This is a genomic window from Ignatzschineria ureiclastica (assembly GCF_003121845.1).
In the GTDB taxonomy this organism is placed as follows: Bacteria; Pseudomonadota; Gammaproteobacteria; order Cardiobacteriales; family Wohlfahrtiimonadaceae; genus Ignatzschineria; species Ignatzschineria ureiclastica.
In genome coordinates, this window is sequence record NZ_QEWQ01000001.1 from 634,388 (window position 1) to 678,380 (window position 43,993).

36 protein-coding genes and 2 rRNA genes (1 of these 38 only partly in view) are annotated in these 43,993 nt (G+C 41.4%); 13 read left to right on the forward strand and 25 right to left on the reverse strand.

What is annotated here, in order from left to right:
- A protein-coding gene (gene mnmC1, locus DC083_RS02645) for an FAD-dependent 5-carboxymethylaminomethyl-2-thiouridine(34) oxidoreductase MnmC1 (RefSeq protein ID WP_109188695.1) crosses the window boundary here: on the reverse strand, positions 1-960 show its 5' portion. Its footprint begins 408 nt before the window's first position; 960 of the gene's 1,368 nt are visible here — the first part of the coding sequence; its start codon is at positions 958-960; its stop codon lies beyond the left edge, outside the window.
- Positions 961-1,257: 297 nt separating this feature from the next.
- Here mnmC1 and DC083_RS02650 point away from each other — a divergent pair, with 297 nt between their 5' ends.
- Positions 1,258-1,782, forward strand: coding sequence for a DUF1307 domain-containing protein (locus DC083_RS02650; RefSeq protein ID WP_109188696.1), 525 nt, complete (start codon positions 1,258-1,260; stop codon positions 1,780-1,782).
- A 487-nt stretch (positions 1,783-2,269) separates the two neighbouring features.
- On the opposite strand, the gene DC083_RS02655 is transcribed toward DC083_RS02650, so the two are convergent.
- The 6 genes from DC083_RS02655 to DC083_RS02680 all read right to left on the reverse strand — a co-directional run bounded on the left by DC083_RS02655 (position 2,270) and on the right by DC083_RS02680 (position 9,274).
- On the reverse strand, positions 2,270-2,968 hold the full coding sequence (locus DC083_RS02655; protein WP_229822251.1) for a LysE family transporter: 699 nt from the start codon (positions 2,966-2,968) through the stop codon (positions 2,270-2,272).
- Between the two features lie 174 nt (positions 2,969-3,142).
- Positions 3,143-4,060 carry a Kdo hydroxylase KdoO gene (locus DC083_RS02660; protein WP_109188697.1) on the reverse strand — a complete coding sequence of 306 codons (918 nt, stop codon included), beginning with the start codon at positions 4,058-4,060 and terminating at the stop codon, positions 3,143-3,145.
- A gap of 213 nt (positions 4,061-4,273) precedes the next feature.
- Positions 4,274-5,548: an anhydro-N-acetylmuramic acid kinase AnmK gene (anmK, locus tag DC083_RS02665; RefSeq protein ID WP_109188698.1), complete on the reverse strand. Its 1,275-nt coding sequence runs from the start codon at positions 5,546-5,548 to the stop codon at positions 4,274-4,276.
- Positions 5,549-6,460: an N-acetylmuramic acid 6-phosphate etherase gene (murQ, locus tag DC083_RS02670; protein ID WP_109188699.1), complete on the reverse strand. Its 912-nt coding sequence runs from the start codon at positions 6,458-6,460 to the stop codon at positions 5,549-5,551.
- A 264-nt stretch (positions 6,461-6,724) separates the two neighbouring features.
- Positions 6,725-7,378: an outer membrane protein gene (locus DC083_RS02675; RefSeq protein ID WP_109188700.1), complete on the reverse strand. Its 654-nt coding sequence runs from the start codon at positions 7,376-7,378 to the stop codon at positions 6,725-6,727.
- Positions 7,379-7,684: 306 nt separating this feature from the next.
- Positions 7,685-9,274: a peptide chain release factor 3 gene (locus DC083_RS02680; protein WP_026878763.1), complete on the reverse strand. Its 1,590-nt coding sequence runs from the start codon at positions 9,272-9,274 to the stop codon at positions 7,685-7,687.
- Between the two features lie 229 nt (positions 9,275-9,503).
- Between DC083_RS02680 and DC083_RS02685 the strand changes: the two genes are divergently transcribed.
- Positions 9,504-9,944 carry a universal stress protein gene (locus DC083_RS02685; RefSeq protein ID WP_026878762.1) on the forward strand — a complete coding sequence of 147 codons (441 nt, stop codon included), beginning with the start codon at positions 9,504-9,506 and terminating at the stop codon, positions 9,942-9,944.
- Between the two features lie 195 nt (positions 9,945-10,139).
- Here the strand turns inward: DC083_RS02685 and DC083_RS02690 are convergent, their stop codons facing one another.
- The 12 genes from DC083_RS02690 to ccmC all read right to left on the reverse strand — a co-directional run bounded on the left by DC083_RS02690 (position 10,140) and on the right by ccmC (position 23,513).
- Positions 10,140-13,373: an efflux RND transporter permease subunit gene (locus DC083_RS02690; RefSeq protein ID WP_109188701.1), complete on the reverse strand. Its 3,234-nt coding sequence runs from the start codon at positions 13,371-13,373 to the stop codon at positions 10,140-10,142.
- Positions 13,374-13,443: 70 nt separating this feature from the next.
- Positions 13,444-14,649, reverse strand: a complete 1,206-nt coding sequence (locus tag DC083_RS02695; protein WP_157954875.1) for an efflux RND transporter periplasmic adaptor subunit — start codon at positions 14,647-14,649, stop codon at positions 13,444-13,446.
- Positions 14,650-14,779: 130 nt separating this feature from the next.
- On the reverse strand, positions 14,780-15,271 hold the full coding sequence (locus DC083_RS02700) for a MarR family winged helix-turn-helix transcriptional regulator (protein ID WP_109188703.1): 492 nt from the start codon (positions 15,269-15,271) through the stop codon (positions 14,780-14,782).
- Positions 15,272-15,855: 584 nt separating this feature from the next.
- Positions 15,856-16,527, reverse strand: coding sequence for a heme exporter protein CcmB (ccmB, locus tag DC083_RS02705; protein ID WP_109188704.1), 672 nt, complete (start codon positions 16,525-16,527; stop codon positions 15,856-15,858).
- Complete coding sequence (gene ccmA, locus DC083_RS02710; protein ID WP_229822252.1) at positions 16,520-17,164, reverse strand: cytochrome c biogenesis heme-transporting ATPase CcmA; 645 nt, start codon at positions 17,162-17,164, stop codon at positions 16,520-16,522. The genes ccmB and ccmA overlap by 8 nt, the downstream gene beginning before the upstream one ends.
- Positions 17,165-17,167: 3 nt before the next feature.
- Positions 17,168-18,550, reverse strand: a complete 1,383-nt coding sequence (ccmI, locus tag DC083_RS02715; RefSeq protein WP_109188705.1) for a c-type cytochrome biogenesis protein CcmI — start codon at positions 18,548-18,550, stop codon at positions 17,168-17,170.
- Positions 18,551-18,555: 5 nt separating this feature from the next.
- Positions 18,556-19,080: a cytochrome c-type biogenesis protein gene (locus DC083_RS02720; RefSeq protein WP_229822253.1), complete on the reverse strand. Its 525-nt coding sequence runs from the start codon at positions 19,078-19,080 to the stop codon at positions 18,556-18,558.
- Entirely contained in the window at positions 19,080-19,640 is a 561-nt protein-coding gene (locus DC083_RS02725; RefSeq protein WP_109188706.1) for a DsbE family thiol:disulfide interchange protein, read from the reverse strand. Before DC083_RS02725 ends, DC083_RS02720 begins: the two co-directional genes overlap by 1 nt.
- 9 nt (positions 19,641-19,649) lie before the next feature.
- On the reverse strand, positions 19,650-21,623 hold the full coding sequence (locus DC083_RS02730; protein ID WP_109188707.1) for a heme lyase CcmF/NrfE family subunit: 1,974 nt from the start codon (positions 21,621-21,623) through the stop codon (positions 19,650-19,652).
- 147 nt (positions 21,624-21,770) lie between these two features.
- Positions 21,771-22,298 carry a cytochrome c maturation protein CcmE gene (gene ccmE, locus DC083_RS02735; RefSeq protein WP_229822257.1) on the reverse strand — a complete coding sequence of 176 codons (528 nt, stop codon included), beginning with the start codon at positions 22,296-22,298 and terminating at the stop codon, positions 21,771-21,773.
- Complete coding sequence (gene ccmD / locus DC083_RS02740; RefSeq protein WP_109188708.1) at positions 22,285-22,455, reverse strand: heme exporter protein CcmD; 171 nt, start codon at positions 22,453-22,455, stop codon at positions 22,285-22,287. The genes ccmE and ccmD overlap by 14 nt, the downstream gene beginning before the upstream one ends.
- A gap of 266 nt (positions 22,456-22,721) precedes the next feature.
- Positions 22,722-23,513 carry a heme ABC transporter permease CcmC gene (gene ccmC, locus DC083_RS02745; protein WP_109188709.1) on the reverse strand — a complete coding sequence of 264 codons (792 nt, stop codon included), beginning with the start codon at positions 23,511-23,513 and terminating at the stop codon, positions 22,722-22,724.
- 311 nt (positions 23,514-23,824) lie between these two features.
- Between ccmC and DC083_RS02750 the strand changes: the two genes are divergently transcribed.
- The 4 genes from DC083_RS02750 (at position 23,825) to yiiM (ending at position 27,698) form a co-directional block, all read left to right on the forward strand.
- Positions 23,825-24,946, forward strand: a complete 1,122-nt coding sequence (locus tag DC083_RS02750) for an NAD(P) transhydrogenase subunit alpha (protein ID WP_109188710.1) — start codon at positions 23,825-23,827, stop codon at positions 24,944-24,946.
- A gap of 12 nt (positions 24,947-24,958) precedes the next feature.
- Complete coding sequence (locus DC083_RS02755) at positions 24,959-25,252, forward strand: NAD(P) transhydrogenase subunit alpha part 2 (protein WP_109188711.1); 294 nt, start codon at positions 24,959-24,961, stop codon at positions 25,250-25,252.
- 3 nt (positions 25,253-25,255) lie between these two features.
- Positions 25,256-26,653, forward strand: a complete 1,398-nt coding sequence (locus DC083_RS02760) for an NAD(P)(+) transhydrogenase (Re/Si-specific) subunit beta (protein ID WP_109188712.1) — start codon at positions 25,256-25,258, stop codon at positions 26,651-26,653.
- A 331-nt stretch (positions 26,654-26,984) separates the two neighbouring features.
- Positions 26,985-27,698, forward strand: coding sequence for a 6-hydroxyaminopurine reductase (yiiM, locus tag DC083_RS02765; RefSeq protein ID WP_229822267.1), 714 nt, complete (start codon positions 26,985-26,987; stop codon positions 27,696-27,698).
- A gap of 135 nt (positions 27,699-27,833) precedes the next feature.
- Here the strand turns inward: yiiM and polA are convergent, their stop codons facing one another.
- Both polA and DC083_RS02775 read right to left on the reverse strand, forming a co-directional pair.
- Complete coding sequence (gene polA / locus DC083_RS02770) at positions 27,834-30,587, reverse strand: DNA polymerase I (protein ID WP_109188713.1); 2,754 nt, start codon at positions 30,585-30,587, stop codon at positions 27,834-27,836.
- A 280-nt stretch (positions 30,588-30,867) separates the two neighbouring features.
- Positions 30,868-31,677, reverse strand: coding sequence for a sulfite exporter TauE/SafE family protein (locus DC083_RS02775; protein ID WP_109188714.1), 810 nt, complete (start codon positions 31,675-31,677; stop codon positions 30,868-30,870).
- 958 nt (positions 31,678-32,635) lie between these two features.
- Between DC083_RS02775 and aspS the strand changes: the two genes are divergently transcribed.
- The 6 genes from aspS (at position 32,636) to DC083_RS02805 (ending at position 39,531) form a co-directional block, all read left to right on the forward strand.
- Positions 32,636-34,417 (forward strand): aspartate--tRNA ligase, encoded by a 1,782-nt coding sequence (gene aspS / locus DC083_RS02780; RefSeq protein ID WP_109188715.1) that lies wholly within the window; start codon positions 32,636-32,638, stop codon positions 34,415-34,417.
- A gap of 531 nt (positions 34,418-34,948) precedes the next feature.
- Positions 34,949-35,293, forward strand: coding sequence for an iron-sulfur cluster insertion protein ErpA (gene erpA / locus DC083_RS02785; protein ID WP_026878748.1), 345 nt, complete (start codon positions 34,949-34,951; stop codon positions 35,291-35,293).
- A gap of 273 nt (positions 35,294-35,566) precedes the next feature.
- On the forward strand, positions 35,567-36,484 hold the full coding sequence (locus DC083_RS02790; RefSeq protein ID WP_026878747.1) for an SPFH domain-containing protein: 918 nt from the start codon (positions 35,567-35,569) through the stop codon (positions 36,482-36,484).
- 2 nt (positions 36,485-36,486) lie between these two features.
- A complete protein-coding gene (locus tag DC083_RS02795) occupies positions 36,487-36,936 on the forward strand; it encodes an NfeD family protein (RefSeq protein ID WP_109188716.1) in 450 nt (149 codons plus the stop codon).
- Positions 36,920-38,086, forward strand: coding sequence for a DUF2868 domain-containing protein (locus DC083_RS02800; RefSeq protein ID WP_109188717.1), 1,167 nt, complete (start codon positions 36,920-36,922; stop codon positions 38,084-38,086). The genes DC083_RS02795 and DC083_RS02800 overlap by 17 nt, the downstream gene beginning before the upstream one ends.
- A gap of 65 nt (positions 38,087-38,151) precedes the next feature.
- Complete coding sequence (locus DC083_RS02805; protein WP_109188718.1) at positions 38,152-39,531, forward strand: GTPase/DUF3482 domain-containing protein; 1,380 nt, start codon at positions 38,152-38,154, stop codon at positions 39,529-39,531.
- Positions 39,532-39,559: 28 nt separating this feature from the next.
- Here DC083_RS02805 and DC083_RS02810 read toward each other — a convergent pair whose 3' ends face one another.
- Positions 39,560-41,488, reverse strand: a complete 1,929-nt coding sequence (locus tag DC083_RS02810) for a bifunctional 2',3'-cyclic-nucleotide 2'-phosphodiesterase/3'-nucleotidase (RefSeq protein ID WP_157954876.1) — start codon at positions 41,486-41,488, stop codon at positions 39,560-39,562.
- Positions 41,489-41,515: 27 nt separating this feature from the next.
- Entirely contained in the window at positions 41,516-42,604 is a 1,089-nt protein-coding gene (gene prfA / locus DC083_RS02815; protein WP_026878744.1) for a peptide chain release factor 1, read from the reverse strand.
- A 90-nt stretch (positions 42,605-42,694) separates the two neighbouring features.
- On the opposite strand from prfA, the gene DC083_RS02820 reads away from it, so the two are divergent.
- On the forward strand, positions 42,695-43,003 hold the full coding sequence (locus DC083_RS02820) for a septum formation initiator family protein (protein ID WP_109188720.1): 309 nt from the start codon (positions 42,695-42,697) through the stop codon (positions 43,001-43,003).
- A 496-nt stretch (positions 43,004-43,499) separates the two neighbouring features.
- Here DC083_RS02820 and rrf read toward each other — a convergent pair.
- Together rrf and DC083_RS02830 are read right to left on the reverse strand one after the other, a co-directional pair.
- Positions 43,500-43,614: ribosomal RNA gene (rrf, locus tag DC083_RS02825) — 5S ribosomal RNA — on the reverse strand.
- Positions 43,615-43,783: 169 nt separating this feature from the next.
- Positions 43,784-43,993: ribosomal RNA gene (locus DC083_RS02830) — 23S ribosomal RNA — on the reverse strand; the annotation flags it as partial.

The window sequence follows — 43,993 nt, forward strand, 5'->3', positions numbered from 1 at the left end:
TAAATTCGCGGCTAATTTTTCTGAATTCTGCTCAAGCATAGTAATATTTTCTCGATGCTCCCTCTCTGTCGGCGCTGAAACCTCCCCATGACGTTCAAAGGTAGCGCCAAAGGTTGTCCAACAGTCTCCATTTTGTTCAATAGAGGGGGCAATATACCCTTCACCACTCACCACCATTTTTAAAGGATTTTCTTGTTTCAGAGAGGTTGTCTGCCCACGCGCCGATATCATAGGAAGATGCTCACATACTTTTAATTCACAGACTTCACTCGCCATCGCAAGCACCACTATTTTACTCTGATAAGTCTGTGCGCCTGTTTTTACTTGCCATAAAGGAAGATCAAGATCGTCAGCAACTGATTGTACATCCAATACCGATTGATTCGGCAGAAAGGTAATATTCGAATGTTGTAAGAGCGCTTTTGTTAAAGCTTGAGGTGCAACCCAACCAGATTCAGGAAATAGAAGCCCGCCAGAGTGCAGTGAAATCCCTGCTAATTCACTGGCTGTTTGAGAATCTACCAATTGCATTATTTCAGGATACTGTTCGGCCAACATCGCTTGATATTCTGGTCTTTTACTCGCATAAGATAATTGCAATAAGCCACAGTTATCCCAATCTTTTCCCTTTTCTAATAAGCCTTTTTTTGTCAATTGTTTCAATAACTGTAAAGTGTATTGAAAACCTGCAAGTGCTAATTCATTCTCTAATGGTGTATGAGGCGATAGCTTCACATAGAGCATTCCTTGCCGATTACCTGATCCCGCAGTTGCCGGATTTTCTGCTTTATCTAATACCCAAACCTTCATTCCCGTTTCCGCTAAATGATAAGCTGCGCTTGCACCGGCAATTCCCGCACCAACAACAATCGCATCCGCGTTCAGAGAAGCGTGATCATAGTTGTCCGCATTCAAAACAAGATTAGGCATATCTAACCATAGATTATTCTGATTTGTCATATCGATCCTTTTCCCATTACGCTATTCGTCATTACACTATTTTTATTGCCCGTTCTATATTAGATCGTCAGCGACAACACTCACTATTTATAACAAAATACAACGTATTCCCCCTATTTTAGCCATCTATTTTTTAATTTAACTCAAGTGTCATCTCAAAAATTACAGTTTATTCTATCAAAGGCATAGCGTTAATAAGTGGACTCCTATAAAATATATCCACAAAATGTCTAAGCAACTATTTTAAACTGTTTATGCATTGAAATTTTTAATATATTTATAAAAAGGTTATGGATAATGAAAAAATTATATAAACTCGGCCTTGGTGTTATCTTCGCATCTCTTCTTGTTGCTTGTTCTGATGATGCAAAAGCGCCTGCACAAAATGGCACCAACAATACCACAACTGAAGCTACAACACCGGTAGCTCAGGATGAAGTGACTTCAACTTATGAACTTGAACAACCTGGCGTGACGATTCGTATTACGCTTGTGGGTAAAGATGACAAAATCACTCGTCAAGAAACGGATAGCATTATCGCTTATGACGCAATTGGTGCAACAAATGCCGAAGAGGCTGAACAAATCTTATCAGCAGTGACGAATAATATTGATTACGCAGCCATTAAAGGTATCACTTACGATATGACTTATGGCGATAAAGAGGCACATGAAACCATCATTATTGATTTAACCAAAGCAGATCTTGCTGAATTAGCAGAACTCCCAGGTTCGGCATTCAATGGTGACCCCAATGAAGGCGTGAGCTACTCAGCAACAGGTCAATTACTTGAAACTGCCGGTTTCAAAAAAGTGAAATAGATCTCTGATTGGTTCTACAATCATTCAAGTTAAATGATTTTAAATAAAACCAATATTATTGAACCGTAGATTAAATGTCTGCGGTTTTTTTATATAGTAAATTTGGTTTAAGAAAAATGATTTTAAACAACACTTGCAAGATACTGGATAGAATGGCTTTCTTACTTATTACAGCCAATGCACCGGCACTTCAATAAGCATATTTTGAACCGACATTACTATATTGATTTGTTTGTCCTATGGTTAGGTCTGTGGTTCATCCCATAATTTTTATATCTTTGCATAACCCGACAATCAATAACACTCTCCACAGTTATGCACAATTTCTTTGGATAACTATCAGGATAACTCTGCGTATTGCAAGATTATAACTCTTGATTATCAAAAAAGCGGATAATAATGCCTTAAAAAAGCTTGGGATATCTGCAATCTATCCCAAGCTTCTCACCAATTTCTACAAATACTTATCCCTTAACTTATCCTTTAGTTATCCCATTAGTAGTTGCGTTGCCGCTTGATAAAGCAACCCGCCCCCAAATCCAACAAAGAAAATTCCGGCAATGCCATCAATGTAAGCGCCGGCCTTTTGATAGAGTGCTTTCATCTGTGGGAGAGAGAATAAAATCACCACCACTAAGAACCAAAGAAAAGTCTCTACGATCACTAAGGTAAAGATCTCTGCTCGCAGGACCGTAGAGATATTACCGCCAACAAATATCACAAAGACACTGCCGAAATAGATCAAAGATTTGGGGTTTGAGAGATTCGTAAAAAGGCCTTTTAAAAAGAGTGTTCGGCCACTCATTTTCTTTGGTCCTAATTCTACTAATTGATCATCCGTTAATGGATTTTCTAACATCGCTTCAATCTGTACTTTACAACTTTTGAACTGTTGGTAGCTGCTCTTCAAGAGTAAAATACCGAGATAAATAAGGTAACAACCACCGGCTAAGAAGAGTACTGCTTGAATCCAAGGAAGTTTTTCAACTAAAACATGCAAGCCTAATAGTGCAACGACGGCCCAGATAGCAACGCCGAGAGTAATTCCTAGCACTGTCATCATTGCTTCTCGTCGAGAATGACTGACCGCGACTTGTGTTACCAAAAAGAAATCAGGCCCCGGCGTAATCAATGCCATAAAATGAATTCCCGCTAATGAGATTAAGAGCATCGCCGCTTCATACATCTATTTTTCCCCTTTTATTATTATCTAATGACGTAAAATCACCGCCACCTTTTCCCAATAAGTGCCATAAAAAAATGCTGATCAATATGATATCAGCATTTTTGTCGACATGGGATGATGTTTGTGTAAATCCTTTCCCTAACAATCCCTAATAAACAGGACTATTATCGCTTACTATAGTAACGGCTTACCCACCAATCCCTCTAAAACTTTAAGTGGAGATTGTGAACTATCCACCATATCTTCCACATCTAATTGGAAGGTCTGCTCTAGCATAAATTGCCCACTCATTGCCGCATGGGGAGTTTGATCCGAAAAACAGACCCAGGTTGAGCCCGGCATAAAATTCACTTCCCACTGAATGCCTCGATCTTGATACTCTTGATCTTCTTTCATAATGTCGTGGAACTGCAACATAATATGATCATAGTGAGTGCGCTTACTTTTGGTAATCTGTAGCGTGTCTAAAAGGGTTGCGCCTAATTTAGAGTATGGCTTAATTTTCGGCAATAAGCGTTTTGCAAGATCCGGAAAGGCCTCTCCAACACGCCATTTCCGGGGGATACCATTTGGATTAATATTGGTAAAAATTCGAATAATACGTTTCCCATGAAGCGGACGAGAGGGGAATGCATCAACATGCAAACGTCGATCATCTTTCCGGAATGAATGACTATCACTCCATTCATCAATTGCATTTAAGCGAAGGGTATTCATCGGACTATGGAGTTTATCCTTATATTCAGGAATAATATCAGTAATAAGTCGATAACTCGCATCAGCATACCGTTTCAATAAACCTTTGAGTACCTGCTTCTGTGCTTCAGTCACCTCATCTGCGGTTCCTCGAATATCATCTTGATCCGCTTGATACATAATATTTTTGCGCTTTGGACTGACATATTTTGGATCAAGTAACGCTGATTCTTCCGGCGTTAAAGCAAACGGTAGAGAAGGAAAATAGAGTACATCCCCTTTCTCTAAATGACTCGCAATATTATCTCGATCGCACTCTTCAGCGCGCCATTCAGTAATCCCTAATTCTAAAATAGGTGCTGTTTCGACAGATCTCTGCGCGGTCGCAGTAGACATAACAAACCTCCTCAAATTTCAGTAGCCCAGGCTACAACATAAATATAACTAGATATTACTAACCTATCTAAAGCATCAATTTTAAGCTCAATGTATCAATAATGACCCGTAATGATGATATGTTTAATAAATCACATTACAATCATTATCAATGATAGTTATTGCTTTGATTTCACTCAAAAAATAGAGTTGCTAATTTTGGATATTTTACCACTATTTTTCTCTCTTCGGGAAAGGATTCGGGCATAGTTGCCCTAAGACAAGAGATTCTCGCGCACCTGTTGCACGTGGAACATTGCCGGCAAGCTTTTCTCTTGTTAAATACCCTAAAAGCGCAAAGGCAATCGCTTCTTTCGCATCGCTTGAAAGCCCTAGATCCTCCCCTGTTAATATCTGCTGATCTGGCAATTCAGCCTGCAGATAGCGCAATAAGGCACTATTATAAGCACCGCCCCCTCCGACAATCACTTCATCAATATCAATAGCGGGGAACACAAATCGCCGGTAGCTGTCGGCAATCGAAAATGCGGTAAATCGCGTTAAAGTATGAATAATATCTGCCGGCGAGTAAGCGCAATTTTGAGGAGGTAAATACTGCTGTAATAAGGCTTGTGTAAAGCGTGCGCCGAATTGTTCTCTTCCTGTGGATTTTGGGGGATTTTCTGCTAGATAAGGGTGTTGGCATAATTGCTGCCATAAAGGTTCAATCAATTCTCCTTGCCGAGCGATCTCCCCATTGTGATCATAGCTTTTCTGATAGAGTTGCTGCATTGCTTCATTGATCATCATATTACCGGGGCCCGTATCAAAAGCCCAAAGATCCTCAATATCCGCCTCTTTCGGCAAAATTGTCACATTACCAATCCCACCGATATTTTGTAATAAACGATTCGCCGTTGCACTACGATATAGGAGCCATTCTGTCATCGGCACCAAAGGCGCACCGTCTCCGCCGGCAATCACATCCATCATCCGAAAATTAAAATAGACATCTGTCGCAAAACGATAAGCTAACATTGATGGATCGCCTATCTGCAAAGTAGAGGGTGTTAATTGATGGGTTGCCGATTGTGATCGTGGTAAGTGATAAATGGTCTGTCCATGAGAAGCGATAAAATCGAGCTTTCCTGAGAACTCCTGTAACGATTGGGCACCTGCACGTTTCAATGCTTCCACTTCGACCAATAATGCATCTACTGCATCTGCATAGAGTAATCCTAATTCGGCATTGAGGGTACAAATCAAAGCCACATTCGATTGCCCAAGATCACACGCTTGTGTAATTTTATGCCGTAAATCATCTTCTAAAGGTTGACTATAAAAATGTAGTAACTGACACGTGATATCTGCCCCTTTCCCCTCTAATTTCACTAATGCGACATCCACACCATCTAATGATGTGCCGGTCATAATCCCAACAGCAAATAGCGATTTCGGTAATGATTGCGACAAAGGTTGCGACAAGGGTTGCGACAATGATTGTGACATCTAGGACCCTCCTCTCTCGCTTGTTAATAATTGCCGAATATGGCCGCCATACTGCGCTAATAACGCTTGTGCCTTTTCATAAGAAATGGCTAATAAGGCCATCACAATCGCTGGCTTGACTGCCCCTTGGCTTTTTTGAAGAAGCGCTTTTGCTTCACTCGAACTACAATCCGTCACTTGCATCACAATCCGTTCAGCTCTAGCCACTAACTTCTCATTGGTCGCCCGCAGATCAACCATCTGATTACCATATACTTTGCCTAAGCGAATCATTGTCCCTGTCGAAAGCATATTGAGAATCATCTTTTGAGACGAACCCGATTTCATACGAGTCGAACCGGTAATCACCTCTTCCCCAACCACAGCTTCAATGGCGATATCTGCCTTTTGACCAATTTGACTCTCGGCAACACAGGCAATGGCAATACGCCCGGCACCTATTGCCTCGGCATAGGCTAAAGCACCAAGACAGTAAGGAGTTCTTCCCGATGAGGCAAGCACACACACAACATCTTTCTCATTACAATGAATCGCTTCTAAATCCGCCTTGCCGGCTTCAAAATTATCCTCGGCATTCTCCACCGGATGACGTAACGCCCGATCTCCCCCGGCAATAATACCGATCACCGCTTCCTCACCAACACCAAAAGTGGGTAAGCATTCTGAAGCATCTAATACTCCTAATCGCCCCGAAGTACCGGCACCCATATAGATTAATCGGCCTCCCTGTTTTATTGCTACTACAATCAGATCAATCGCCGCTGCAATCTGCGGGGTTGCCCGATTAACCGCATCAATTACAGCTTGATCTTCACGATTAATGAGTTGCACCATCTCTAAGGTAGAGAGCTGATCGATCTCTGCCGTTCTTGGATTACACTGCTCTGTTCCTATCTCTGCTAAATTGACCATTCTTCAATTCTCCCCCTTTTCATTGATCAGCGCTGAAGCTTTTGTAATATTTATATGCTAGCTTAAAGTAAACAGACCGATTTCACCATAGAAGCAGTCAAGGATTTACTGTTTAAATCCCCCCTAAAATTTCAGATAAAGAAAAACCCTATCAGTCTCTCCATCGACTAATAGGGTTTTGCATAAAAGTACTCTCAATAGTTCTATCAAAAGAGCGATAGAACCCTATTGATCTTTTAATTACTCTTCTAAAAAGGAAGAACTTTAGAATTGATAGCGAACACCGAAGTTTAATTCATTCGAACGAAGTTTCGCCGTTGCGCTGATATTATTCTCGCTAGCGTTAAATTTCACTTTACCGTAATCAGTAAAACGGTAGCTGAGATCTAACGAGAGATTGTTATCTACTTTATAGCTTGTACCGACGCTCACATTCCAAGCAAAATTACCTTTGCCTTTAGAGATTGAGTAATTGTCATTATCTTCGTGATCTACAATACCCACTTCATTTTTGAGGTGCGCGTAACCCAAACCGGCGCCAACATAAGGGGTAAAACGTGTGCCTGTATTGATATCATAATAAACATTCGCCATTAACGATTGTGATTTCATACGGTTTTTGAGCTGAACATTCCCCTCATCTAACGTCTTGTCCATTTTTTGCGTGCCATTTAAACCATACTCTAGCTCTGCACGAAGGTTGTTTTCACCCATCGGCAATACTAAACCGTAAGCAAGCCGAAGGCCGGCAACACTTTTGCTCTCTTTAAATTGCTCATTATCTTCATTACTTTGGACTTTATAAGTACCATAGCGCACAGCGCCTTTACCTGACACATATTGCTCAAAGCTTTGCGCATTAGAAATTGAAGCAACACTTGCAATGGTAAGTGCAGAGATGAATAGAACTTTTTTCATGAACGACTCCTAACTTTTTATATCACTGTTTCACAGGAATCGTAGTTTACTATATCAATAAACGTAAATAATAGTATTTTTTGTTAAAAAAGTTGTAGCATCGCGTAATAGATTGTTTTAAATTGATATTTTTCAGTTATTAAAGTCATACCTTTTTCTAAAAAGCCGCATGCTGCTTTAGATCATTTTCAATAAGTTATACACATAAAAAATTCCACCAAAATTATTGGTGGAATGAGAATGCATATATATGTGTGTGTATATGCGTATTACTTATAATAACTAATCTTTCACAAAAGATCGAGACTACCCATGAATCTCTCTAAAGGCATCAAAACTAATATCAGGATAACGTTCTTGCGCTAAGTGTAGATTTACGCGAGTTGGTGCAATATAGACATATTCACCATGATGATCTACGGCTAAGTTATCTTCAGCTTTACGCTTAAATTCATCAAATTTCTTCGGATCTTTAGAATGTACCCAACGTGCTGTGGAAACATCTACATGTTCGAAGATACAATCGACGTTATATTCAATTTTCAAACGATGTGCTACAACATCAAATTGTAGTACCCCTACAGCCCCAATGATTAAGTCATTATTCCGTAAAGGTTTGAAGAGCTGCGTTGCTCCCTCTTCACAGAGCTGCTCGAGTCCTCGTTCTAAATGCTTCATCTTAAGTGGATCCCGTAAACGTGCCCGGCGGAAGAGCTCTGGTGCAAAATCAGGAATGCCTTTAAAGCTCAGCTCTTCACCCTCTGTAAAGGTATCACCAATCCGAATTGTACCATGATTATAGATCCCAATAATATCACCGGCATAAGCTTCATCTAAATGTCCCCGATCAGAGGCCATAAAGGTCAAAGCTTCAGGAATCCGGATATTTTTACCGATACGCACATGTCGAGCCGTCATTCCCGGTGTATATTTACCAGAACAGACTCGCATAAAAGCGATGCGGTCACGATGCCGCGGATCCATATTTGCTTGAATCTTAAAAATAAAGCCTGTTAAAGGCTCTTCATCAGCCATCACTTCTCGAGTTAAAGTGGCTTGCTTACGCGGTGCCGGTGCGATCTCTACAAACCCATCGAGCATCTCTTGCACACCAAAGTTAGTAATCGCAGAACCAAAATAGACCGGCGTTAAACGCCCTTCGAGATACTCATTCAAATCAAACTCATGACTGGCAACGCGTACTAATTCAACCTCTTCACGAAAAGCATTCGCACGATCTTCCCCTAAAACCTCATCAAGTTCAGGGCTATTCAATCCTTTGACAATACGCCCTTTACTTTTAGTCCCCCGTTCAGTGGCATCATAGAGGTGAATATAATCCTCGAGAATATGATAAACCCCTTTAAGATCCCGCCCCATACCGATCGGCCAAGTCACTGGCGCACAATTGATCTTTAAAACATCTTCCACTTCATCAAGTAGATCGATCGGCTCTTTACCATCTCTGTCTAATTTATTAATAAAAGTGATAATCGGTGTATCCCGTAGGCGACAAACATTCATCAGTTTGATCGTCTGCTCTTCAACCCCGTTAGCACAATCGATCATCATGAGCGCTGAGTCCACCGCCGTCAAGGTACGATAGGTATCTTCTGAGAAGTCTTGATGCCCTGGCGTATCCAGTAGGTTAATCATACAATCACGATAAGGAAACTGCATGACAGATGAAGTCACCGAGATCCCACGTTGCTGCTCTAGCTCCATCCAGTCAGAGGTGGCATGACGGGCAGCTTTACGACCTTTCACCGAGCCGGCAAGATTAATCGCGCCTCCAAATAAGAGAAGCTTCTCTGTCATAGTGGTTTTACCCGCATCCGGGTGGGCAATAATGGCAAATGTCCGGCGACGGGCCACTTCTTTCGCTAGTTTACTCATGTTGATTCGCTCTACTTAACGCTAAGATGATACTTCAATGTACCATTGAAAATACTTATAAATTTAGAGTTGGTATTGTACACGTTTTTTGACATCAAGTGGTTTTTTCCCCTGATTAGAATTGCTAAATTCGTCATCTCTTGCTATAACAAACAGAGATATAACTCGATTTAATTCTTATTATAAAGACTCGAGTAATTCATACTTTTATCATTGCAGGAGAGCAAAAATGTCTGAAACTGAATATCAACATATTCTTGTCGCAGTAGATCAATCTCACGATGCGGAGAAAGTGGGTCGACAAGCATTAGTTGTGGCGAAACGCAACCATGCCAAAATTACCCTTCTCAATATTTTGGAAGGTATCAGTATTAGCGCAGGTTATGAGTTAATGCCGATTATTCCACAAGTCTCTGACAGTGAAATTATTGCTGAAGCTAAGAAATCAATGCGTGAACTCTCAATGAAATTAGGGATTCCTGATGCAGATACCATGGTTATTTCAGCGCTTTCAACGAAAGAAGGGATTCTACGAGCAGCCGAAGAGCTTAAAGCTGATCTGCTCGTGATTGGCTCTCATACCCGTTCAGGATTAGGTGTGCTTCTCGGCTCAACATCAGGTGCAATTATCAATGATTCACCTTGCGATATCCTAACGGTTAAAGTGTAATTCATCGCTCATCAATAACAGAATAATTAAGTAAGAATCAAATAAGCCCTGCATCGAATAATGCAGGGCTTTTTTCTATTACCCCCCATATCTATTATTCCCCCATAAAAAATTCCCTAGATCATAACAATCTAGGGAATCTATTTTTTCATCATCCACTTTATCCCTGCTTACAGAGCTAAAGTCTTTGAATTTTTATGAATCTGCTTTTGCAAGCTTCGTTGATTGATCCTCTGATTTTGATGAAGGATCATGATCATCTTTCGGATTAGCCGCTTTTCCCTCTTTATTCAAGAGTAAGAAGAATACTGGCGTGAAGAGTAATACTAATAATGTACCCCCAATCATACCGCCGACAACGACCTGACCCACAACGTTCTGTGCACCAGAACCTGCCCCTGCTGAAATCGCAAGAGGTAATACCCCGAAGCCGAATGCGAGTGAGGTCATGACAATCGGACGTAGACGTTCTTGAGCTGCTCGAATTGCCGCTTGCATCGCGGTCATACCTGTATGCATCAGATCACGCGCAAACTCAACAATCAGGATCGCATTTTTAGAAGTCAGACCAATGGTAGTCAACATCCCTACTTGGAAGTAAACGTCATTCTCAATTCCCATTAAGCGCGCGGTAATCACAGACCCTACAACCCCTACAGGAATTGTTAAGAGTACAGAGATAGGTACTTTCCAAGATTCATACAGCGCCGCTAAGCTTAAGAAGATCACGAAAACGGAAATTAACAGTAATGATGTTTGTGAATTCCCTGCCTGACGCTCTTCATATGAAGTATCGGTCCAAGCTACTGAAATCCCCTGTGGTAAATGCTCATTGACGATCTGCTCAATCGCATTCATCGCATCCCCAGTACTTTTACCAGCAGCGGCATTAATTGAAAGTGGGAATGATGCAAAACCATCAAAACGATTCAACTGTGGTGGACCATACGACCAGCGGCCTGTTGCAAATGCACTAAAGGGTACCATTTCCCCTTTCGCATTACGAACATACCAACGTTGGAAATCCTCTGGCATCATACGATAAGGTGCATCGGCTTTAACCTGAACATGTTTAATACGGCCACGATCAATAAAGTCATTAACATAAGATCCGCCCCAAGCAATGGAGAGCGCTTGGTTAATATCACCAATTGAGACTTGTAATGCTTGGGCTTTTTCACGATCAATATCCACATGATATTGCCCAGTATCAAACTGACCACCTGGACGTAGGGTTGCCATATCTAAATCTGGACTTTGTGCCGCGAGCCCCATGAATTTCATTACAGAATTCATTAAAGCATCATGCCCTAAACCAATCGTATCTTGTAATTGGAAGCTAACACCTGTCGCTGTTCCCAGTTCAATAATCGGCGGTGGACTAAAGACGAAGATCTGTGCTTCTGGCACTGTTGCCGTATATTTTTGAACACGCTCCATCAATGCTGGAATTGAATCATATTCTGATCCTCGCTCTTCCCAAGGTTTCAGCTTAATAAAGAACATCCCTTGTTCAGAGCCTTGCCCTGAGAAGCTAAAACCTGCAACCGTCATGACTGAGTCAACTGTACTAGTCTCTTCTTTAAGTAGGTAATCTGTAATCTGTTCTAGCGGGATTTCTGTCTGATTCAGCGATGTACCATTAGGGTTAATGGTCATACCAATAAGCATCCCCTGATCTTCATCGGGTAAGAAGCTTTTGGGTAACTGCATAAATTGATGCCCAATAATCGCTAAACCAATGAGTAATACTACTACATACATAAAAGGATGCTTTAGAACCTTGGTTATCCCAGCAGTATAAGTATTACTAACTTTATCAAAACCGATATTAAAGTATTTCACAATCCAGGCGATAACCGCTAATACTGGTGCGAAGAGTTTATTTAAAAAGCGTCCAATCGCTGTTTTGGGCTCTTTCTTCTCTTCATGATCCCGCAGTAAAGTAGCACACATTGCCGGCGTAAAGATAATCGCCACAAGTACAGATAACAACATCGCCGTGATAATCGTGACAGAGAACTGACGATAGATCACCCCAGATGCGCCACCTAAGAATGCCATAGGCACGAATACTGCCGACAACACAACCCCGATACCAATTAAGGCGCCGGTAATTTGATCCATGGATTTACGAGTTGCTTCTAATGGTGAAAGCTTCTCTTCTTCCATAATCCGCTCAACGTTTTCAACAACCACGATCGCATCATCAACGAGAAGTCCGATTGCCAATACTAAAGCAAAGAGTGTCAAGGTATTGAGATTAAAGCCTAACGCATTTAACACAATCATCGTTCCCGCTAAAACATACGGAATAGCTAACATTGGAATCAATGTTGCCCGAATATTTTTAAGGAATAAGAAGACGATAATAAATACAAGGCCAATCGCTTCAATCAAAGTATGCTCAACACTCGCTACCGAATATTCAACGAATGGTGTCGTATCATAAGGGAATGTATAAGCCATCCCTGTTGGAAGATCTTTCTCGATTCCTTTGAGATACGCTTTTACAGTATTTGCGGTATCAAGTGCATTTGCTCCTGATGATAAGCTGATTGCAACACCCGCTGCCGGTTGATTATTATATTTAGAGCTTACAGATTCTGATTCTGGCGAAAGCTCAACTCGTGCAACATCTGCAAGTAAAACCTCACTCCCATCTTCATTCACACGAAGCTGAATAGCCTTGAACTCTTCAGGGCTTTGTAATAGTGATTGAGAAGTAACGGTATAACTGATCAACTGATCCTTAACACCTGGCATCGCCCCAAGGCTACCTAACGTTGCTTGTGAGTTTTGCTCCTTGATTGCCGCAACAACATCCACCGGCGTCATATCGTACTTATAGAGTTTCATTGGATCAAGCCAGATATTCATCGCATAACTTGAGCCGAAGAATTGAATCTCCCCAACCCCTTGTAAACGACTCATCTGATCTTGTAATGTCGAGGAGATATAATCCCCGATATCCCCTGACGACATCGTGCCATCTGGAGAGTAGAATGCAACCACCATCAAGAATGAACTACTTGATTTGGCAATCGTAACCCCTTGTTGCTGTACCGCTTGCGGTAGCTTACTCAGGGCTTGTTGGATCTTGTTCTGCACCTGAACCTGTGCTAAATCAGGATCAACACCTTGGTTAAATGTAACTGTAATCTGGAAAGTGCCTGAACTTGAGCTTGAAGAACTCATATAACGGAAACCATCAAGCCCACTGATACTCTGCTCAATAACCTGCGTTACACTCTCTTCGACAGTCTGTGCACTTGCCCCTGGATAAACCCCCGAGATACTAATCTGCGGCGGTGCAATTGGCGGATATTGAGATACAGCCATGTTTTTGACCACTAAGAGGCCAATAAACATCGTCAATATCGCAAGCACCCACGCAAAAATAGGTCGGTCTATAAAAAATCGTGCCATATTATTTATTTAAATCCTTTCATTGATAACGATGGAATAAGTGTTTTGTCATAATTTACAATTCAACGTCTTACTGAATTGTTAAATTATCTTCAATCACATCAACCACCACATCTTTACCACCGCTACGTTGTAATGCTGATTGCACAGTTTGCAATCCTTTCACTACAACACGCTCACCTTCTTGTAAGCCACTGGCAATGACCCAATCTTGTTCGTATGCCCGAGAAATTTGCACAGGACGCATATGTGCGACATTATTCTCATCTACTACAATCACCGTACTCACACCCCCTGGGCCTTGAGTGACGGCCTTTTGTGAAACCACTAAAGCACCTTTCTCAATCCCTTGCTGTACGACTGTACGTACAAACATTCCTGGAAGCAGACTGCCATCGTTCTCAAATTGCGCTTGTAGGAAGATCGAACCGGTTGTTGGATCAACTGTCAAGTCAGAGAACTTAATGTGCCCCACTTTGTCGTAAAGCGTACCATCTTCAAGATAGATACGGACTAAGTGGCCATCTTCCCATTCACCCGTTTCCAAATTTTGCACTTGCGTAGGCGTATAAACACCTGACATCACTTTTTTGCGAACTTCTGCATATTCTGCTGATGAGTAAGTGATATTTACTTTCATCGGATTAAGCACTTGAATAACAGCCATTTCATTCGTCTGCCCGGGTGACACTAAAGCCCCTTGGGTAAAGTTAGTCCGACCAATTTGACCTGAAATCGGTGCTTCCATTTGGGTATAATCCAAATTAATTTTAGCATTCGTCACTTGCGCTTCTGCACCGATCACCTCGGCATTTGCTTGCATTAAAGCTGCATTAGCATCATCAACATCTTGTTGACTTACCGCTTTAGATTGCTTTAAGGCATTTAAACGATCTGCTTTCAATTTTGCAGCATTTTGATTTGCTTTTGCCCGCTCTAAGGTTGCATTAGCTTGTAATAGACTCGCTTGATAAACAGCAGGATCGATCTGATAAAGCTGATCCCCTTCATTAACAAAACTCCCTTCTGTGAAATTCACTGAGAGAATAATGCCACCCACTTGTGGTCGAACTTGTGCAATAACAGAAGCTTCTGTACGACCTGGTAGCTCAGTTTCTACTGTAATATTTTTACGTTCAACTTCTTGAATCACTGCCTGCGGTGCCGGTGCTTGAGTCGGGCCACTGGCCTCCTCGCTACATGCAGCGACTAGCAGACCTAAACCCACTATCCCTATAATATTCCTAACATATTGCAAATGACTATGCTTTCTCATCTTTTCTCTCATCTATTGATTTGTTATTAAATAACTCAAGTGCTGTCACCCATTCCATGAGCTCCAATCACTTGTTACTAACCCACTGTTACATATCTATAAATTAGTTTTGTTACTCTATATTGCTTGACTATTTTGCTTTACTATTTTTATTTAAACTGACTTGATTGAGCGCTTCATCTAATTCCCTAATAGATATTAATAAGCGCTCTGCTGTCTCCATACCAACGATTTCAGCAACATCGTGCAACCACTGCCCATAGACTTTCACCCGTAATTCATCATAATAAGCCCGCCCTTTCTCAGTCACCTGATAAAGTGGCGAACGTTTATTGTGGGGATTGTCAATCGCTTCAATACATTCATTCTCTAATAAAAGACAGATCTGTCGCTGCACCGCTTGCCTCGAAGTCGAACGCAATTGTGCAATCTGCGGAACCGTCAATGGTTCTGGTTCACAATGAATAATTGAAAGAATCGTCCAACATGAGTGAGTAATTTCGCTTTGCGAACTCATCAAGAGATCTTCACTAATACGGTGCAATTTAGACAAGAGCGTAAACATCTCTTGAAACATCGATACGAATAGCTGCTTTTGGGGATTTTCTCTATTTTTACTCATGATTTTCTTTCGGACAGGGATAAAACAACGCTCATAAATAGTAAATCTTGACAACAAAGTTGTCAATAGCGAGTCTCTATTAACCGATGTAAAAAATCTTATATTTTAAATGCTTATTGTAAACCCTATACTGCAAAGCCTCATTCTTGATAACTAAAGAAGTAACAATAGCCAGCTATCTCTTTGATTATTTTTAATAAGATAGATCATTATGTTACCAATTATCCGATAAAAATAGGTAACCTTTACGACAATTTTCTTGTCATAAAAATCAAATTACAGAGATTTATTCTAAAGAGTAGGCGGAAAAAGAAATATGAACAGATATAGTAAATTGGGTTTAATAAAAATGCTTTTTATGTCGCTAGCGTAGAACTTTAAAAGAACATCAAATCGCACTAAACAACACTTACAAAATGCCAGATAGAATAGCTTTCTTACTTCTTTCAACTGATGCGCCGGCATTTGAATAATGCCTACTTTGAACCGATATTACTATAAGAGCCTAAGAGAAATGATATAGGATGATTTCTCTTAGGCTCTTAAATAGATTGATCCCGAATAAAGGGCTATTAGGAAATCGACTAATCTAAGCTCATTTTAATGGCAAAAGCTGTCACAATCGGCACAAGGAGCAGCGCTACGATATCTGCACCAGCAAAAATGAGCAACAGACTATTGAGTGAATGCCCTTCTTGTAAGCGATAGATGAGCTGAACCCCCACTAATAGAATGGGCACATAGAGCGGTAATGTAATAATGCTGAGTAGTAAACCGGCCTGCCGTAAGCCCACAATAAGCGCTACACACATCGCGCCAATAAAACTCAATAGTGGCGTCCCCAATAACAGAATCAGCGCAACGGAAAAAGACTCGGTAATAGTAAAACCGAGCATCACACTTAATATCGGCGAAAAGAGAACTAGCGGCAAACCTGTTAATAACCAATGGGCAATAATTTTGCCGAGAATAATGCCATACAGTGGCGAACCACTAATCACCATCTGTTCAAGTGAGCCATCTTCAAAATCGTGTTTAAAGACACGATCTAATACTAAAATAGTGGAAAGAAGTGCCGCAATCCAGAGAATTGCCGGCGATGCGGTATGTAATACTTTCTGATTTTCAAGCCCAAGCCCAAGGGGAAAGAGGGTAATAATAATCAGAAAAAAGAGTAACGGCATCAAAATTTCAGAACGATTACGCATCCCGATTCGAAGATCCCGCATTAATACCCCGAATAATCCGCTAAACATTCGCTGTAAACCTCTCGATTGTGACCGTTTGCGTAAAAACATCTTCCGTCGGCGCTTGATGAGAGGTGAAAATAATCGCACCACCGACCTCGCAATGCGCTTTCATCTTCGCTTCTACTAGTGCAATAGAATCCACATCTAACGCCGTAAAAGGCTCATCGAGAATCCAGAGTGTTGCTCGCTCTAGCCATAATCTAGCTAAAATCACGCGCCGTTTCTGACCTGCCGAAAAATAACGAACGGGGATAGATTCTAGCGGAAGTTCGAGCGTTGAGAATACTGTTTCAAATGCATTTCGGTCTAATTGAATTCCCCGTAAACGAGCCATAAATCGTAGATTCTCCCAAGCAGAGAGATCGAGATTAAGACTTAATGCATGCCCAACATATAGAAGGGGTCGATGATAATAGTGCAGTAATTCCCGGCGATCTTCCCCATTCAATAAAATCTGACCTTGATAGCGGGCACTAATCCCGGCAAGCACCCGCAAAGAAGTGGTTTTACCGGCACCATTACGCCCTTTGAGATAGAGGGATTCTCCATTTCGCAGCGTAAAGCTATAGGGATTAAAGATCGGACGATAATTACGCGTCACCACCAAATCCGATACCGCAAGTTCAAAGTCAGGCAATTGCAAGATCTACTCCACAATATGATCTAAGGTTAAAACAACAGGCGTATCAAGTGCTTCAATCACCATCGGTTTTGCTTCAATATCACCCGCTTTCGAAATCGGATCCCCATTCATACTGATTTTTGCAGAGAGCGTCAAAGGTAATTGCTCACTTAATCCTGCGCCCGGCATTAATAGATCCGCATCGGTAATAGTCAGATTAACCGGAAATCCCCCCATTGCGCCCAATGGAATGCGCTTAGCCGCTAACGGTGGCCCGACTTCATTTTTACGGACAAAGAGATAGAGAACCGCATCTTGTGATAATGCCTCAGCTGATACCGCATTCTGTTCAATTGAAACCGCAATAGGGGTTGAAGTGGTTGCATTCTCTGCTGTTTGCGATTGCTGCTGCGATGATTGCTGCGATTGTTGCTGAGATTGCTGTTGTCCCGGCCCTTGTGCTGAATGATTCATACCATTTGCACCGCCCATTTCTGCACCATTTGTCAAAGTTGCAATCATATTGAGAATCATATTGCGATTTTCAGATCCTTCAGGATAACGATCGGCTAATAGGGAGAAGAAATACATCGACTTATCGATCTTCTGATTTTCAAATAACACTGTTCCATAATAAAGCAATAAGCTTTCATTCTCTTGATTACGCAATACGAAATTATCAAATAATCCCTCTAAGCGTTGATCAAGTTGGTAATTATTCATCGCCAATTGAATATTTAACAGCGTATAGAGCGTATTATTATTCACAGGATTTTCAACACGATAGAGATCAAGATAGGCTTTCTCTGCTAATCCTAGCTGATCCATATTCAGATAGAGTTTACCCAATAAATTCAACTCTTTAGGGTCGCTATGATGCGTTGAAGAGCTCATTAAATTTAGCGCCGCTAACGTGCCTAATAGATTATATTGAAGCGCTTCCGGTGGATTGAGATCTGCGATCGTTTCTCCCCGTTGCAATACTTCTAGCGGTGTTGATGCTAACCACTCTTTCACATAAGGCAGTGCAATTGTTCGCTGTGTATCGAGCTCTTTCGCTTCTTTGCTATAACCATCTTCCCAGAAAGTAGTTGAGAAGAGTCCGATAATCGCAAGTCCGAATATTGCAATTATCCCTTTTGAGAGTGAATTCAAACTTCTATCCGGCTTTGCTACCTCAAGAAGATCTCGCGCTAATTCTGTTTTCTTTTCATCATACTCCGCCTGATCAATCTTACCCCGTGTAAGATCGTCCTCTAAAGATTCCGTTTCATCAAGATATTTATCCCGATAGACATCCTTTAAACGCGGATATTGTTGACTGCCCTTACCCCATAGCGCATAACAGAGAAGCCCCACCGAGATAATCAAAAATAGTAATGTATAGATAATACCTAATGTAGTCATAATGCTTATGGATTCTCTTTCAGGATCTTTTGTAAACGTGATTGCTCTTCTTCACTTAAAGCTGCAACCGCCTCTGTTGTTTTCGTCGCTTTTTTACGTCCTTTGACACCGAAGACGAGTGCTAAAATCAACAGTAAAAGCACCACAGGGCTAAACCAAAGTAACCAAGTAATCGGTTTAACCGGCGGATTGTACATCACAAAATCCCCATAACGATCCACCATAAAATTGATAATCTGCGCATCCGCTTGACCGTCAATAATCATATTATAAGTCAAATCCCGCATATCTTGTGCCAGTGGCGCATCAGAATCCGCAATATTCTGATTTTGACATTTCGGACAACGAAGCTCTCGCGTTAAAGTCTGAAAACGCTGTTCATCTACCGGATTCTTAAATTCATAAAGATTCACTGAGGAAAATGCCGGTTGCAAGATCGCCACAAAAGCCATAAGCGCCATCAAAGCACTGCCCATTTGTAACCATTTTCGCAAGATAATACGCGTTTTTTGTAATCTCAATAGTGCCATTATTGTGCCTCTCCTTGATGATTCTCGCTATTAAAACTCGACTCATAGATCGCTTTTAATTCTCGATTCCAGAGATCCACACTAATTTCGCCGACATGACGATGAACAATCACGTTATTGGCATCTAAAAAATAAGTTTCAGGTGCGCCATAAACGCCAAGATTGAGACCAATCTGCCCGCTTTCATCCGCAATCGTAAAGATATACGGATTCCCTAGATCCCGAAGCCAACGATAGGCTTTCTCAGGATTATCTTTATAATCAACACCATAAATAGGAACACCGGTAGCACCAATCTCTTTCAGCGCTTCATGCTCTGCTTCACAAGTAGGACACCAAGTTGCCCACACATTTAAAAGCGCAGGTCCTTGAATATCTTCATCCGTTAAAATTCGCGCTGTAGTTCCCGGCGCAGTCACTTCATAAGCACTAAATGCCGGTAATTGTTTCCCCTTTAGAGCTGAAGGAAGATATGTCGAATCATTCCCAAGACTCATAAAGAGAAAAATTAGAAACCCTACAGCCGCAATAATGACACCGGCAACAATAGCTCGTAACATAAACGCCTCCTACGCAATATCATCTGTTTTAGTCGCTAAATTATCCTTCGCTCGACGACCTACACGATAGCGACGATCTAAAATAGAGAGTAACGCCGCCAATGAGATCACGAGTCCACCTAACCAAATCCAACGAACAAAGGGTTTAACATAAAGACGAATGGCCCAAGCATTCTCTGCACGCTCTTCTGCCATTGCTACATAGAGATCATCGAGTAAAGAGGGACGCAATGCCACCTCACTAATCGGCATCATACTCACGGTATACACCCGTTTTTCCGGATACATCATCCGTAATGGCTTGCCATTTTGATAAACCTGAATCGTTCCTTTAGTGCCTCGATAATTAGAACCTTGAATATCCTCTAATGCTAGAAGCTTAAAGCCATACTCTTGTACTTCGACAGTTTCTCCTACACGCACCAAACGATCTTGCTCATCGCTATAGTGTGAAGTCATCGTAATTCCAACAATCACAATAATTAAGCCTAAATGGCCAAGATTCATTCCCCAACGGGAAAGTGTTTGACGCTTAATCGCCTGGAAGTAGTTATCTTTTGCACTACCATTTAGTTTAATTTCAAAAATAATACCCAAGAAGACCCAGTAACAGAGTACTAAGCTTACCGATACCCATAGATCAAGGCGACCGGCATAGAGAAAATTACTGCCAATACCCAATACTATAGAGAGCAGTGCCATCATAATAAGTGGTTTTTTAATCCGCGAAAAATGATCTTGCTTGAAACGTAGTAATGGCCCAAAACCAAGTACCACTAAGATCAAGAGCGTGATCGGCACCATATATTGATTAAAGTAACCTTCACCCACAGAAATTTTACCAATTTGTAAAATATCAACGATGAGTGGGTAGAGTGTTCCTAACAGCACGACAAAACAGGCTATTGAGAGAAATATATTATTAAATAAGATACCTGACTCTTTCGAAACCAAACTTAAATGGGAGTTTTGTCGGATTTTTGAGGCTCTAAATAAGAGTAAAATAAAGCCAAAAAGAATAATAATCGCTAATAAAAAGAGAATAAATTGTCCACGTTTAGGATCGGCCGCAAATGAATGTACCGAGGTTAAAACGCCTGAACGAACAAGGAATGTACCAAGGACACTCAAGCAGAAAGTCAATAGTGCAATAATCACAGTCCAAAGGGTAAATGCTTTACGCTTCTCTGTAGCTGCCAAGGAGTGTAGTAATGCAGCCCCTAAAATCCAAGGAATCAACGACGCATTTTCTACAGGATCCCAGAACCACCAACCGCCCCAGCCGAGCTCATAGTATGCCCACCAACTACCCACAGTGATGCCAAGCGTTAAAAAGCCCCAAGCCGCTAAAGCCCAAGGACGAACCCAACGAATAGAGATGCGATCAATATGCCCCGTTAACAAGATAGCGCACATAAAAGCATAAGGCACTGCAAAACCCACATATCCCATATAAAGTAGTGGTGGATGGATAATGAGCCCTACATCTTGTAATAAAGGATTCAAATCCCTGCCATCATATAGATCAAGTGTGAGATTTCGTGCAAATGGATCAGAAGTAAAGATTAAGAAAGCGATAAAGCCAGCACTAATCCCCCCTAAGATTGCTAATGTAGTCGATGAGAGTTCTAACGGCATTTTTCGTGTGAAAAAGACTGCCGCTAACATCCAAGCAACCAGGGTAAAGACCCAAAGTAACATCGAACCTTCGTGTCCGCCCCAAATAGCGGTAATCTTATAAACGGAGGGGAGTTTAGTATTAGAATTTAAAAATACATAAGAGTAGCTAAAATCACTAATCCAGAAAAGATGCCCTAAATAGATAAAAGAGAATGCCACCAAGACAAAGAGCCAGATCGTCAATGGTCTTGCACTATACATCAATTGTGGACTACGAAGCTTTATTCCTAAAAGAGGGATAATAAAGAGTGCAATTGAGACGCCAAGGGCGATATAGAGGGAAAGCTGACCTAAGGGAAGCATAATAATTCTTAACCTTTATTGTGTTAAATCTATCTTGATAACCATCGATTCTTTACATAGAGTCAATATGGTCAATTTGTTAAAACCCCAAAATCTATCAAACAATTTAGGGGTTCTATCCAATATCAATCTTACAGTTCATTGTCACTACTTTAAAACATCGCTATTTTGAGCTTTTTTAGCGGCTTCAATCTGCTTACCCGGATGTCCTTGCGCTTCTAGCGTTGCAGCAACTTCCGGTGGCATATATTCTTCATCATGTTTTGCTAAAATCTCTTCGGCAGTAAATTGATTACCTTCGATTAACATGCCACGCGCGATAATCCCTTGCCCTTCTCTAAAGAGATCTGGCAAGATGCCATCATAAGTCACAATCACTTGCTCACCCGAACCATCAACTAAAGCAAATTTCACTTCTAAATTATCTGAACCTTTCTCTAAAGTCCCGGGAACCACTAATCCACCGACGCGAATTGTTTTCTCTAACGGAGCTTCCCCTTTCGAAACTTGCTCTGGCGAATAGTAGAGGTTGAGATTATCTCTTGATGCATACATTGCAAAACCAATAACGACAAAAGCCGCCACCACTAATGCAATAATAATCCACATGCGTTGCTTCTGTTTTGGCGACATCATGCGACCTTTTTTCGGCATTGCCGTACTATTTTGAGTCATTTCTCATTCCCTCCTGCAACATTGCCTTTTTTAAACTGCGCCCCTCTATCATCAAAGCGACGATTAAACCAATGAGACAGATTGCCACAAAACCGTAGCAACTCCAAACATACGCCGTATGTTTTCCCATGTTTAAAAGATCTAAAAATGCTGACATCTACTCTTCCTTCTCTTAAATCAACTCAATCGTTTTACTGAAAGGTTGTATCAGATACTCGCCCTACCTTCTCACTAAAACAATCTCTTTGGGAATTTTAAGAATTTTATGAGCTCTTAAAATTTTCTTAATCACAATGCTGACAACCTATCAATTCAAGATATTCAGTCAACATCTATTAAAAATGAATCTCTTATCCTATCATGCTTCCCGATGATCTGCCGGCAATCCTTGAAAAGCCTTCTTTCACTCAAACTGATCAATTGTTACTTCACCGATCTACCGGTTGTTTGACTATAGCGCTGTTCTAATTGCTCTCGATAAATCAGATGTACGCTCTTTAATAAGATATATCCTACGGTAAAAAGCCCATAAGCAACCATCATCAACATCAATGGGCGAAGCATCTCAGGAGCAAGGCTAGGCCCCCCTTCCGCGAAGATCGTACTTTTTTGATGCAGTGTGGCAAAGAGATACACCGACACCTTAATAATTGGCACGATTACAACACCGATAATCGCTAAAATCGAGATAGCGATATTCCCCTTTTCCCGATCTTCAAAGGCATTATCTAAACCAATGTATCCTAAATAGAGGAAAAAGAGGATTAAAACGGAAGTTAAACGCACATCCCAAACCCACCAAGTTCCCCAAGTTGGCGCACCCCAAATGGCACCGGTGACTAATGTAATAAGGGTATAGACTGCACCTAATACCGCTGTTGCTCTGGCAATCACTGGGAATAATTTAATTCTAAAGATTAAAAACAGTCCACTTAAACCTGCCATCACCATATATAACACAGATGAGAGAATCGCCGCAGGCACATGGATATACATAATTCGCACAGTGTTACCTTGTTGGTAATCCACCGGGGAATTAAAGAGACCATAATAGAGGCCAACGATAGCCACAATGGCACTTAGAACAAAAGCCCAAGGGATAATCTTCCGTGCAAAAGGCACGAAATACTTATAGCTAATTAACCGCTTAAATGCAGTCCATTTAGATTGACCTTTTCCTGTTGCTGGTCTCTGTTTTTGATTCTGCTTGGCCACAACAACCCTTTATCTAACAAATATATCGAATAAGATCTCTTTTGAGTGGGCATTAGTATAGCAAATCTTCGCTCCCGCACAGTAAAAGAAATTATAAAATCAAAGGCTAAAGCGACTCAAAATACGACCTTAGACAAGATTCTTTCTAAAAATAGTTTTAAAATAGAGATGTCATGGCTTCAAAATAGTTGATATAAAACCGTCATCATTGCCTCTATTGCGTTTTTAGAGCGTAAGAGGCTTACCATTTCAAATGATAAAATGGTAATATGATTTTTCATTCTTTTTTGCCACTAGGAGCACTGAAAACTATGATAAAAACCATCATTGTCCTGAAAGAGCATGATCCTCTTGAAAAACGTGTGGCGCTTGATCCGAAAAATGTTGATCGTCTTGTTAAAAAAGGCTTTCAAGTGATCGTAGCCCCCGAGGCTGGCAAGCACGCTTATTTTAGTGATGAAGAGTATACTGCTGCAGGTGCTACGGTAGAGATACCTGATTTTGCAAACCCTGCCATCATTCTTGCAATTAATCCCCCCGATAAAAAGATCGTAAAACAGTTTAAAGCAGGATCGACCCTAATCTGCTTACTCGATCCTTATCGACAAATCCCACTAGTTCAGCAATTAGCAAAAGCTAAAATCGATGCCATTGCCCTTGAGTTCATTCCTCGTATTACAAGAGCACAAAGCATGGATGTTCTCTCTTCACAAGCGACGATCTCAGGTTATCAAAGTGCGCTTATCGCGGCAGATATTTCACCGCGCTTCTTCCCGATGTTGACAACGGCAGCAGGTACTATTCGCCCCGCTAAAGTATTAGTCATTGGCGCAGGTGTTGCTGGTTTGCAAGCAATTGCTACCGCAAAACGTCTTGGCGCACAGGTTGAAGCATACGATATTCGCCCTGATGCGAAAGAGCAAGTGGAGTCACTCGGTGCAAAACTCGTTGATACCGGTGTTAATGCCGCAGGTGAAGGTGGTTATGCTCGAGAGTTAACCGATGAAGAGAAAGCACAACAAGCCGAAGCGCTTGCAAAACATGTCAAAACAGTTCATGTCATTATCTCAACTGCTGCAATTCCAGGTAAACGCGCACCGATCATCATCACAAAAGAGATGGTTGAATCGATGATGCCAGGCGCTGTAATTGTCGATATGGCAGCAGAAACAGGGGGCAACTGCGCATTAACAAAAGTAGGCGAAACTATTGAGCATCAAGGTGTCACTATCTGTGGCCCACAAAACTTACCATCGACAGTTGCAATTCACGCATCAGAGATGTTTGCCCAAAATATTTATAACTATTTGAGTCCTTTCATCACTGAAGACGGACTGCAACTCGATTCTGAAGATGAAGTCGTCAAAGATTCACGCATTATTTATGATGGCGAAGTTATCTCTGAACGTATTAAACCGCTTCTCACAGCTTAAGGAGAATTTTATATGATTACAGGATTTGCAGCGCTCTATATCGTTGTGCTTTCTGCTATTTTGGGTTATGAAGTAATCTCCCGAGTACCGGCGATTCTCCATACTCCATTAATGTCAGGCTCAAACTTCATCCATGGAATTATTCTCGTGGGTGCGATGATTGCCCTTGGTCATGCAGAAGGCGCATTTCAAACAATCTTAGCCTTTATTGCCGTTGTCTTTGGTGCAATTAATGCCGTAGGTGGTTACTACGTCACCGATCGGATGCTCGAGATGTTCAAATCTAACAAAAAAGAGGAGAAATAGACTATGGGCGCACTGCTTGTAAATATTGGCTACTTTGTAGCTGCTATTGTTTTTATCTACGCGCTCAAAAGTATGAGCCATCCTTCAACCGCTCGCAAAGGAATCCATTATGCGGGCTTAGCGATGTTATTAGCGGTTGTGATTACCCTATTTCATCCGGCGATTACAGCGCATCACTATTTTACTAACTTAATTCTGATTATTATCGCAGTCGCCATCGGTGCTGTGATTGCAAAACGTTCTGCACTTAAAGTCGCAATGACCGATATGCCACAGATGATCGCCATCTACAATGGTGTAGGCGGTGGTGCGGCAGCGATTATTGGGGCGATCGCCTTACTTCAAGTGGGTTCCCCTGAAGCAGAAAGCACCTCTAGCGCCCTCTTCTTAGCCGCCATTGGTGGCTTTATCGGTGCAGTTTCTTTCACTGGCTCTATCGTGGCTTGGGCAAAATTAGATGGCCGAATGAATAAAACCATTCGCTTTAAAAATCGTAATGCGGTTAACCTCTTCTTATTGATGTTCTCGCTACTCTTAGCGTTACTCCTAGCATCAAATGCAGAGCCTAGCTATTTTATGATCTTTATCTTTTTCGTCTTCACCCTTGCATTAGGGGCTTTAGTGGCGATTCCTATTGGTGGCGCGGATATGCCGGTCATCATTTCGCTCTTCAATGCCTTTACCGGTATTGCAGTTGCCTTTGAAGGGATTGCACTCGACAATGGTGGTCTTATTATCGCCGGTACAACGGTAGGTGCAGCAGGTACGCTTCTAACCGTTCTTATGGCGAAAGCAATGAACCGTTCATTAAGCAATGTTCTCTTCTCTAACTTTGGTGAAAAGAGTGCGGAAGAGGCAGAAATTGAAGGCTCAATGACAGAAACAGATGCGGCAAATGCGGCGATGACAATGGCTTACTCTGATCGTGTTATTATCGTCCCAGGTTACGGTTTAGCAGCGGCGCAAGCACAACATAAAGTCGCTGAGCTTGTGAAAATTCTTGAAAATCGTGGCGTTGATGTGCGCTTTGCAATTCATCCTGTCGCAGGAAGAATGCCGGGTCATATGAATGTTCTGCTTGCAGAATCAGGGATTCCTTACGAGAGCATCTTTGACCTTGATGAGATTAATGATGAGTTTAAAGATACCGATGTTGTACTTGTGATCGGCGCCAATGATGTGGTCAACCCTGTCGCTCGTACCGATAAATCAAGTCCGATCTACGGTATGCCCATCCTCAATGCTGACCAAGCAAAACAAGTATTTGTCATTAAACGGGGTCAAGGCTCAGGCTTCTCGGGCATTGAGAACCATCTCTTCTATCTCGATAATACCGATATGGTTTATGGGGATGCCCAGAAAGTGTTAAATGAGATGATTACTACGCTAAAATCACTCTAATAAGTCTTGAGTCATTAGAAGATATCGCTTTACTTTAAAAAGATAGATATCTCTTCAATAGAGCGCTAATATCGAAAGAGTTAGCGCTTTTTTATAGCTTTTTTATGATGCTTAATGACAGAAGAAAAGGACTTAAACTTCACAATCATCAATCATATAGTAAATTTGGTTTAAGAAAACTGATTTTAAGCAACACTTGCAAGATGCCGGATAGAATGGCTTCCTTAATTATTACAGCCAATGCGCCAGCATTTAAATAAGCTTATTTTGAACCGATATTATTATAATAATTCAACAACTACAATACCATTTTGAGAAAGGATGCTCCCTAATGATGACCAAGACAGAGATCAAGCCTGATCCGCCCATCGTTTCCCATCTACAGATTTTTACCGGAACAATAGTTCACTATGCGCAGTATGACGCTAGTGCCATCCGTAAAAAACCATTATTAGAGCCCCAAAAACTCACTGCTTTAGGCATTGAGGGCGATGAACAATTTGAAAAGGCTTTTCATGGCGGCGTCGATCGTGCGCTCTGCCATTATCCACTTGAACATTATGACTATTGGCAAACAGTTTTTCCCGGCAGTCCCTATTTCCAAAAGCAGCCCGCCTTTGGCGAAAACTTATCCACAATAGGATTAACAGAAGAGAATGTCTTTATTGGCGATATTTTTCAGTTAGGAGAAGCGATTATCCAAGTCACAAAGCCCCGCTCCCCTTGCTACAAAGTCAATGAGCATTCACAAACCGAAGATCTATCCTTACAGATGCAAAATAGCGGGCGCTGTGGCTGGCTCTATCGAGTGATTCAAACGGGTATGGTTACGCCTGATGCCTCGATGACGCTATTAGCAAGACCGGGATCAATCTCTGTTAAGAGCGCCATTGATATCACCTTTAATCAACCTTTTGATAGAGATAAAATACTTTTCCTCCTCTCATCCCCAGGGTTATCCACAAGCTTAACGCGCACCTTAATGAAACGATTACAAACAGAAAAAATAGAATCATTTACGGGAAGATTGTTTAAAAAAGCTTAGCCCCATTCTTAACAAAAAGGCACGAACGCAATATTCGTGCCCCTCAATGATCATCAGAACTCATCTTATTCACTAACCATATGAGTTCATTGAATTGATAAGAACTTTCAAGCTATAAAGCTAACAAGCGAGCCTTTAGCTACCTGTTTCATCCCAATTCTTACCACGACCGACTTCTACAATCAGCGGTACATCAATCTCAATCACATCGGTCATTGCTGTAATCAGTAATTCTGTTGCTAACGTCTCTGATGCAAGTGAAGACTCTAGAATCAATTCATCGTGCACCTGTAATAACATTTTCGCTTCAATCTCCGGTTTTTCACTCAATAAGCGATCTACCTTTAACATTGCTAATTTAATGATATCGGCTGCCGTTCCTTGTAGAGGCGCATTAATTGCAATTCGCTCTGCCCCTGAACGAGCAATGGCATTACTACTCTGAATGCCGGGAAGATAGAGTCTACGACCTAGTAAGGTTTCTACATAACCTTGCTCACGCGCTCGCTCTTTCGTCTGATCCATATAATTTAAAACGCCGGGATAACGGCTAAAGTATAGACTGATATACTCTTGCGCTTGGGTTCGAGAGATTCCTAACTGCTTCGCCAATCCAAACGCCCCCATTCCATAGATCAAACCAAAGTTAATGGCTTTCGCTGCTCGGCGCTCTTGGCTTGTCACTTTTTCAAGTGGGGTACGAAACACTTCCGCCGCCGTTGCTGCGTGGATATCTTTGCCTTCTCTAAAGGCCTTAATCATCGTCTCATCTTGAGAAAAATGCGCCATTAAACGAAGCTCAACCTGTGAATAGTCGGCAGAGAGTAGAATATGCCCCTCTTTCGCGACAAAAGCTTCTCGGATTCGTCGCCCCTCACTAGTACGAATCGGAATATTTTGCAGATTAGGATTCGAAGAAGAGAGTCGACCGGTACTCGTTTGCGCTTGGTTAAATGAGGTATGGACGCGCCCTGTATCAGGGTTAATATCGGCGACTAATGAATCGGTATAAGTTGAACGTAACTTCGAAAACTCCCGATACTCAATAATCAATTTCGGCAGCGGATAATCCTCCGCTAATTTTTGTAATACATCTTCCGCAGTGGACGGCGCGCCTTTTGGCGTTTTCTTAATGACCGGCAACTGTAATTTATCAAAGAGAATCTCACCCACTTGCTTTGATGAACTCATATTGAATTCTTCACCGGCTAACTCATACGCTTCAATCTCTAACGCTTTTAGTCGCTCACCAAACTCGTGACTGAGCGCTTCTAAATGCGCAGCATCTACCTCGATGCCGGCGTGTTCCATTTTTGCAAGTACCGGCACTAAAGGCATTTCAATCTCTTCATAGATCTGATATTGCCCGGTTTGTGCTTTGAGACGTGGCAAAATACTATGGCGCAACTGCAGGGTAATATCCGCATCTTCACAAGCATAGAAACTCGCTGTCTCAATATCAATTTCATCAAAAGTCTTCTGATGACGCCCTTTGCCGGCAATCTCTTCAAAGGAAGTGGTTTTATATCCAAGATAGAGTTCCGCTAAGGCATCCATATTATGACGATTACCAGTAGGATCTAAAATATAGCTCGCCAACATCGTATCATCGGCAATACCTTGTACTTCGATCCCATAACGCTTCAAAATATGCCAATCAAATTTAGCATTCTGCCCTACCTTTAAAATCGCGGGATCTTCCAAAATCGGCTTTAGACGAGAAATCACCTCATCAACACTCAGAGGATTCTCTAAACCGGCCTGTTTCAACGGAATATAGACCGCATATCCCGGCGCTACTGACAGTGAAATCCCCACTAAAGCAGAGCGCATAAACTCTAGCCCATCTGTTTCTGTATCAAAGGCCAGTAGTGCACTTTCCGGCACCAATGCTAGAAAAGCCTCTAACTCGGCTATTGTAGTAATCGTTTGATACTCTCGAGTTGCCGGCACCTGTGGGTTGACCCACTCTTCACTGCTGACTGTACTATCACTGGCTTTTGCAGTTGGCGGTACAAAGCCCTCATCAACCATATCTCCTTTCTCAAGCTCCGCTAATAACTGCCGGAAACCAAGCTCCTGATAAATGGATTGTAATCGTTCGGTAAAACGATCTTTCGGCGTTAACTCTTCTACTTTAAAAGGGAGAGATGCTTCGGTATAGAGCGTTGTTAATTTTTTAGAAAGCGCTAAGACATCTAAGCTCTCCCGTAATCGCTCCCCGACTTTTCCTTTAATCTTTTCAGCATTCTCAACAATCCCCTCGAGCGATCCCCATTCGTGAATCCACTTTGCCGCAGTCTTAGGTCCCACACCTTGAACGCCGGGAATATTATCGGCACTATCCCCCATCAATGAGAGATAATCGCGTACTTGCTCGGGATAAACGCCATATTTTGCAAAAACCTCTTCCCGGCCAAGCATCTCATTTTTCATTCCGTCATACATATTGATGACGCCATCTTCCACAAGTTGCGCTAAATCTTTATCACTCGAAGCGATAATCGTCCGGATCCCTTTTGATTTTGCTTCCACTGCAAGTGTTGCAATCACATCATCGGCTTCAATGCCGGGAATTGAGATACGGGGATAACCCATCAGATCGATAATCTCAAAGAGCGGTTCAATCTGTGCCCGTAGATCATCCGGCATCGGCGGACGATGTGCTTTATACTCTTCAAACAGATCATTCCGAAAACTCTTACCGCTTGCGTCAAAGATCACACCGAGATAATCCGGTCGAAATTCCCGCATCAATTTCTCAAACATATTAATCACCCCCCGAATCGCCCCCGTTGGTCGGCCATCTGGGCTTTTAAGCGGTGGAAGCGCGTGGAAGGCACGAAAGAGGAAGTTAGAGCCATCAATGACTAAGAATGTTTTCGACATAGTGATTATTAACCTTTATACAAGTATCCGAATGGATCTGAACAGATTTCAAGACCCTATTTCAAGAAAATAAATGACTTTAATTATAATACAAAAAAGCGAGGAACTCGCCCCGCTTCTTATCTGCTTATTCATTGATTCGATTTATGCGTCCTCTCTGCCTCAAATTTCCACATTTCGAATCCCTACACTAATAAGACATCCACTTATGCGGTTCTAACGCTTTGCGCTTGTGCTATCGAATAAAAATCTAGCGCCATATCTTTTTAACCAATAAATTTTAACCAATAAAATTATTGTAAATAAAGACCAATAGAATCAATGTTAAAAAGCCGGCAAAGATCTGCCGAATACGTTTTACCGGCAGAATATAGACTAACTTCGCGCCAAGCGGTGCGAAAATAAAACTCGTGATCGATAAGCCTATCACCGCAGGAAGATAGATAAATCCAAGAGAATGATCTGGCGTATCCGCGACATTCCAACCTGTTACTAAGGCACTCAGCGCACCGGCACACGCCATTAACATTCCAACAGCAGAAGAAGAGGCAATAGCGTTTTTCATTTTATAACCGATTTTACTTAAAACCGGTACAATCATCACTCCTCCACCGATACCGACGAAACTTGAGATAAAGCCAATAACACTCCCGACTAAGAGGTAGAGCGGTTTTGCAAAGGGAATCATTTGATCGGCTTCTTTTTTAGACGCGCCTCGCACCATATTGAAAATGGTATAAGCCAAAAAAACACAGAAGAAAAGTTGTAGTACTAAATTATTAAGGCGACTCACGACAAGACTACCGAGCGCCACGCCTATCATTGCCCCAATCCCTAATAAAAATACTACAGACCAAACGACAGAACCCCGGCGTTGGTGTGCAATGACTGAAGAGAGGCTTGTAATACCAACGACAGCAAAAGAGGAACCTAATGCGATTTTCATTACCAAATCAGGATCAACCCCAATTGAGACTAAGAAAAAGACGACCGTCGGCACGACAACTGTACCGCCACCAACCCCTAAAAGGCCTGAGATAATCCCGATCACACAACCTAATAGTAGAAAAACAACTAACTCAATCCCCATTGTGAAATATCCTTATTTTTATTCTTATGTGCTTATGTATCTATGTGCTTTATCGCAATCAAGGACGCTCGCAATAAATAGCATTACCTACTTCTAGTTATCTGCTTTTAGTGATCTACTTATGAATACTATACATTAACAATCTGATAATGATTTTATCTCATACAGTAGTCACAATTTACAGCGATCTTTAATCCGATAATCAATCTCTCTGAGCAATAATGCCTCAATCTTATTTTAAAAGATAGCCCGAGAATGATCTGCACCTTTCTCACAAAATTCATAACAACAATCTCAAAATAGCAAATAGCACTATTTAAGAGCAATTAGCCCCTTTTATTGAGCGCTCATTTGATATTTATCTAAATACATTCGTCAAAAAAATTTGCATTTATAGAATAAATACGCTAATCATAAAGGTGTCAGCGTTATCAAATTTTGTGTTTAGATTGATAATAACTATGAAATAAAAGCATCACCACAATCTAAACATAAACAAAGGAGGGCTAAGCCTAAGAGGAAAAATATCCTCACAGCTTAGTAAAATATGGTGAGTAGTATCGCCTCTAATAATAAATATATAAATCAATAGAGGACAGATAGGCTTTAAATCTAGGAACCTACGTTTATTACAAAGGTTTCACTGCGAATCAACGTAGGTTCCTAGACTATTATTCAAGATCACTCTGCGATAAATGGTATGCGGATCACAATCTAAAATCCCCCCTTTATTCGAGAGTCGATCTTGAAGGGGCTAAACGGGGATTAAGATCTATAAGATCTTCTGCATTCACCCTTTTTCCTAAAGACAACTCTTTCACATATCTTCCTCTGAAAGTTTCCGCAAAATGTCTTATAATAATCTCATTTGCTTTTCAAATTATTCAATTATAATTTACCCTTTTATTTGCCCCTTGATTGGGGAATATTTAGATTCATTTTTAAGGACAACAACATTATGCGATCACATTATTGCGGATTAGTGAACGAAGATCTTATTGGCAAAACCGTTACCCTCTCTGGTTGGGTACATCGTCGCCGTGACCACGGTGGGATTATCTTTGTCGATCTTCGAGATAGAGAAGGTATTGTGCAAGTGGTTATCGACCCTGCACTATTATCAACCCCTTTTGCTGAAGCCGAAAAGATTCGTAATGAATATGTCATCAAAATCGAAGGCGAAGTGATTGCTCGCCCTGAAGGAATGATCAACGAGAATATCGTTTCGGGAAAAATCGAAGTCGTTGCCAAGCAACTTGAGATCCTCAATAGCTCAGCGCCTCTTCCGTTCCAATTAGGGGATGATAAAACCTCTGAAGAAGTTCGTCTCAAATATCGTTATCTTGATCTACGGGATAACAGAATGCATCAAAACATTATGTTGCGTTCAAAAGTGACCCGCTATATCCGTCAAGCGCTTGATGAGCAAGGTTTCCTCGATATCGAAACACCTTTCTTAACTAAAGCAACACCTGAAGGGGCGCGTGACTATGTTGTTCCCTCTCGTGTACATCACGGCGAATTTTTTGCACTCCCACAAAGCCCACAGCTCTTCAAACAGCTACTGATGGTCAGTGGTTTTGATCGCTACTATCAGATCGTCCGTTGTTTCCGCGATGAAGACCTCCGTGCAGATCGTCAACCTGAATTCACCCAAGTGGATATCGAAACCTCATTCCTCTCCTCCGATGAGATTATGGATATTGCCGAGAAGATGATCCGCAATGTATTCCAAGAATCAATCAATGTGGATCTTGGAGATAATTTCCCACGTATGACTTGGCACGAAGCGATGGCTCGCTTTGGTTCAGATAAACCTGATCTTCGTATTCCACTTGAGTTTACTGAAGTCACAGAATTGATGAAAGGTTGTGATTTTAAAGTCTTTAAGGAAGCGGCAAATCGTGAAGGTGGTCGTGTAGTTGCCCTCAATATCCCGGGCGCTTCTGATCAATTTACTCGTCGTCATATTGATGAATACACAGATTTCGTAGGTCGTTATGGCGCAAAAGGTCTGGCTTATATTCGTGTCAATGATATTGCTGCAGGTCGTGACGGCTTACAATCACCGATTGTGAAATTCTTAGATGATGCAACATTAACGGAATTACTCAAAGCGACGAACGCCCAAAATAATGACATTATCTTCTTCGGTGCTGATAAAGCCACTGTTGTGAATGATGCAATCGGCGCATTACGGGTTAAAATTGGTAAAGATCTTAACCTACTGACTTGCAAATGGGCACCTATGTGGGTTGTTGACTTCCCAATGTTTGAATATGATGAAGACGCAAAACGCTATGTGGCGGTGCATCATCCATTTACAACACCAAAAACAGGCATTGAATCATTAACAGATCCTGCTAATGCCATTGCCAATGCTTATGACCTTGTTTTAAACGGCACAGAGCTCGGCGGCGGTTCAATTCGTATCTTCAAACACGACGTGCAGATGAAAGTCTTTGAACTTCTCGGCATTGATAAAGCAGAAGCGGAAGAGAAATTTGGCTTCCTCTTAGATGCGCTTAAATATGGTGCACCTCCTCACGGTGGTATTGCTTTTGGTCTTGACCGTCTAGTAATGTTAATGGCAGAGCAAAACTCTATTCGTGACGTAATCGCATTCCCGAAAACACAATCGGCAGCTTGTCTCTTAACCGATGCTCCGGCACATATTAGCCAAGCGCAGTTAGATGAATTAGCCATTGCAGTTGTTCCAGATGAAGAAGAGAGCAAATAGCATCCTTTAGTGTCATCGATATAAGATACAAGTAATATCTCAATCTTATAAGAATGGCATAACTATAAAAGCTATATAAGAGTTCTATAAAAGCAACATAACAACAAGCAATATAAGAGATACCAACAGTTTTAAATGCTGTTGGTATTTTTTTGCTCTAATTGACAGAGCCTACTTAAAGCACAACAGATAGTAATATCGGTTCAAAATAAGTTGATTCAAATGCTGGCGTATCGGCTGATCGAAACAAGGAAGCGGTTCTATCCCGCATCTTGCAAGAGCTGGTCAGTCAGGTTTTATCTTCTTTTAAAACCATACAAAAGCTGTTTTAAAAGCCATTTTTCTTAAACTGAATTTACTATACAACACAACCATAAAAACAGACTCTCCTACTGTTTCTAACAAGAACACCATTTTGTAGCACCCTATTATCGAGGATCATTACAAATGCCGGCAAAAGTATCCCGAAGAATTGAAATCTAAGCTATAATAGAAGACAAATTTGAACTATTTTCATTCAAGGAGAACACTATGTCGATGATCGATGATACAGGCATTAATTTCACAGATTCAGCAGCACTTAAAGTGAAAAGCCTAATTGAACAAGAAGGTGATCCGTCACTGAAACTTCGCGTCTATATTCAAGGGGGCGGTTGCTCAGGTTTCCAATATGGTTTTGCATTTGCCAATGAAGTCGAAGAAGGTGATGTAGAAGTGGTCAATCAAGAAGTGACGCTTTTAGTTGATCCATTAAGCTATCAATATTTAGTCGGCGCAGAGATCGATTATGTGAATGATCTTCAAGGCGAGCAATTTGTGATTCGTAACCCTAATGCAACGACAACTTGTGGCTGTGGTAACTCATTTAGTGCCTAATCAACACAGATTGAATACCCACTAAGATCACTGCTTTATTCATTAATAATGAGTAGAATCACTAAATTGATCATTTAAGCATTACTCTCAATATTTATTAAAAATCAATATTATTATTTTAATGATAATATTCTATTTTTTGATAAAATCTCTTCCCTATTGTTCGTAATATTCTTTATACTAACAATTGGAGATAAAACACCTATCTCACTGAAAGATGTAGGTGTTTTTTCAATACCCTGTTTTAGGCAATTAAAAGGATATTAATTCATTATGAGTACAGGTATGATTTTAGTCTTGATCATCGCGGCTATTGCCGTCTTAATGATCTTTTTGGGAATCAAGATGGTTCCTCAAGGTAGTGAATATACCGTTGAACGCTTCGGTCGCTACCGGAAAACGATTACACCGGGGATCTCTTTTATCGTGCCATTTTTTGATCGTATTGGTCATAAAATCAATATGATGGAGAATGTTGCCGATGTTCCCTCTCAAGCGGTGATCACCAAAGATAACGCAATGGTACGCGTCGATGGCGTTGTCTTCTTTCAAATTAACGATGCTGCACGAGCAGCTTATGCTGTGAATAATTTAGGTTCAGCGATCCTCAATCTCACAATGACCAATATCCGTACTGTAATGGGGTCTATGGATCTTGATGAGCTACTCTCAAAACGAGATGAGATCAATGCAAGCCTCTTAGCAGTCGTCGATCACGCGACAGAACCGTGGGGCGTTAAAGTCACTCGTATTGAGATTAAAGATATTGAACCCCCTAAAGATCTCGTGGATTCAATGGCGAAACAGATGAAAGCTGAGCGGGAAAAACGGGCTGCAATCTTAGAAGCACAAGGAATTCGAGAAGCAGAGATTCTCAAATCAGAAGGGGAGAAACAATCTGCCATTCTAGCGGCTGAAGGTAAAAAGCAAGCGGCGATTTTAGAAGCAGAAGCGAGAGAGCGTTTAGCAGAAGCGGAAGCAAATGCGACACTGATGGTTTCTCAAGCAATTAGAGAGGGCGATATTCAAGCCGTCAACTACTTCGTTGCACAGAAATATGTAGAAGCTTTTGGCAAAATTGCTGAGAGTGATAATGGCAAGATCATTATGATGCCAATGGAATCTGCAAGCGTGGTAGGTTCTATTGCAGGTATCGCTGAATTAGTTAAAAATGCAGGTAAGGAGTCGTAATAATGTCCCTATTTTCAAGTTTTAGTCCTATGATGGTGTGGCTGATTCTCGGCGCTATTTTGATATTACTTGAAATGTTGGTTCCCGGCGTTTTCCTCTTTTGGCTAGGTATAGCAGCGCTCATCGTGGGGGCGTTGCTTCACTTTTTCACCTTTTCAGTGATGATGCAGATTCTGCTCTTCGCAATTCTCTCAATTATCACTGTGCTCATTGGTATCAAAACCTATAAACGTGGGGAAAAAGATATCCGCTCACAAGATCCTAATCAAGTTCGTGGTGCGGAATATATTGGCAAAATCTATACGATTACAACGGCTGTTGAAGAGGGAGAAGGTCGCTTACCGTTAGGGGATTCAGTATGGCGTATTGCCGGAGAAAATATCCCGGCAGGTAGCAAAATTCGTATTACCAAAGTAACAGGAAATACCTTAAATTATGAGCGAGTTGAATAATCGTTCTCAATTAACGGATCATAAAGCAACGCTCATCAATCAGGTGGGCGCTGTTTCTCTGCGTCCCTCAAAAATGGTTATCACGCTCTTTGCAATCCTCATCATCTTGATTACGATCAGCGGTAGCGGTGCGCTGCTCTCTTCCCCTATTCATCCGATTGCACTGGTATTAGGCATTTTAATCCCCTCTTATCTCTTTTTAATCTTTGCACTCATTCGGAAACACTCACTCTTTTCTGAACTATTATTACTATTGCAAAGACAGATTGGAAAACTTCAACACCGTTTACAAGGGGATCAATCAGCAACGCCGACAAGAATCAACCCCGCTTTAAGTGAAGCCGATACAGCGCAATTGATGCGATTGATGAAATCAATAATGCACTTCTCTTGGCTGATGATCTTTGTTGCGCTAATTGTGAGTCTCTTTTTTCAATTTACCCTCAAACAATATGAGTTTCATCTCTACAGTACGCTCTTTCCACAAGAGAATGGACTCTATTATCAGATTATTGCGGTATTAGATTATCTACCGAGCTTCTTTCATCAATCCTTAATCACCCCGGAAATCATTGAACATAGCCTCAATAGTACGCCCTCAGCCATTGAAAATGCAATGTGGGCAAAATGGGTCATTCTGATGATTCTCTATTATGGATTGATTCCTCGATTGATCTTCTTTCTCTGCGCTTATATTCCCTATCGCCGGCATCGGCAGATTATGCCCCCCACAGTTGCAAGCGTGACTCAAACGCTCACGCAGATTGTTGACCCGGCTAAAGCACGTCCGCAAACGGTGCGACCTGTGAAAACCATTACGCAAGGGGAGCATCAAATGGAGGTTGCGCTCGATTATGCCTACCCCTTACCCCATAATATTAAGATTATTAATGATCGAAAAGCCTTTAGCGCATTACAACAAGCTCTAGAACAGGCACCGCTTGCGAGTTTAATACTCTATATTGATAGCGAGCTCACACCGGATCGGAGCTTACTACGCCGAATCTATACGCTTCTTAATCTCGCTTTAAATAATGAGATTATTCTACTCGAAGGGAATGATCAATCCCGCATCAAAGAGTGGCAAGCAAAATTACAACCTAATCTTTATGACAATGAGATTTTACGAGTTACCCCCAAGCCACAATAGCTGATTCTTAACCCTATTACTATGCTATTTATGGCATAATAGAGCCTTGAGTTACAGGGGGATATATGAGTGGTAAGATCTTAAAAATTGCAATTGTCGGTCATACAAATACAGGAAAGACATCCTTAATTCGCACTATTACGCGCGAGCGAAATTTTGGCGAAGTGAGAAATGAAGCCTCCACCACAATTGATGTGGCCGAGATTAAACGCTCTTCAGATCAACTGACACTCACCTATATCGATACCCCCGGCATTGAAGATGCGATGGGGGTATTAGATCTCTTAGAAAACCGTTATCCCTCACGCACTCGTATGGAAGAAGCCGACAATCTCCTACGATTTGCCAATGATCCTGAAGTCGAAGCTGAATTTGAGCAGGAAGTGAAAGTGATTAAGCAGCTCTTTGAGGCTGATCTTACCTGTTATATTGTCGATTGCCGACTTCCCTTTTTGCCTAAATTCGATGATGAATTAACCCTTATTGAAAAAACTCATCGCCCTATTCTCCCGATATTAAATTTTATCCAAGGGGAATATTTAGATATTTGGAAACAACATCTTAAAGCGCACGGTATTCATCATTATCTAGAATTTGATACCATTATGCCACCGCAAAAGCGTCGATTTTATGAGCAGATTGCCATTATGTTTCCGGAACTCTATCAAGAAATTATGGCTTACATTCAGCTCGAAGAGATTGCTGAACAAACACGATTTCATACGGCAATGGAGCTCTGCGCTAACTTCTACCTCAATTTAATGACATTGCAAGTCAAGAAAAAGCGGGGAACGAATGCCGATAAAATTATGAAATCCCTCAATCAATCCATTGAGAAACTAGAGCAATCAACACTACAAAACCTACTCAATTGTTATCAATTTAACAAGGAAGATATCGCCTATTTTGCGGTTGCGGTTGAGGGTTCACAATATGAGCAAGAACTTTTTACGAGTGAAAATCTCATCGATTTCTCTGTGCAATTTGGCAAAGGTGCAGGTGTTGGCGCAGGGCTATTTGCTGGCATTGATGCTTTAGCAGGATTTACAACACTAGGTGCGGCTTCGGCAACGGGGGCTATTCTTGGCGGACTTGCGGCCTCTTTCAAACATTACGGTAGCTCCCTAATGGATCATCTACAAGATCTGGAAACATTCTGCGTCAATGATGAAGCCATTGCTCATCTCTTATCACGAATGCTCTATATGGTAGGAGCTTTAAGCGGTCGTAGCCACGCTGAATTAACACCTATTTATCTCAATCAAATCAAAGACCTTAAAGAAGATCAGTCGGCATTACAAGCATTTATTCACGATAATCGCTATCTCAGAGCTCATCCGGAATATTATGAGAAAAATGGCCGAATGATTGATAGTAAACGGGATAAGGTCCTCACAACACTCACAGAAAAACTGACATCACTCTACCAATCGGCATTAAAGTAGGCATAGCAGATTGATGAATAAATCCCGATTATGAACCGCTATCAATCTGATAAAGCGCAAATTTCTCGGGATCTTCACCGACATATTGAATAGGGTAACGACAACTCTGTTCAATAATCTCTCGGGATTTAGCACTATTGGCTGTCTCAAATAGTAATTTTGCATTACCTAATGCCGAGAGCGCTAATCCCCAATTATAATCGGGTTCAACTTTTAACTCACCCCGTTGAGATGTAGCCTGAATATAAGAGAGAATCACTTCAGGAATCTCCATCATCGTTCCACAGACCACCTGCCCGCTACCTGCTCCTGGAAAACGATCAACTAAGGCTCGATAGCTATTGGTTGCCAAATAGAATTGATCTTCTGGTTCGATCAACGCTCCTTGATAACGAAGTTCAATAATGCGCTCACTCCCCGCATTCAATAATGAGAGATCTGGTGCATAACGCGGTAATTGCGAAGGATCAATCTGATATTCAATCCCTTTAATAATATCGAAGTTGTAAGGTCGATATTGCGCCCAATTGATGAGCTGTTGCGGCGTTTCAGCTGCCGGATTAATTGTATGATAGATGCTTGCACAACATTCAAGCCATTCTTTTAAATTAGCGCCACTAATTTGTAATACTACAAGATAATTAGGATAGACATAGAGATCGGCAACATCTTTAAAATAGAGCTCTCCGGGATCAATCTCTGTAAAATAACTCGGGTCATCTTTTCGGCTTCCCACCTTAAAAAGAGGAACTGCCGAGAGAAGTGGATATTGCGGGAAATAAGTCTCTTTCGCTTTTGATGCTAACAACTGCTCAGCCATTGCTCGCTGACTATCTGCGACAATCTGAATACAGTGGTCATCTTGAATTAACGATAGATAGCTATAGAAACCTGTTTGACATACACCGATCGGCACTTTCATCATCGCTCGGATTGCTTCGTGGGCATCTTGCATCAAAGAACGATAATAGGGATTAACTTGACCGTTGACAGGCCAATCTTCTTCAATAAATCGTAGCTCTGATCGGCCCTTTGTAACCGTCCATTGATCTTGCTCGAATGTTAAGTTTAGATCAATTACCCCTAACCAACGAGCCCAAGAACCGGGCATTACAACAGGCGTTCCAAGAATCGTACCATTAGCTACATCAATCCCCAAGGATTCATATCCCGATTGATCGAGATCCGCTGAAAATCGAAAACTCTCTGAAGGAAAACGGCGATGTTGATGACCTGTAATAAGCGCATCTACTTCTGGAATTTGAGCAATATAGTAACCACTATTCTCCATTTCCGATTCAAAAGGTCGGCGAGAGATCCCCGTATGTGCCAATGCAATTACAATATCGGCGCCGGCTTCACGCAATAATAGTGCTTCTCTCTGAATAGCTTCTACCGCATCAAAGCTCTCTAAAGCAGGGTTTGTTAACGCATACTCATCTAAATGATTTTTATCCCAAGTGGTCACTTGTGGTGGCACAATACCCGTCACACCGATTTTTAGCAGGATTTTCTTACCTTGATCAGTCACCATTTCTCGCTCTAATATTACTGACCGAGGCAATAGAGGCTCACCTTCTTGGTCACAAATATTGGCATTGACATAGGGAAATTGTGCCTGCTTCAACACTGTTTTAAGATAATCGACCCCAAAATTGAACTCGTGATTTCCAATGGTTGCGGCATCATAACCCATTGCATTCATAAGAGTATAGGCCGGATGCTCTTTTTCTAACGCATATTCCCGTAGATAATCAGACATTGGCGCTCCTTGTAAAAGATCGCCATTGTCAAAGAGAAGATGATTCGGCACTTCAGACCGGGCTGAATCAATCAACGTCGCAAGTGAGATCAATCCTGTACGTGCAGCAACGTTATCTCGATAATAATCATAATCCATATAGAAACCATGAATATCGGTCGTTGCTAATAACCGTAACTGTAATTGATCTTGCACTCTACGCTTCCTTATAATCCTTGAAGATTATTCATCTCCACCAATAGCGGCAAGTAGATCTGCCTGATTTTCTTGAATCAAGGGTTCAATCACCTGATCAAGATCGCCATTCATAATCTCATCTAATTTATAGAGGGTAAGATTAATACGATGATCTGTAATACGGCCTTGTGGGTAGTTATAGGTTCGAATTCGCTCAGAACGATCCCCTGAGCCGACTAAGTTCCGGCGGTTTTCGCTCATCTCTTTTTGCTCACGCTCACGCTCTGCTTCTAATAGACGAGCACCCAATAGACTCATCGCTTTCGCTTTATTTTTATGTTGAGAACGTTCATCCTGACATTCCACCACAACCCCTGTCGGTAAATGGGTAATTCGAATCGCAGAATCGGTAACGTTAACGTGCTGCCCACCAGCCCCCGATGAACGAAATGTATCAATTTTTAGATCTGCAGGATTAATCTCGATCATCTCTGTTTCAGGAATCTCTGGTAAAATCGCAACTGTTGCCGCAGAAGTGTGCACACGACCTTGAGATTCTGTCTCAGGAACCCGTTGTACCCGATGCGCACCTGATTCAAATTTCAAACGAGAGTAAGCACCTTGACCCGTTACTCGAGCGATCACTTCTTTATAACCACCATGCTCTCCATGATGCTCACTAATTAACTCAACTCCCCAACGGCGCTCCTCGGCATAACGCATATACATTCGAAGCAGATCCCCCGCAAATATCGCAGCCTCATCACCGCCGGTCCCGGCTCGAACTTCAAGAAAGATATTGCTATCATCAAAAGGATCCGTAGGTAACAGTAAAACACTAAGAGATTTCTCTAAACGCTCTTTCTCAGCTTCTAAAATAGGAAGCTCTTCTTTCGCCAACTCTTTAAGCTCACTATCAGAACCATCAAAAATCTCTTTAATCTCGGCGAGACCCTCTTCATTCGCTTTCCAAGCATTAAATTCCGCAACAACAGGATCTAAATGAGCATACTCTTGCGAGAGCTCTCTAAATTTATTATTGTTATTAATCACTTCCGGATCAGAGAGAAGATGAGAAACTTCTTCTAAACGCTCTTTTAATTCTTCTAATTTTGCAATTATACTGTCTTTCATTCGTTACTTTACGCTATAATAAGTGGTTCAAGATTTTATCGCTTATTATCTCAAATCTAAAGGCTTTCGTACAATGCGAAATGATCAAATATGAAGTTAATGCATCTTCTGCTCATTATCCTTCTCCTAATTTTAGGGATTCTCGTCAAACAGACTTGGTTTGATGAAGAGAGCGGTCGTAAAAAACTAGATGCTTTACAATCCTCTTTAGAAGAATTACAACAACAAAATCAAGAGCTCCTCAATCAGAATAACCATATTCGCCAAGTCATTAACGGCATTAAATATAATTACGGCGCAAGGGAAGAGTTAGCGCGTAAACATTTAGGGTTGATTAAAGAAGATGAGACTTTCTTCCATGTTATTCCTGCGGATAGTGATGAGAGTAATAAAAAATAAGAAACTTATTACTCACGCATAGAAGATATAAAAATTCACACTATAGCCATCACCCTCCTTTACAAGAGCTCAATACAAGACAACAATTATCTACTATTCCTCTTCAACTGAATATAAGTTGTCGACTTAGCTTGTAGAGTTATTCTAGCTCATCATTTTACCTACTTAATTCTTACTAAAAATACTTACATTAGCATTGCCGAAATAATTTACCGGCAAAAGTCTCTCAATACACCCAACTACTTTCAGAGCAAAGTGGCATTGCGCTTTTCACAGAACAGGCGCAATAAGATACTCTCTTTTATAGTAAGATCGACTCAAAATAGGTTCATTTAAATGCCGGCGCATCAGCTGATCGAGGCGAGGAAGCTATTCTACCCGGCATCGTGCAAGTGTTGGTGAGTCAGGTTTTATACTTTCTTACACCAAACTCTTTCATTTTTTTCACCCAAAAGAAAAACCCCTAGTTCACTGAACTAGGGGTCTCTTGATTAAGCCCTGGAAATGACCTACTCTCACATGGGAACTCCCACACTACCATCGGCGCTGCTACGTTTCACTTCTGAGTTCGGGACGGGATCAGGTGGTTCCATAGCGCTATTGTTTCCAGGAAAACTGGTTTGTGTTTGAAGTACCGATGCATCTCTGCATTCTATACCGCACTCCACTCACGAATAAATTTGATTAGTTGGTTAGTAACAGCAAGTTCTCTGTATTCTCTATTGTAACTTTGGAAACGCTCATGTCTCATTGTAAGACAAATTGTCTAAGACCTATTATATGGTCAAGCCTCACGGTCAATTAGTATTGGTAAGCTCAATGCATTACTGCACTTACACACCCAACCTATCAACGTCGTAGTCTTCGACGGACCTTCAGAGGGGTTAAACCCCTAGGGAAATCTTATCTTGAGGAAGGCTTCCCGCTTAGATGCTTTCAGCGGTTATCCCGTCCGTATGTAGCTACCCGGCTATGCCATTGGCATGACAA

Excerpts from the sequence above, each read along its gene's own strand:
- DC083_RS02790 (WP_026878747.1), top strand. The coding sequence starts at position 35,567 with ATGAGTACAGGTATGATTTTAGTCTTGATCATCGCGGCTATTGCCGTC.
- DC083_RS02755 (WP_109188711.1), top strand. The coding sequence starts at position 24,959 with ATGATTACAGGATTTGCAGCGCTCTATATCGTTGTGCTTTCTGCTATT.
- DC083_RS02800 (WP_109188717.1), top strand. The coding sequence starts at position 36,920 with ATGAGCGAGTTGAATAATCGTTCTCAATTAACGGATCATAAAGCAACG.
- DC083_RS02730 (WP_109188707.1), bottom strand. The coding sequence starts at position 21,623 with ATGCTTCCCTTAGGTCAGCTTTCCCTCTATATCGCCCTTGGCGTCTCA.
- prfA (WP_026878744.1), bottom strand. The coding sequence starts at position 42,604 with ATGAAAGACAGTATAATTGCAAAATTAGAAGAATTAAAAGAGCGTTTA.
- DC083_RS02720 (WP_229822253.1), bottom strand. The coding sequence starts at position 19,080 with ATGGCACTATTGAGATTACAAAAAACGCGTATTATCTTGCGAAAATGG.
- ccmE (WP_229822257.1), bottom strand. The coding sequence starts at position 22,298 with ATGACTCAAAATAGTACGGCAATGCCGAAAAAAGGTCGCATGATGTCG.
- DC083_RS02685 (WP_026878762.1), top strand. The coding sequence starts at position 9,504 with ATGTCTGAAACTGAATATCAACATATTCTTGTCGCAGTAGATCAATCT.
- DC083_RS02675 (WP_109188700.1), bottom strand. The coding sequence starts at position 7,378 with ATGAAAAAAGTTCTATTCATCTCTGCACTTACCATTGCAAGTGTTGCT.
- DC083_RS02690 (WP_109188701.1), bottom strand. The coding sequence starts at position 13,373 with ATGGCACGATTTTTTATAGACCGACCTATTTTTGCGTGGGTGCTTGCG.
- anmK (WP_109188698.1), bottom strand. The coding sequence starts at position 5,548 with ATGTCACAATCATTGTCGCAACCCTTGTCGCAACCTTTGTCGCAATCA.
- ccmI (WP_109188705.1), bottom strand. The coding sequence starts at position 18,550 with ATGACTACATTAGGTATTATCTATACATTACTATTTTTGATTATCTCG.
- DC083_RS02695 (WP_157954875.1), bottom strand. The coding sequence starts at position 14,649 with ATGAGAAAGCATAGTCATTTGCAATATGTTAGGAATATTATAGGGATA.
- polA (WP_109188713.1), bottom strand. The coding sequence starts at position 30,587 with ATGTCGAAAACATTCTTAGTCATTGATGGCTCTAACTTCCTCTTTCGT.
- DC083_RS02660 (WP_109188697.1), bottom strand. The coding sequence starts at position 4,060 with ATGTCTACTGCGACCGCGCAGAGATCTGTCGAAACAGCACCTATTTTA.
- DC083_RS02700 (WP_109188703.1), bottom strand. The coding sequence starts at position 15,271 with ATGAGTAAAAATAGAGAAAATCCCCAAAAGCAGCTATTCGTATCGATG.
- DC083_RS02775 (WP_109188714.1), bottom strand. The coding sequence starts at position 31,677 with ATGGGGATTGAGTTAGTTGTTTTTCTACTATTAGGTTGTGTGATCGGG.
- DC083_RS02650 (WP_109188696.1), top strand. The coding sequence starts at position 1,258 with ATGAAAAAATTATATAAACTCGGCCTTGGTGTTATCTTCGCATCTCTT.
- ccmB (WP_109188704.1), bottom strand. The coding sequence starts at position 16,527 with ATGTTTAGCGGATTATTCGGGGTATTAATGCGGGATCTTCGAATCGGG.
- erpA (WP_026878748.1), top strand. The coding sequence starts at position 34,949 with ATGTCGATGATCGATGATACAGGCATTAATTTCACAGATTCAGCAGCA.
- ccmD (WP_109188708.1), bottom strand. The coding sequence starts at position 22,455 with ATGTCAGCATTTTTAGATCTTTTAAACATGGGAAAACATACGGCGTAT.
- DC083_RS02805 (WP_109188718.1), top strand. The coding sequence starts at position 38,152 with ATGAGTGGTAAGATCTTAAAAATTGCAATTGTCGGTCATACAAATACA.
- DC083_RS02795 (WP_109188716.1), top strand. The coding sequence starts at position 36,487 with ATGTCCCTATTTTCAAGTTTTAGTCCTATGATGGTGTGGCTGATTCTC.
- DC083_RS02725 (WP_109188706.1), bottom strand. The coding sequence starts at position 19,640 with ATGTTACGAGCTATTGTTGCCGGTGTCATTATTGCGGCTGTAGGGTTT.
- DC083_RS02750 (WP_109188710.1), top strand. The coding sequence starts at position 23,825 with ATGATAAAAACCATCATTGTCCTGAAAGAGCATGATCCTCTTGAAAAA.
- DC083_RS02655 (WP_229822251.1), bottom strand. The coding sequence starts at position 2,968 with ATGTATGAAGCGGCGATGCTCTTAATCTCATTAGCGGGAATTCATTTT.
- aspS (WP_109188715.1), top strand. The coding sequence starts at position 32,636 with ATGCGATCACATTATTGCGGATTAGTGAACGAAGATCTTATTGGCAAA.
- DC083_RS02760 (WP_109188712.1), top strand. The coding sequence starts at position 25,256 with ATGGGCGCACTGCTTGTAAATATTGGCTACTTTGTAGCTGCTATTGTT.
- DC083_RS02820 (WP_109188720.1), top strand. The coding sequence starts at position 42,695 with ATGAAGTTAATGCATCTTCTGCTCATTATCCTTCTCCTAATTTTAGGG.
- DC083_RS02680 (WP_026878763.1), bottom strand. The coding sequence starts at position 9,274 with ATGAGTAAACTAGCGAAAGAAGTGGCCCGTCGCCGGACATTTGCCATT.
- yiiM (WP_229822267.1), top strand. The coding sequence starts at position 26,985 with ATGATGACCAAGACAGAGATCAAGCCTGATCCGCCCATCGTTTCCCAT.
- murQ (WP_109188699.1), bottom strand. The coding sequence starts at position 6,460 with ATGGTCAATTTAGCAGAGATAGGAACAGAGCAGTGTAATCCAAGAACG.